The organism is Paenibacillus sp. YN15 (assembly GCF_003285005.1).
Taxonomy (GTDB): Bacteria; Bacillota; Bacilli; order Paenibacillales; family NBRC-103111; genus Paenibacillus_AR.
In genome coordinates this window covers 57672-115342 of the sequence record NZ_QMFA01000003.1, presented here as the reverse complement: position 1 = coordinate 115342, position 57671 = coordinate 57672, and the positions used below count along the sequence as shown (strand labels likewise).

The following is a 57671-nucleotide window of genomic DNA, read 5'->3' as shown; positions in this document are numbered from 1 at the left end:
CTGCAATTCCCGCCAAGGCTGTGGTAAGCGTGCTAGTAATAGTGCCTACCGCGCTGAGCATCTCCTTTTGATTGAAGATCTGGTAGGGTTCATATTCATCATCTTCCTGCTTAGGGAATTTTGAACTTAAATCTTTTTCCAGCTGCGAAACGACCTGATCTACTGTATCTGATGTCTCTGCCTGAACGTAAAACATTTGCACCCCTTTGTTTTTGACCAACCGTTCGGCAGTCCGTATCGGAATCAGGATTTTATCATCATTGCTGCCCGTCATTCCGCTCCCTTTCTCCTCCAACACACCGACAACACGGAATGGGGTACCGTTAACTTGCATCATTTCGCCAATAGGGGACTTCTCTCCAAATAAATTCGCTGCTGTTTCAGCTCCGATAAGCGCCACCTTTTGACCGTAATCGATATCAATTGGCAGCAAAAATCTGCCTGAGGCAACCGAAAAATTTCTTACAGTTTCATAGTCAGGTGTAATCCCTTCAAGCGAGATTGTATCGGTTACATTGGCATATCTGACCTTCACCATACCTGATACAACAGGCGCAACCGCACTAACGCCTTTCTTTTCTCCATAAGCCATCGCTTCGTCAAGGGTAAGAGAAGTTTTAACACCTCTTCCCTGAATGCTTACTGAAATCAAATTCGTGCCCAAATCATTCACTTGACTCGTTACAGATTGAGTAACTCCTTGTCCAATGGATACAAGGGAAATTACTGCCGCGACTCCAATAACGATACCCAACATCGTTAAAATGGACCTCATCTTATTTGTCCGGATAGCTTGCCATGCCATCTTAAAAGCCTGGGCCGTGTTCATCCTGACTTCACCCCGCTATCCCCAACGATCCGGCCATCCTGAATCCGAACAACCCGATTTGATTGCTCAGCAATATACATATCATGTGTAATGAGGATAATGGTATGTCCCGATTGATTGAGCTTCTGCAGCATTTGGAGAATGTCTTTTCCTGTTTTGGAATCCAATGCTCCAGTAGGCTCGTCTGCAAGCAATACAGGAGGCTCCCCTGCCAATGCCCGTGCGATTGCAACCCGCTGCTGCTGCCCGCCTGACAATTCTGTAGGGCGGTGGTTCATCCGCTCTTTCAGGCCTACTTTCTCAAGAGCCAAAGCACTTAATTCCTTTCGTTTTTTAGAGTTTATTCCGCGGTAAATTAACGGTAATTCCACATTCTCGATAGCCGATAGCTTTGAAAGCAAATTAAACGATTGGAAAATAAAGCCGATTTTCTCGTTGCGGATTTTTGCCAACATGTTGTCATTCTGCTTGCTTATCTCGTAACCATCAAGAAAATACGCCCCTTCACCGGGTGTATCCAGACATCCGATCATGTTCATCAGCGTTGACTTCCCGGAGCCGGATGGTCCGACAATTGCGACAAACTCTCCTTCTTCTACATTAAGGGACACCCCATCCAAAACATTCAATGTCTCGGAACCTACAGTATAAACTTTCTTCACATCTTTGATCCGGATTAATTCTCTTCGACTCTCATTCAAGTTTTATTACCTCCCGTGATCTCCTCAAAATCCACCCGGACCACCGGACATGGGACCAGTGCCAAAGGATTTCTTTTCAGCTTCCGTGGCGGGAAGAATGACAATATCCCCTTCCTGCAGACCATCTGCAATCTCAATGTGCGTTTCATTATATAATCCTGTGCGAACCTCAACGACTTGACCTATATCTGATGCTGAGCCACCATTTTTTGAAGGCACGGTAACTTTCTTCATTCCGCCCGACTCTTCTACTGCTTCTATTGGGAGTAGGAGGGCATCCTTCTTCTCATTAGCTAAAATGGATGCTTGAGCACTCATGCCCGACCTTATTCCTTCTATGCCGACAAAACGAATCGTGACCTCATAAATGGAAACGCCGTTATCTGCCTTGCCTTGGTTGGATATTTTATAAACCTCACCTTCATAAGTTTGATTCGGCAAAGCATCAAAGGTAAGCTCCGTCTTCATACCGGTTTTTAACTTGGGAATATCCAACTCGTCCACTTCAACTGCAACCTCCAAAAGATCATAATTCACCAGCTTAGCTATCGTTGCCCCTGCAGTTAATTGATCGCCTTGCACCGGATTAAGCTCTGTAATCTCACCGTTAATTGTTGCCAGAACCGGATCAGGGGCATCTGCAAGCTCCAGATAATTGTTTAACCTCACTTGAGAGAGCTCCAAGTCTATTTGAAGCTTCCTAACGTTATTCTTTAACGTATCCGAAACGCCGTCCACAGCTTGATCCTTTAACGCTTGTTGCGCTTCCTCTAATTGAATTTGCATCTTCTGAAGCGTCAATTCTTCTTGTCTAATTTCACTGCTTTTGTCTACACTCTCATACTCAATCAATAAATCCCCTTGCTTCACCCGCTCTCCCTCTATCCCGCCAACCCTCAATACCTTTCCGGATTCGGAGGCTTTTATGGTTGCCTCTTCTACTGGCCTTACTGTTCCTGAACCGCTCACCTTCATCACAATTGAACCTTTTTCCACCTGAACCGTCTGAATCTCCGGACTGGCAGAAGAATGTGAGGTTCGATTTACAAGTAAATATCCACCCACACAAATTAGAATAGCTGCTACTGCTGTTCCCACAAAAACCTTTTTCATCTTTTTCGGAATACCTCCTGCCAAGAATTTTCTTGATGTAAATATACAGACATATGATAGTGAAACTGCGTGCTTATGCCTAAGGCAGCTTATGCAGCTTCAAATTGACTGTTATACAGTTCAGCGTAAAAGCCATTCTTTTGAAGCAGCTCCTCATGGTTGCCGCTTTCAATGATATCTCCATCCTTCACGACCAAAATTATGTCGGCATTTTTAATGGTGGAAAGGCGGTGGGCGATAATAAAGGATGTACGCCCCTTCATCAATTCGTCCATAGCGCTTTGAATTTGAAGCTCTGTGCGTGTGTCCACAGAACTGGTCGCCTCATCCAGAATGAGCATGGGCCTGTTCGCAATCATTGCACGGGCGATTGTGATTTGCTGCTTCTGACCTGCCGATAGATTAACCTGGTCGTTTAATACTGTGTCATATCCATGCGGAAGTGTGCGAATGAAGTGATGAAGCCCTACTGCCTTACAGGCAATTTTGATCTTCTCATCAGATACGTTTTCTGTGGAATAGATCAGATTCTCCCTCATGGTTCCCTCAAAAAGCCATGTATCCTGAAGAACCATACAGAATTGCGCGTGAACGTCCTCTCGCCTCAGTTCGCGTATGGAAATTCCGTCAATTCGAATGTCGCCGCTTTGTATCTCGTAAAACCTCATGAGCAGATTTACCAAGGTACTCTTGCCTGCTCCGGTAGGCCCGACAATTGCAATCTTCTGTCCAGGAGTCGCCTTTGCGGAGAAATCATTAATCACGGTTTTCTCTGAATCCTCGTATCCAAACTGGACATGGCTAAACTCCACAGTCCCCTGTGCTTTTTCAAGCCGCGTACCCTTCTCACTTTCGTCCTCCATTTCCTCCGCCTCAAGAAATTCAAAAACGCGTTCTCCCGCAGCAGCCGCGGATTGCATAGACTGCGCCGCCTGGGCAAGTTGAGCCAATGGCTGCGTGAAATAGCGCACATACAACATAAAAGCGACAATTACACCAAAGGAAATGTTTCCGTTGATAGCCAATAAAGCTCCGACCACACAGACAGCCACATAGCCAAAATTTCCAATAAAGGACATGAGCGGCATCATCAAACCGGAAAGACACTGTGCCTTAAATCCACTGTCTCGCAAATTGTTATTCATCTTGTCAAATATCTCTTTGGCTGCTTTCTCTCCGTTATATGCCTTTACCACGATATGTCCGGCGTACACTTCCTCCACATGTCCATTGATTTCACCAAGATGCTTTTGTTGGCTGGAAAAGTATTTCTGTGACTTTCCCATAATCGCAATCATCAGTCCAAAACCAATCAAGGTAGCAACAATGGCTGTAACCGTCATAAGGAGATTAGTTTTCAGCATCATGATCAGCGAACCTGCCAGAAGTGTAATGGAGGAAATGATCGTACCTATGCTCTGGTTAAGAGACTGGCCAATGGTATCCACGTCGTTGGTAACACGCGACAATACGTCTCCGGTAGTTGCCCGGCTGTAATATTTCATTGGAAGCCGATTTATTTTCTCGGATATATCGCTCCTCATTCTTTTTGAAACCCTCTGCGTGATTGTAGCCATAATAATTCCTTGCACAAGAGAGAGAATAGCACTAAAACCGTAGAACGCCACCAGCACGAAACCAATTTTCGTTACTGCATCCATATCAATTCCTGACATCAGTCCATCTTTGATAAGGTCCGTCATTTCAGAAAGCTTATCCGGGCCGAGAAGCGTCAGCACGGTTCCAAGCATGGCACAAACAAGCGAGACTATGATAACTGCCCAGTATTGTCTGCAATAACGAAGCAGCTTTACCCATATGGCTGAAAAATCCTTCGCCTTTTCTCCACCGCCCATTCCCGGCCCCGGAGGCCCTGGAAGACCAGCTTGTTTCCGCTCCGCATTTTGACCAAGCTTATACCTATCTTTAGCCATTATGCCAATTCCTCCTTCGACAGTTGCGAATAAGCAATTTGTTGATATACCTCGCAGGTTTTCATCAACTCATCGTGAGTACCGCAGCCAACGACGCTGCCAGCATCGAGAACGATAATTTTGTCAGCATCCCGGATGGTTCCGATGCGTTGTGCAACGATAAGTTTAGTAGCGTCTGCACACTCCTTTTTCAAGGCTTCCCGAAGTTTTCTGTCTGTTCTATAATCCAGCGCGGAGAATGAATCGTCAAAAATGAAAACTTCAGGACGGCGGCAGACCGCTCGGGCAATGGACAACCGCTGCTTTTGACCTCCTGAAAAATTCGATCCGCCTTGTGCTACAAAACCGTCGTACCCTCCCTCCATGCCTTCCACAAAGTCGGACGCTTGAGCAGTAAATATGGCATCAATAATATCTGACGCAAGCATGTCGTTTTTTCCATTGTCCCCATAGGCAACATTAGATTCGATAGTTCCGGTAAATAGGGTGGCTTTTTGGGACACATAACCAATTTTATTGCGAAGAGCCTTTTGTCTGTAGCTTCGGACATTGATGCCATTCACAAGAACCTCTCCTTCAGTTGCGTCGTAGAAGCGGGGAATCAAATTGACAACCGTGCTTTTACCACAACCAGTCGAGCCAATAAAAGCAACGGTTTCGCCTTTATGGGCTATAAAATTTACATCGCGGATTACATATTCTTCAGCATCAGGATATTTAAAGCTCACATTTCTAAACTCCACTTCCCCCCTAAGCTGCGCCGTCGACTCCGAAATGCTGCCGTCCATGATAGTTGGCTTTGTTTGAAGCACCTCCAGAATGCGCTTCGCTGACACAGAGGAGCGGGGAAGTATAATAAAAATCATAATTAGCATCATAAACGCCATTACGATCTGCATGGCATATGACGAGTACACCACCATATCCGAAAACAAGCTTATTTTATTGGCCATTCCTGCGTTTTGGATAAGCCATGCGCCGACCCAGTAAATGGCCAACGACAAGCTGCTCATAATGGTCTGAATACTGGGAAGCATAATGGCCATAACACGATTGGCATACAGGTTCGCACTGGTCAATTCGGTGTTGGCCGTTTCAAATTTACGCTTCTGGTAGTTCTCTGCGTTGTACGCCCTTACCACCCGAAGACCCGTAAGATTCTCGCGTGTTACCCGGTTCAGATCATCCATCAGCCTTTGCAGTTTTCGAAATTTAGGAAACGCAAGACCTATACAGATGCCAACAATGAGCAATAGAAGCAAAACGGAGACGCCTGTAGACATTGTCCATTGCCAGCTTTTACCTGATATTTTTACAATCGCCCAAATTGCCAATATGGGAGCCTTTATCATCACCTGCAGGCCCATTACCATCAGCATTTGGACCTGCGTGATGTCATTTGTTGAACGCGTGATAAGACTTGCTGTAGAAAATCCGTTTATTTCCTCCATGGAAAAGGATTGTACCTTGTCAAATAAAAGCTCCCGCAACCGCGCTCCAAAATTTGCAGCTATTCGGGATGCAAAAATTGCAACAACGATTGACGCCGCGAGGCTGCCAAATGCGCACAACAGCATTTTGATTCCGGCAGGAAGAATTTCACTCATGGTGCTGCCGGGAGTTTGGATAAGCATTGTAATGGTGCTCATGTAGTCAGGCATTTTTAAATCAAGCCAGACCTGAGCTACAATGAATATAAGGCTTGCCCCGACCAACGCCCATTCCTTTTTTGTAAGGTATCGAAATATGTTAAGCATGTATTTCTCCCTCCACAGTATATTTTTTCAATGGCTCATACAGATGTATGCTACAATAAAAACCTAAACTCAATCTAAACAATAAAGAACTATCGTAGCGATAGTTCTTTGTTCTTTTTATATTTTTATGTTTTCGGCAGTTTAATGGAAAATGCCGTTTCTTCAGGAGAACTGATTACGGAAATACTGCCTTTATGCAGTTCTGCAATCCGTCTGACTAAGGAGAGCCCGATTCCCGTACCTTCCGACGAATGTGAGGCATCTCCTTGCCAAAACTTATCAAATATACGTTTTTTATCCTCATAGCTGATTTCCGGTCCATTATTTTTTACTGAAACGACTATCGCATCAGGCTTTTCTGTAATCATGATAGCAATCACGCCGCCATTAGGAGAAAACTTAACCGCGTTATCTAAAAGATTGATCCATACTTGCTTTAATAACTCCTCATTTGCATGTATATAATAGTCATCAAAATGGACAACCATATTCAAGCTCTTCTTTGACCAATTCTTTTCAAGCAGCAGGACGCAATTGCGAATTTGTTCCGAGAGGTTAAACCGTGTAATATCCGTGAGTATGTTCTGATTTTCCACCTTTGCCAGGTTAAGGACATTGGTCGCCATATCAGCGAGACGGGTGGATTCCTCTACGATAATAGTAAGGTATTCCTGTTCTTTTGCTTCGGATAAGTTTCCTTTTAGCAGGAGTTTGGCAAAGCCGCGAATGGAAACGATAGGTGTTTTAAATTCATGAGAGAAATTGTTGACGAAATCCGAACGGAGCATTTCTGTGTCCTGCAGTTCTTCTGCCAGCATATTGAAACTACTGGAGACTTTCTGTGCAATATAAAGGGTGCCCATATTAATTCTTGCTTCGAAATCGCCATTGGCCAATCGATTCATTCCGTTAATCAGAATGTTAACCGGTTTTAACGGAAAGCGGCTCATAATAGCTCCGACTGCTGTTCCTATCAGGATGCTCGCAAATGCAAGCACAATTATAAGAAATACCATGTTAGGGGGCCCAACTTTTTCAAGTATACCAGCTTGAAACAGAATAAGTACCGCAAATCCGACAATACACATAGTGATGAAAAGAATGATAAACACTACTGTGGCAAACAGCAATGTCAGCACTACCTGCGGTGAAATTTTGTGCTCTCTCATATTTTTTTTACTGCCTTGTATCCAAGACCCCTTACGGATTCTATCTCAAATTCAGGCCAACCATCAAACCGCTTACGAAGCCGTCCAATATGAACAGTGACGGTCTCCCAACCCGTATCGGTATCAGCGCCCCATATTTCATCCATGAGTTGAATGCGAGTAAAGATTTTCCCCGGATAGGATAAAAGCTTACAGAGGAGCAGAAATTCTTTTTGCGGAAGCACCTGCGTTTCGCCATTCCTTGTAACACTAAGGGAATCATAGTCGATGGTAACATTCCCGATTACGATTTTACGCTCACTGGCTATCTTGGCTCGTCGCAAAAGCGCTCTGATGCGCAGGAGCATTTCTTCTTCATCCACAGGTTTTGTCATAAAATCATCCGTTCCTGCAAGAAAACCCTGTTTTTTGTCGGCGGGGAGCTGCTTGGCCGAGACCATCAGAATTGGCAGCTCGTTTTGAACGCTGCGAAGTGTCTTCGTAAACTCGTAACCGTCCATCCTTGGCATCATTACATCCAGCACCACGAGATCAATGTGTTCTACCCCCATGACTTTAAGGGCCTCCATGCCATCTTGGGCAGTAAATACAGAATAACGTTCTGCCTCTAATACAGCCCGCATCAGAAGTCGTGTATTTTTATCGTCTTCAACAACGAGAATACGAAACAAGTATTACCACCTCCCAATGAAATCATATAGCAGAAGACTAAACTGAAGCTAAACAGAACCAGTTTCTATTAAACACGGCGTAGATTGTATCCTTCCGCAGCAAAGCTATTTTTGCCCCCTCCGTTATTATTATACCTATCGCGCGCCGCCGCGGCCGCATCTTATTTGCCTATAGCCGGCGCAGCTTGGCATCCGCTGGAAAAGTCCCTGACCATAACGGTCAGAGACTCCTTTTTTGAGCTCCCTGCAAGTCCCGGACGGCTATCCACATCACTGTTGCCTTTCTTCTATGGCCCGAATCATCTCTACTCTTCTGGCATGCCGGTCTGCTTCATAGCGGGCGCCCAGCCAGGAGTCAATGATCATCTTCGCCAGCTCGCTGCCTACAACTCTTGCGCCAAATGCCAATATGTTCGTGTCATTATGCTGCTTGGACAGCATGGCGGTATAAGGCTCACTGCACACAACCGCCCTTATGCCCTTGACCTTGTTGGCTGCAAGGGATATTCCCACTCCCGTGCCGCAAATCAGAATTCCGCAATCCACTTTCCCGGAAACCACCGCCTGGGCTACTGCTTTCCCGTATACGGGATAATCCGTTCTTGCTTCATTATGGTGCCCGAAGTCAACCACCTCATGGCCCAATTTCTGCAAATATTCCACAATCTCCAACTTTAGTGTATAAGCTACATGATCATTTCCGATTCCAATCTTCACTGCTCCGCCTCCATTGCTTCTTTTTTCTTTAATCTCCTGATAATGGTCTCATAATCTTCCTCTTTTCCGAATAACGCGGAGGTTCCTAATATGAAGCCGTCCACACCCAGATCTGAAAGCGCATCGATCTTCTCCGGCGAAATAGCGCCATCCACCATCAGCTTGAATCCGTAACTGGCCTTCGACAAAACAAGTTTTTCAATCTTATGGTTTACAAAGCTTAGGTACTTCTGGCCTGCAAAACCCGGATTGACGGTCATCACCATCAGATAGTCGATCAGAGGAAGCAGCTCCTCGATGGTTTCCATGGAGGTTCCCGGATTGACCGCTACCCCGGCCATTCTGCCTGCCGCTTTAATTTTGCCCAAGGTTCTGGCGGGATGTTTATCCGCTTCAGGATGAATATAGATAAGATCTGCCCCCAGGCTGACGAACAGATCAATATAGTTTCCAGGATTCTCAATCATCAGATGGGCATCAACCAGCTTGGTTGTATGCTTGCGAATACATTGCACATCCTGGGTCCCCATGCCAAAGTTAGGCACAAAGCTCCCGTCCATAATATCGATATGGAAGATGTCCGCTCCTGCAGCATCCAAGGATACGATCTCTTCCTTCAAAACATCGTAATTCGCACACATCATGGACGGACAAATGATCTTTTCCACCTTGCTTCCACCTCCTTGTTATGAAATATCGCACCTGACTGCGCCTTTAATGAAATTCCCCGCTTTGGATTCCATCTCTTCATTGGCTTTATCGAATTCCTCCATGCTGTAGATATGGCTGGTTGCTCCGGTAAACTGCCAAAGCCCCTTCGACAGAAGCTTCAAAGCCCGCCGGCACAGCGTGGCCTCATACGAAATACGCCGTTCATGGCAGTGGATCATGGTCATCGCCTTGATATTCCACAATTTCATGTCTACCGTGCGAAAGGCATCATTGTGATAACCTCCGATTCCAAGGCGTCCGTGTGCGCATACCAGCTCCGCAGCCAATGCCAGTCCTTCGGGCGTGCCGGAAAACTCCATTACATCGCGGAAGCCCAGACCGAAAATATCCGCCTTATGTCCATCCCGGGTCAGATCGGGTTTTCCCCAAGTGTCCCAGTTCAAGCGGTACTCTTGCGGCAGCCCTTCAGGGCTGTATACCTCCGAGGCGCCATAACGCAACGCGTTCGTCCTGGCCGCCTCCCTTGGATCAACGGCAATAATATCCCCATACCCCATGGCTTTGAACAAGGATATGATGCCAAGCCCCATATACCCTGCTCCTACCACTGCGATCCGGTCGCCGCATAATAAGGGCGACATCTTTTGCCCGGCGCTCAATAGACAGGCAAGGGGCTCTCCAAGCGCATCCTCGTCCTTTACGTTATCGGGAATCCGGCATGTTTTTTCCGGCTCCATAACGATATATTCCTTATAGCCTCCGCCGCCAAGGCCGGTAACCCGGTCTCCGATGCGAAAACCCTTTACCTCGCATCCCGCATCTGCAATGATGCCTACCGTTTCGTGTCCGAAGATATCGCCTGGGGAGGCAGTGGACCACGGATACCACTCCGAATGGCACATTCCCGTATAAATGACCTTTACCAGCAATTGATTGCTGTTGATCTTGGGGATATCAACATCGATGACTTTACTCTTCCTCGGTCCTTCCATAACAATCTGCTTCATGCAGCCTCATCCTTTCGGCGAAAGCTTCTGAAAGGCGTACAGTCCCGCTCCAATAACCCCGGCCTCCTGCCTATTCTTCGAGTACATTATTTGAAGGGCTTCAGCCGGATACGGCTTTCTCACGTGCCGCTTCATACACTGCTCAAAGTACGCCTTCGGAAATCCCTTCATGGCCGGGATTCCGCCTCCGATAACGATATAATCCGGATCAAAGATATTGATCTCCGTTGCGATAGGAATGGTCAGCCCATCCACAAACTGCTTCAGCCGCTCATCTTCGCCGTGCTCGGCAAAAACATCTCCGATATAGGTATCCGGAAAAAATCTTTCCTTCAACCGCTGCAAAGCCGCTCCCGATGCGTAAACCTCCGCGCACCCTACATTGCCGCATCCGCAGCGCAGCTTCATATTGAGCGTCGGAATATGCCCGAGCTCTCCCGCAACGCCGTTTTTCCCGTCCAGGAACTCGCCATTTATATAGATGGAATTGCCGAAGCCGGTGCCGATATACAAACCGAGAGTGATCCCTTTCCTCTCCAGCTTCAGCTTAGCCAAATCATAGGTCAGCAGAAAATGGACATCCTTATTAATCCATACCGGCACGTTCATTCTATTCCCGATATATGCGGCGATATTTACATTCTCAAAGCCGTTTAAATTTAAATTGGGAGTGGAAAATACCATGGTTTTATCCTTGCTTACGGTAGACGGGAACCCGATGGCTATTCCCTTGAGTATGCCGCCGTCCAGATTTTCCGCCAAATAGGCCTCCATGCGCGCAGCCAGATTTTCCAATGAATGATTCTCCGCCGTTACCAGCACATGACTGCCTTCAGCCTTATAATTCACTAATTCCCCGGCTTCGTTCACAAGCCCCATTCTGAAGTTGGTGCCGCCAATGTCGACTCCAAGGACTGCTTTCCCGTTGTTCATTATCCCCACCTATTACTCATACGATATAGGGCTCAAAGTCATCCGCCGTCATATCGATAGCCGCCTTCATATATTTGCCGTATTTCGTTTCAATTTCCTCCTGTGCCTGATCAAACTTGTTTCTCGGATAAATCTTGGTCGGGATATTGGTGAAATTCCATTCTCCGGAGCAAAGCAGCTTTACGGCATTTTGTGCGCCAATTTTATTGAGCTGCGCCTCGCGGGGATGGACGCTTAAGCACTCAATGGCCTTTACATTCAGCTGCTGGACGTCGACCAGACGTTTTCCGCCGGTATGGTACGCGCCAATGCAGAGCTGCCCGCAGGTATTGGTCAGGTTAATGGCCAAATCCAATGACTCCTCCGTCTCTCCCCATTCCATCACCACATCAAATCCCGTACCATTCGTACTGCGAACGGGCAGGAACGCTTTCTTGGCCTCGTCGGCCAGATAGATTTCGTCCGCGCCATACTTTTTGGCATTTTCCAACGATTCCGTTCGGATATCCACTGCAACTACGTAAGCCCCTCTTGTCTTCAGGAGACTTATCGCGCCGCAGCCCATATACCCTGTGCCCACAACGCATACTCTTGTGCCGGGCATGGGAATTTTCGCTTTGCTTACAGCGCTCATAATGCACGCCAGCGGCTCCAAAATGGCGTCCGTATCGCGTAAATCCTCCGGTATTTTTACAATCACGCTTTTCCTGGGATCTGCAACGGCATATTCGACCATTCCGCCCGAGCCCGGAAGCGTGGACCCCCAAAGCCCGCTTACTCTGTCTCCCACTTCATATTCCGTTACATTCCGGCCAACCGCCGCAATGACGCCCATGGGTTCGTGGCCGAAGGCGGCTCCTTCCTTTGCAACCGACCAGTCATAATGCTCAGACATACAAACTCCCACATATTTCAGCTTAATCAGCACTTCATCATCATTCGGCTCCACATCCCGGATGTCCGCCACTGCGCTTGTTTTCGGTCCCTTCATGATCACATGCTTCATGCTTCATCTCTCCCCAACCGTCGTTTTTTAATGAATTACCAGCCAAAACCTCCGTGAAATTCTGCACGCCATGCCCAACCGGCCGAAAATCAAAAGGTAGAGTAAAACGATATTCCTGCTCCGGAATATTTCTCGATTGTCCCGATATTACCCGCTGCTTCCTCAAACTTACCGTTGCCCGGACGACAATCTGCGCCTGCTCCCTTCCATCCTTATTGCACATTCTTATTTTACCGAAAAGGTTTCTCAAACCATAAGAACTTTTCAGCTTTTTAGGTGGACAAAAACGACATTTCGGCTTATTGTTGGATTAAAGGGTGAAAGGAGGGATGCCAATTGTCTGTGATCACGGTGGGAATGTCTCCGCAAGTGTATAGACAGGTCCAGGCCCATGACCATGCTGCCTGGGAGCTGGTATTGAATTTGCAGGGGAGCGGCAATACCGTTATAGGAGACCAGTGTTATGATTTCGGGCCGGGCAGCATTATTTGTCAGCCGCCCAATATTCCTCACACCAAGTTTTCGCAGGAAGGGTTTAGGGATGTGTATATCCAACTGACATCGTTTCCCCTTGCGCGCATTGCCGAAGAAAATCGCCCCCTGATCTTTCAGGATGACGCGGAAAAAAGCTTTGAGACCTTACTCTTAATGGCCCATAAGGCTTACCATGCCAAGAAAAACAATCACCGGTTGTTGGTTGAATCTCTTGCCGAGGCCGTGAATCAATTATTAATCGGCTGGCAAAACCGCGCTCCGGAAGCAAAGGATGTGGATCAATTAAAAAACAGACTGATCGAGTCCTTTTCCAATCCGGAAATGACCACCTCACAGTTGCTTGCAGAGGGTCCGTACTGCAATGACCATTTGCGCCGCCGCTTCAAAAAATCCACCGGCCAGACTCCCGGCGAATACCTTACCAACCTGCGCATTGAATATGCCAAGAAGCTAATGAATGAAAACAACATGCTTCGCTACAGCATCGCGGAAATTTGCGTCATGTCGGGTTATTACGACAGCCACTACTTTTCCCGCATCTTCAAGAAAAAAACGGGGATGACGCCTGCCGAGTATATGAAGAAGGCTTCTGCAGGAAAAGAAGCCTCCGGTCCGGCATAATAAAGCACAACCGTCCACAGATGATCCGTGGACGGTTGTATTAGTCTCATTAAGCCGCGGCTTCGCGGCAATACGTGATTATTTTCCGAAACCCAGCTCATTCAGTTGCTTCGTGGCAGAGTCCAGATAGACCTTATAATTCATCGTTTTCTCCAGGGTTTGGAGGAAAGCGTCATATTCGGAGATCGGCCTTTTGCCAAAAGCGAATTTCAGCGTTTCTTCCTGAATATATCGGGTGGCGTCCGAAGGATTATAGCCTTCCGGAGCATCGATATAGCCGTTCAAAACCTGAACCCGGGGCAGCTCCTTGGCAAATGCGATGTATTCCTTCTGCTTCGGGAATTTCACCTCCAGGTATTCCTGCTCCGGCCGGCCAATAAATTGATACAGGTAGAAATAGGCGCCTTCTTTATCAAGCAAGCTGGTCGGAGCCACTTTATTCCCTTCCAGATTATAATGGGTTCCCTGAATGCCGTACTGCACCAGCCGGGAGCCTTCCTCGGTAGAAATGTAGTTCAGCAAGTCAAACACGCGCTGCAGCTTCTCCGGGTTCTTCTCCATGGATTTCGGGATGGCCAGCATCCAGCCGCTGGCGCCGACGTCCCATACTCCCTCGAACTGGCCGCCAGGTCCTGCCGGAGGCTTCAGTTGAATCCACTCCGCATTGGGATTAACGGCCTTGATTTGCTCCACAACCTGATCCTTGGCAATGGTCGGCCAGGTGATATGGGCGATGCCTGCCTGTCCCTTAATCGCTTTTTGCTGATGCTGTACACCGTTGATGGCGGGCAGCTCCGAATCGATCAGCCCATCCTCCCCCATCTTGCGAATGTATTCAAGGGCATCCTTCATCATCGGGTCATAGAGGGAGTTGACCACCTTGCCGCCCTTCACATAAAAATCTCCGGGCAGGCCTACGCCGAATGCGCCAAAAATGGAGCCCAGCGCCATCAGATTGGTTCCCTTGCCTGTCAGTCCAAGAGTATCAGCCTTGCCGTTTCCATCCGGATCATTCTTCACAAAGGCCTGTATCACATTGCGGAACTCCTCCAGCGTGGCAGGCGGCTTCAGATTTAACTTATCCAGCCAATCCTTGCGCACCCACAGCGAATCCTGGGGAAGACTCAGCGCCTTGGCGATTCCGTACAGCTTGCCGTTCCATGTCCCCTTCTTCCAGCTATCTTCGCCAATAAAGTCCTGTACGCCCTTTAATTTGGATTTATATGGAGTCAGGTCGAGCAATAAATTCTGCTGGGCATACTGTTTAAGCTGAAGCCTGTCTACCACAAACAGATCGGGAATATTATTGGAAGCCATCCGGATATTCAGTTGGTTCTTGTAATCCTCCGTGGAAGCATACAACTGCATGGAAATATCGATATTGAGCTTCTGATCCAACTCCTTCTTGATTACATCTGTGCCGTCAGCCGGCAACCCGCTTCCCGGATTCAAGACCTCGATCTTGAACCGTTCATTTGACTTGACTTCCTTGCTTGCCACCGGACTTGCCTCCGGCGACGAAGCAGGCGCCGCTGACTCGTTCCCCCCGCACCCGGCCAATACAATTGACGCGGTCAACACGGTTGCCATCATTTTTTTTACCGATATCATACCCATAACCCCTTCTTTCTTCTCCGTTTGAACTATTGAAATTGCCTGTATGGGCAAGGTCAACCTTTTACCGAGCCTAACAGCATCCCCTTGGTGAAATGCTTCTGCAAGAACGGATAGATAACAATGATCGGCAAGGAGGCCATAATGACAGCCGCCATCTGCACCGTCTCGGTGGGCATAATGTTCTCCGGGTTTTCCAGCGGCTCCTGCGTCAGCATCAGAATCTCCCGGACAATCACCTGCAAGGGAAGCAGCTTCCGGTCCGTTACATACATAATCGCCTGAAAGAACTCATTCCAATGGCCCACCATATAGAACAAGCCGATTGTGATCAGGGACGGAATGGACAGGGGCATAACAATCTGCGCCAGAATGCGCAATTCCCGCGCTCCATCCATCCGGGCGGATTCAAACAATTCTTCGGGCAAGCTCTCAAAAAAGCTTTTCATGATCAGCATATTGAAGGTCCAAATGGCATTGGGCAGAATCATGGACCAGATGGAGTTGAGCAGGCCCAAATCCTTCACGATCAGATAGGTGGGAATCAGCCCGCCGTTGAACAGCAGCGTAAATACGATCATGAGAAGAAAGAAGCTCCGTCCCGGCAGTTTCCTCCGGCTTAACGGGTATGCCATAAGCAGGGTCAGAACCAAATTGACGGCGGTTCCCGCAACGGTCAGGATCACCGTCACCCACAAAGCATGGGGCAGCCCGGAGGTTGTAAACAATTGCTTATACGCGCCCACATCCACCTTGCTGGGAATGAGCACGAACCCTCCGTTCTTCAGCACCTCGGAGAAGGGAGTGATGGAAACGGTGAACACGTACATGAGGGGCAGCACGGCAATCAATCCCACCATTCCCAGCAAGGCCAATACGAAGCCGTCGAACACTTTTTCATCCCGGCTTTTTACCATATGCCTTCCCCCCAACGCTTGGCAAGCCGGTTAGAGAACAAGATCAGAACCATGCCTATCAAGGATTTGAACAAGCCGACAGCCGCCGCCAGACTGAAATTCAATTGATGCAGGCCCGTCCGGAACACCCAGGTATCCAATATGTCGGCAACCTCATACACCTGTATGTTGTATAAAATGTAAATCTGGTCGAAGCCCGCATCCATAACATGTCCCAGCTTCAGGATCAGCAGCATAACCATAACCGAGCGGATACCGGGCAACGTGATATGCCAGATCATGCGGAACCTTCCCGCGCCGTCCACCTTGGCCGCTTCATAAAGCGTGGGATCAATGCTGGTCATGGCCGCCAGGTAGATAATGGCTCCCCATCCCAGGTCCTTCCATACATCCGAACCGATAAGGATGCTACGGAAATATTGGGTGGAAGTGAGAAATTGGATGGGGTTTCCTCCCATATCCTGAATCCAGCGGTTGATCAGACCGGAGTTTTCGGAGAAAAAGGCCAGCAGAATCCCAAAAATGATCACCCATGACAGGAAATGCGGCATGTAAGCCAAGGTCTGTATGAATGATTTAAACCATCTGATCCGGCACTCATTCAACAGGATCGCAAAGAGAATGGGAGGAATGATCCCGAAGACCATTTTGTAAAAGCTGATCAAAAACGTGTTTGTCAAAACCTGTGAGAAATACGGCGATTCATAGAACATCTGAAAATACTTGTACCAGGGGTCTGCCCAGGCGCTGAACAGAATGCCGTCCGAAAAATTGAATTCCTTAAACGCAATCAGGATTCCATACATCGGGACGTACTTAAACATGATGAAATAAATAAGTCCGGGCAATAGCATGAGATAAAAGGCCCGGTAGCTCCAAAGCTTGTTTCCGAAGTTGGGAAAACGGATTGATTTCCAGGCTTTTGGGGTACCGGACAGGATTGGGGAACCTCCCGGTTTCATATTTCGCACTCACTCCTTCCTTGCTCTCTCTATGTTTTGTTTGCACTCTAATAGTAGCATCCGGCGGTCGAGGGGATAAGAATCATATTTAGTGTCCTATCATACAAATTTAATGGATTGATTCATGATTCATACTCGTCTTCCTGTACTCGCCGGGTGTTTGTTGCATCCATCTCTTGAATATTTTCACAAAATAGGTGAGATTGGCAAAGCCGACTCTTTCCGCGATTTCCCCGATTGTTAAGGTGGATTGCAGCAAATAAAACCGGGCCTGCTCAATCCTCACCTTATGCAAATAATGGATTAAGGTACATCCCATCTTCTTTTTGAACAGGCCGCTTAAATAATACTCATCCAGGGAGACGTATTCCGCCATGGATTTCAGCGTGATTTCCTTGTGGCAGTTGCCGTTGATATAATCCACAATCCGGTTGATTTCGGGATGGCTGGAGGGCAGGGAGGACGGCTGCCTCCATCCTTTGAGCCAACATCCGATTCGTTCTTCCAAGGCACGGCGGAGCTCCTCATGGCTTGCCACGGCCAGCCAATCCCCGTTCCGGCTTCTGGCCTCTCCCGTAATACGGGCAAACATCTCGTCCAGACGCTCAGCCGTCTCCATAACGACGGTCATCATCATCTGTTTTTGCTTCATCCCGCCGAACATGGCCGCTAACAGATGGGTGCAATTGAGCCTATCCCGGCGTTCAAACGTCTGCAACAGATCGCGCTCCATATTCCACAGCGACTGTGCGGATATTTCCGCCGCTTGGCCGATTGGGCCCTTGGGTGAATAGGCAACGGCTCTTCGGGTCCCTTCATACCAGGAAGCCTCCAACAGCTTAATCATCTCACCCCAGGCAGACTCCAGATCGGATAAATGGACAGAAGAGGCATATACCGCCGAGTACGGAAAAGCGGAATACACTTCCGGTCGGCATGGAGTCAAATCCTCGGAACGGGGGAGCCATGAGAAAAACGCGGTGCAGCCATGCACTCCAAATTTATGGATGACAGGAGACTCCATGGAAGGCAGCAGCCCGGATTGCATCAGACTGCTCTCATCAATCCGATGGGCCCCGTGCAGAACAACGCATAAGGCCGTATGAGTGAAGCCGCTGGCGGCAATGCGCTCCTGCAAGGCCTTCATCTCCGGCTCCGCATCATCAATCCCGTGTATCTGCCTCCACATATACCGGTACAGCAATTCAAATTCACGGTAGGTAATCTGCCGGGCCGGTATGGCGGGTTTGCTTAGCTCCCGCTGAACCTTCGCCAGCATGTCACGGATCGTATCGACGTTAAGCGAAAGCTTCAATACATAGCCTGTCGCTCCATACTCAATGGCTTGCCTGGCCAATTCAAACTCATTCATGCAGGTCAGCATGACGAAAGGGCCCTCAAAGCCCATCTCACGGGACTTCTGGAGCAATTCAATGCCATCCATAAGCGGCATCATGATATCGCACAGGATAAAATGCGGGGAATGCTCATGAATGGCCGCCAACGCTTCGATCCCGTTGGCGGCCTCCCCTGCAATTACAAACCCCATTTCCTCCCAATTGACAAATTCCTTAATCATTCGCCGGACGCGGGTCTCATCTTCAACCAATAGTACTTTCCACATGAGATCATTCTCCCTTCTGGTATGGGTCCGAAAGCAGCAGCGGGAATTTCAGGCGGACAAGCGTTCCATTATCCAGCGGGAGCATTTCCAGTTGGCCGTCGGATTTAAACAGCAGTTGCAGCCGCTCCCGGAGATTGCCGATGCCGATTCCCTTGCTTTGGCGGAGCGGCCGGTTGTTGGCCGACGCCTCCAGGCCGATTCCATTATCCGTCACCTCCATCAGCAGGAAACGGTCCTCGGCGTACACCCGAATGGTAATGCAGCCTTGCTCCTGCATTTGGGTAAACCCGTGATAGAACGAATTTTCTACCAAGGGCTGCAGGCTCAGCTTGGGCACCAGCGCATACCGGAGAGAGTCGTCATATTCGTAATGGACGGCAATGTTGCTGTCAAACCGGAAGTTCTGAATCCGTACATGGGCCTGCACCAGAGTTAATTCCTCATGAAGATGGATCAAGTCAGTCTGCACATTCAAGCTTGCTTCCAGCAGCTCGCCGAGACTGACGCAGATTTCCGCGATTTCGGAATCCTTGTGTCCAAGGGCAGTCCATTTGATGGCATTCAGCGTATTGAGCAGGAAGTGGGGATTCATCTGGGCCAGCAGCATTTGGAACCGGGACGCTTCCTTCTCCCGCTCCTCCACCTTCAGCTTATGGATCAAGCTTCGGATATCGGCAATCATCCGGTTAAAGGTGATCCCCAATTCACGAACCTCGCCGGGGCCGATCTTCTCGGGCAATGCGGACTTAAAGCGGTTGCCTACGATAATGGACATATGATGCTGCAGAAGCTGCAGCGGCCTTGTAATCCGGTGGGAGATGACGAAGGTTATGAAAATAAACAGCAGGGAAAATAACACAAGAATGCAAACCAGCCTTCGTTTGGCTTGATCGATATCTCCGAAAAAAGTGTCAAGCGGAAACCGGTTTACCAGGTGCCATTTATACGAGGGCAGGTAGACCGCATTCAGCAGGTCCTGGCCATTGGTCCAGAAGCTTTCCATAACGTTGCTTCTCGCCCGCACAATCCCGATATCTCTCACGGAAAGGGAGACATCCGGACTCGTCTCCATGACAATGCTTCCCGATTGATCGACAATGAAATAATCCTGCCTGATGGTGAAAAACCTCCGCAAGGAGTTCATCCATTCCATGTAATCGAAGCTGATGAGCAGATGGCCGTCCAGGCTGCCGTCCGGTTGAGCCAGTTCAACCGTAAGCGTATACATTTTCTTAAGCCTGTTATTCATCGTTGAACCCGCCCCCTCGGCGGCCCATTGAAGCTCCTCGTGATTCCTCCACCGCTCTTCCCCGCTGAAGTCCGAATAGTTCATCTGGCCTGCCAATGTGGAATGGACTTCCCGGTGGCGGTGGTCGATCAGGGTATAATACACATGCGACAGGAACGGGGAAATTCCGTCCGCCAAGCGGTTTTCCAACAGATGCTCCGTTACGGCCAGCCTGCGCTTCTCCGAGTCAGCCGAATCATCCCGCAGCGTGGAAAGCAGCGTCTTGTCCTTGCTTAACACAAGGGATTGGGCAAAAAGCCCAAATCGGGTGTTTTCCAGGCTTTCCTTCATATAATTCAACTGTGTGGCGCTTTGTGCGCTTATGTTCTCCTTCAATGAGCTTTCCAGTGCATTGAAATAGTAAAAAACCATTGCAGCGGCTGGGAGCAGGATGAATAATAGAAACGAGACAAAAAAGCGGTATTTGATTTTTTGCGGAAACCAACCCGATAATCTTCGTTTCATGGCTGAGATGCCTCCTGTCTGTCCATTACCGCATTATATCATGCCATTCAACCATTTTAGTGTAAAACCGCAACGATTTGAAGGAACAATATTAGTGATCTTTTCAACGAATTTAATCTCCTTGCCGGATTCCGCGGCATGTTTGGCGTATCGAAAAAAAGGCGTCCCCTGTTCTGCGGGAGACGCCTTCGTTTCTTCTACAGCTTCATGTAAAAACGGAATACGACCGCTGCGGCCTGGGCCCGGGTGGATGGCTCCTGCGGCAAAAAACGTTTATGCTCAAATCCGTCCATAATGCCGGAAGCTTCCATGGCGGCAACGGCCTCTGCGGCATATCCGGCGATGTCTTCCCCATCGGCGAAGGATGGAGCGTCCTCTATCCGGGAAACCCCTTCAACCCGAAGCAGCATGGCCGTGCGGTAAAGCATAACCGCCATATCCTGTCTGCTTATCCCGTCATTGGGCCCGAAGGTTCCGTCCTCCCTGCCCTGGATGATTCCCAGTTCCCCCGCGGTGGCGATTGCGCGGGAATACCATTGGCCGTCTTCCATATCGCGGAATGGGGAGGCGGCCTCCCGTGAGCCTGCCCCGCCGTCCGGACCGGCGGCTTCCATAAGCATTGTGACAAATTGGGCCCGCGTTACCCGGCTATGGGGATCGAACCGGTTATCCCCCACTCCGCGAATAACCTCCCGGGCCGCCAAGGTCTCTACATATTCCTTGGCCCAAGCCGCATCCGCCATATCCTGGAAGATGATGTTGGCGTACACGGCGGCATATTGGCCGAAGTGCTCCGCCGGCTTAAAGACGACCATTCCCGTTTCCGGGTTATATCTGCTGTTTTTGATTGCCGCAGGAGCGTCGCTGCTGCGGGATAAATCATAAACCACCACCTGATGGGGAGTTTCCCCGCCTTTCAGGCGGTACGGGAGATTGACCGTTATCTCCCCGTTCCCCAGCTTGCCTATGGCCTGTCCGCCAACGCTCAGGCTGAAACCGTAGAGGATGCTTTGGCCGTTAAGCTTTTCCCGCACTGCCGCCGACAGGCTGCCGGCATCCGCCTTCGCCACGGCAAGCACCAGGCCCTCCGCCGGAGAACCGCTCAGATGAGTGACCAAGCCGGGATGAAGCATAACCTGGACCAAGCCGGTGTCAATTTCTATAGTTTGAATCCTGCTGCCAAAAGCCGCCAGCACCTGCCTGACAGGCAACTGCACCTGCATCTGAACCGTCTCCGGAGGCGCAGACACCACAACTCGGATGCTCTCCGTTCCCTTGCTGTCCAACGCTGCACCAAGCTCCGCCACAGCCTTGACCCCCTCGGCAGAGGACTGTGCCGCCGCTTCTACAATGAATATGCCGGGACTGCCCGACGGGGTTGAACCCGGAGCAGGGGTTGGCGTCGGAACAGGAGACGGCGTCGATTCCCCGGAAGAGGAAGCATAGCGGATATCCACAGATACGCCCTCTCCCAAAGCGGCGCTGCGGCTTGCCGCCTGATCGTCCACCAGAGTGGCGGAGGTAAGCGATACTGCGGCAGAGCCAGTGGCGATAGCCTCGAAGGATAGCTCGTACAGCGGCATATCCCCCGTCAGCCCCGGCGTATTTCTGCCGGTCCGGGTAAACGCCAACACCAGGCCTCCCTCCGTGACCATAGGCTTCACTTCATAAATGGCGCCGCCGCTTACCCTTCGTTGGGCGCTCTTGAACCTGAGCTTGCCGGAATCATAAGCAAGCCGGATTTCGGCCCCATACAAATTGGACAGACGCTGGCCCTCCACGGCAACCGTCAGTAGTTCCCCCGGCTGCACAGTCTGTTTTGCAGCCGTGAGACAGATCATATCGCCCCCGGCGGCAGATGCTGTGACAGGCCAAGCCTGAAGCAGGAGAAGCACAGCGATGAAGCAACCTTTTAATTTGCGTATCATGCAGTAGATGCTCCTTTCTGATGAAAAGCGGACGGAAGAAAGGCCTGCGCCTCCCTTCCGTCCATCAGCCAATGGCTACGGCAAAATCTTAAGCGCCATTGCCGACAGGTCCGCAATGTTCAGCACACCGTCGCCGTTGAGATCATATATCCGGTAAACGGACCACAGGGGCGATTCCCCCGTCAGATCATAGTGAACGGCAATCGGCGCCAAATCGCCGATGCTGGCAGCCGAAACATTGGCCGCAGCGGCAAATCCAGTCATTGCCTCCTCCAGCCCATTCGCTGCGGTGTCAACCTGCTCCTGACCGGCGTCCGGCAGCCCGCTTGCGGCTTCAGCCGCCTCCAGCGCTGAGCGGAGCGCCGTCACGGCTGCCTCCGGATAATAGCCGAAACGCGGGTGCGCAGGATCGAGAATCCTGGCTTTGCCCAGCTCCGCTTGAGCCAAAGCGATGACCGCCAGCAGCGCCGACTTGTCTGTCGCTGCTCCTTCAATGCGGATCACCTTGGCCGGACCGCCGTGAAGCCCGTATTCCTCCCCGTTCTCATCGGCCACGACAATGCCTGACAATACAATGGAGGCATCCGAGGCTTGAGCAGTCTCCCGCGCCCGGAAGAGCAGCTTGAGCAGCGGGGCATCGACGGCGGCAGGATAATCCGCCCCCGTACTGGCCGCCAGTAGACGAATCCGGCCAGGCTCCGCAGACTCTCCCACTACTGCAAAGCCTTCCGCCAGCGGTTCCGCTCCCGTGTATTCCATAAGCTCCGGATCATACTGAACCGTCAGCGACTTGGCGTACACGGCAAAGCTTAATCCCCGCAGCCCATAAGTCAGGGCGAAGTCCTCTCCCGGGCCTACCCTGTCGGGACCGGTCAGACTCACGCCGCCGCCCATCAGAGCGGCAATGGCCGCCTGGAGCCCGACTGCGGCTGCATCGGCCTGCTGCTGCGTGCTGGAGGCGCTATCGTACCCAGACTGGGCTGCAAGCTTCGCCGCAGCAAGGAGCTGCCACGATTCCACCGTGTAGTCCGCTTCGGACAGTCCTGCGGCAGCGGCAAGGGCCTCTGCCAGAGCGGTCTTGTCCGTTTGCGCCGCCTCCCCGGCAGGCATAAGCTGCATAGAGCGGTACAGCCCGGGATCTTTAGTCCCGCCAATTCCCGAGCCCCATTCAACGAACCCGTCCCGCTGGCCGGTATCGTTCTCGTTCACCAGAAAGGAGAAGCTGATGACGGAATCGGCAACCGGAAGAATCGGCTCCAATTCCCGCCAGGGCATCTTCAACCGGTACCGGGTCAGCTTGTTTTCTTCATCCCGCGCAACGGTGAGCTCCATATCCCCATTGTCGTGAATCCCCAGGGGAATACCGGACGGGGCGGAATAGCAATAAATTTGTGGACCGTCCGCCGTCATGGAGAGGCCGTATTCGTAGTAGAATTCCCCCATCCCCGGGATGCCTTCCGTCATCGCAAACTGAATGCTGTCATTCTTGAACATCTCTTGGCTGGGGAAAGGCGTCAGGAATATGTCGTCGGTCACATCCGCCTCCAGGTAGAAATTGTCCTCGTCCCAACTGACGGAGAAGGTGCCGCTCAGGTCCTCCGGTCCGGTATATTGGTCCGCCTTCAGCTTGTTGCTCCCGGTTTCGTAGAAATCAATGACGGTAGGCGCCGCCTCTCCGCCATAATAAGCTACGCGGTTGAACTGAATATCGCCCTTGATGTTTACCCGGTCAAAGCCCTCCAGATCGATATGGACCTCCATAGCATAGGTATGGGCTTCCGCCAGTCCCGGCAAGGGGATCGATTTGACCAGGGTGCCGGAGGGCGGAATCGTCTCTTGGGCAACAGTTCCGGAACGGTCGCCCAACGCCCATTCGGCGCCGTTCAAAACCAGAGGGGCGGTGGAAGCATGGTTATGGATCATCAGTTGAAGCTGCGGATCTGCTCCCGGTGCAGGAGGCAGGTATGGCTTCACTTCAACCGCATACGGTGTGTTGAAGGCCACCTCGGTATACAACCGGCCCAGCGGCTCATCCGAATCGGAATACAGCTCAGCCTGTACCTGCACCGTGCCTTCATCATCCCGACCCGCAATAGAGATGCTGATCTGATCCTCTCCCCCCGCCGGAGCCCCGAAGGGATAGCTGAGCCCATCAACCTGGATTCTCCCGTACAGCGGCAGGGGGCCGGGATTGGTTACGCCCAGCACAACCTGGCCCTGTTCCCGGATAATCGACGGCTCCCCGGTCAATACAAAGGTGGCATCCTCCTCCATGCCGTCGATGTCTCCATGAATATAAACGGGCTCGCCGCTTAGGGTCAGATAAATTTTGCCCTGAACCGGAGTATAGACCTTCTCATTGCCCATAAAATCCACAACGGCAACCGGTCCTTGGGTGCTAACCGCCACGGTTGTGGGATTGACCGCCCAGGCCACGCGGATATCCTCGGCCCCCCTTATGAAGCGATACTGATAGAAGGCGTTCTCCTGTGAAAGATCGGCGTCATAAACCGCATCCGCCAATTGACGGGTCAATACCGCATAGGCGGTATACGACGGCTTGGGGGTATAGGCGCCCAGTAAATCGGCTTTGTTGTGCACAAGGCCGAAATTATGCTCGTTGTACGACTTGTCGGTGCCATCGTCCATCAGGTCGTACCAGTAAATCTTCTCTGCTCCGTTGGCCAGCGAAATGACCATACTCCGCACCAAATAATCGGCGGATATCTTCTCACTGACACCCGTCGCTGTCAGATGGGTCGGCCAGCCCAGCTCCGATAACCAGAGCGGCATTGTCTGTCCGTTATTGTATCGGCTTACCAATTGGTTCACGCCCCGGAGTGTGGAAATCAGCTGCTCCGGAGCCTTAGGATATACATAGGGGTGTATGGATATAACGTCCAGATAGTCCAGACCGCCCAGCCTCATGACGCTCTCCAGCCAGCTAAGCGGCGCTCCTGCCGTAGCCATACCCGCAACCCGCACATCCGGGTGGGCTGCTTTTACCGTCTCATAGGTTTTCTTCAGCAGAGGATAATAATACTCCGGACGGGAGTCCGCAGGACCTGTTCCCCGGTCGCCGAACGCAATATTGAACTCATTGTACACCTCTACGTTCTTCAAGAACAGCTCATAGTCCGGTGCAGCGGAATCGGAACCGTTGTATCCGTCCAGCACGGCCTTGCTGTAATTGGCAAATCCCTCACGGCCTTCATCCGTGTATGGGGTGCTGTTATTGTCATAGAACGGATTGGTATAGGCGAACAACCAGATCTGTTCAAGAGACAGCGTCCGCACGGCATTCATATGCGCTTCATGCTCATCCGAGATAGGAATGGAATAAATCCCCTTTTGCTTTTCCACCGAGCCCCATTCGTAGTTGCCCCGGACATCCTTAATGCCTGCACGTGAAGCCAACTCCGGCAGTTCAGTGCTCCAGCCATGGGTATTGATCCCGAAGGGCGACGCAGCCACCATGCCGGAATGAAAGGGCGATAATACGGTGAGGGTGGTTTGGAGCGGCACTGGAGTGCGCCCTTCCTGCACGGCGGAGGCTTCCAGCATGAAGTAGCCAAGCAGTGTGGAAGGAAGCTGGATCAGCCCCTCGCCGTTCTGCACGCTGACAGTGCCTGCGGCCGCTTCCGCGCCCCATACATCCAGCAATCTCCAGTTCACGGCAGGCCGCCCTGTCTCCACTTTAACCACCAATGGCTCATTGCTGTAAAAAATGTTGCCCAGCTTGGTCTGCACCAGCTTTGTGACGCGTGTAGCCGCTGTCACCAAGGGACCGTCCGTGCTCCATGCCCCCGCTGCTGTTCCCGCCTCCACCTTGACTGTATAGCTTCTTCCCATCTCAAGCCCCGCAGCGGTGTATTGCAGCGCATTGGCATCGGCATGGCCGTGCAGCACGCCATTGAGGTAAATCCGGTATTGCTCCGCTCCTTCCGCCGGTGTCCAGGCAATGGACAGTTCATCCTCTCCCGAATGGGTCACGGTGACGGCGGAATCCCTTCCCCAAGCGGGGGCATCCGGGTTGGCTCTCTCCTGCCGCAATTGCAGATAGGGCTGATTGGCCGTATTCTCCCTGCTGTTCAAGGCCACAAGCAAGCCGCCGGCAGACGCCTGGCTGATCAAAAAGCCGGCATGGGAGCTCTCTTCGCTTTGCCACATCCGCCGGACATATTGGGTTACATCAAGAGTGTGCCATTGGGCGGTTTTATCCGTGGTAAAGGAAGCCAGATAATCCCCCGCCGCCGGTCTGGTATTCCAAGTGGCTTCCAATTCGCTCCATCCCGCAGCCGTTGAATACAACTGATTCTCAATGGCAGTGCCGGCGCTCTCTTTCATTGAACCGTACACATAAAGAAGGGCTGTGCCGATATCCGAAAGTTTAACCTGACTTAAGTCAAATTTAAGCAGGGCCTCCCGGCCAAAGTTCACATCTGAAGTGCGCTTGATCTGAATAACGTCGCTGGCGCCATAGTTATTGTCGGCGTTGCTGCCGGATTGCACATACGTATCCCCTGCCGGCAACAGCTTCTGCTGGATTAACGGCATGTTCACTTCAGACCGGGGGCCGTTTGTCGTCCAGAGCTGATTTCCGTCTCCCGCCTCGACCCGAAACTGATACGTTTCTCCCGCAACAAGCGACCCGGCTTCATAGCTTGTCACTTCTCCCGGAACGGTAGCCAGGAGAACCCCATTGGCGTAAATCCGGTAGCCGGACAAACCCGACTGATCCTGAGCCGCAGGCCAGCTCAGCAGCACGGCATCGTGCCCCGTCAAAGCATAGCTCAAGCTTGCGCCCTCAGGCCATACCGGGGGCTCCGCATCCTCCGGGTCGCCGGGGATGTAAGCAACAGACAAATACGGCTTATTGCTCCTGCTTCCGGTATCCACCAGAACCAGATTCAAGGCGTTGTCCCTGTCTGCAATGGCCACGCTTGCCAACTGATCCTCCAGATGCTGCCCGGCAATGTAGGACGTCAGGTCCGCGGAAATCCATTCGTAGACAGCCGTCCCCCGCCTGTTGAGCAGAGTCTGGAAGCTGGCCTGCTCGCTTCCTTTGGCCGGACGGTTGTTGTAGGTGAGCGTATCCTCCGACCAGGTGTCGTCCGCCACCCGGTAAGCGGCCAGTGTCACCGGATTTCCTTCCGGGGCCACGTTGGCGTCTCTGGCAGCCGCGTACAGGTGAAGCTCGGCCCTTGTGACAATGCCCGGAATCTGACTCAAGTCAAATTTCAGATACGCCTCGCGGATGGTGCTGGAATCCGTATGATTTTTAATCTGCAAATCGTTCGGAGAGGAGGCTTTATAATTGGTATTCGCGTAGCTCCCTCCCCGAACATACGTATCCTCCGACGCGTATACGGCAACGGTAACCGGAGCCGGACCGGCTCCTCCAGATTCAGCCCCTGCTTCCGGTGCAGCGCGGGTTTGCTGCGGAACAGCCCCCAGAAAAGCGGAAAATGCCAGGACCATACACAGCCATACGGAAATTCCCGAACGGATAAAATAGTGCTTTGAAGCATACCTCGTCACCTTCGTACCTCCTTTGGTTTCGATCCTCTTATTGTAAGCGCTGTCGCAACATTGCCGACCCTATCATTAAACCTGAAAAACCAGCAGGTTAAAAGCATCATTCTTAGTGAATATTACTACAATTTTAATCATCCCCGATTCATCCAATTGCGCCGCGGACGCCAAAAACCCAGGAGCCAAGCGACAAACAAGCCGCTTGGCTCCTGGGTTCCTGTTACGGCGTCGGCAGCCTGCTTTACCGCCTCCTGGGCATTGCCCATGGCGATGCCCAGTCCTGCCGCACGAATCATTTCCAGATCATTCAGGCTGTCGCCGCAGGCCGCCACCTCCTCCATGTACCGGGAGCAAGCCGCCCTAATCCCACTAAGGCGGTGTCTTGTGTCATGGCGGTCAGTATTTGACGCTTAACCTTATCAGGTATCCACATCTGTGTTCAGCGGCATGTCAAGGTCAAGCGGGCCGAAATTAACCCTTCTCCCTCTGCCACTATTTCAATGGGGCCCGGCTCATCTCCCGAGCGGATCAGAGCCAGGCATCTGCCCTTAAACACCTTGCAGCTATTGGCCCTGTAGCTTGCATTGCTGGTCAGATCGGCAGATATCACCCCCAGCAGACTTCCCGAGCCTTTCACCCTTATGGCCACCTGGTGGGAGGCATCCGGCACCGGAACTCCGTTGTCATCCGCGACGGCAATGCCAATGGCCGCATCCTCCCGCTCTCCCGCCTGAAGAACGCTGTCCGGGCAGGACAGACGAATCCGCGAAGGGCGGCTGGCGGTGGTCAGCTCGCTGGTGCGGACCGGTTCGCCTCCAATATAACCTACAGCCTGCAGGGTGCCTGGCGCATATTCCAGGCTCCACTCCATGGCATAGGGATTATCCGGCTCCGTATTCCGCACCCCCAGAGAGGTCCCGTTGAGAAAAAGCTCCACCTGCTCGCAATTGGTAAAGCAATAGACGGTTTTGGCGGCTCCGCTCTCGGGGAAATTCCAATGCAGGTCGGCCTTCAGATACCGGTAATGCCCATATTTCTCCGCGCCCTCCGCTTTTACTGCCAATTGGAGCACCGGACGGTCAGACCAGATGCCCGCTCTATAGAAATATTCTCCGTTGGGAATATCCAGGCTATCTACCATGCCGTAGGCATAACCGTGGCGCAGCACCCTGTCTGCGGTTTGCCGGGAGCTGGCCAGCTGCGATATATCGAAGGTATCCCCCAGCCGGGCATCCTCGCCAAAACGGTCCACTCCCTCTCCCATATAGTCGTACCCGGCCCACAGGAACTGGCCCAGGGCATACTCCTGCTCCCGGATGGCCTGCCAATGCTCCGGCTCAAAGCCCGTCTCCGACCCCAGCAGAACCCAATCGGGATGCTGCCGGTGCAGGTTGGCATAATACGCCTTGCCCTCCCGGTTGGACACATAGTTGAACCCGGCCACCTCCACCTGATCCATCATTCCCTCGTATATAGGAAGCATATGGCTGCCCTCTGCGCACACCGTCACCGGACGGGTCGCATCCTCCTCCTTGCAAATCTCCACTAATCTTTTGAGAAGCCCGATGCCTTCCTTAAAATATAATTCCGGTATCTCATTTCCCACACTCCACATGATAATGCTGGGGTGATTGCGGCCACGGCGGACCATGGCCCGCAGATCGGTTTCATGCCACTGTTCAAAATCCAGGTAATACCCGTACTTGTTTTTGCCGTAGGGTTGGTCGCTGTAGCCCCGGGTCCATCCGGCCTGCCATTCGTCAAAGGCTTCATCCATAACCAGCAGGCCCAGAAAATCGCAGGCATGATAAAACTCGGCGGGAAAGGGATGATGCGCCGTACGGATGGCGTTGACTCCGGCCTCTTTGAGCAGCCGCAGCCTTCTGACCCACGCTTTGAGGGGAACCGCTCCTCCATAAATCCCCGCATCCTGATGCAAGCAGACCCCCTTCAGCTTCATGGACTGCCCGTTAATGGCAAACCCCTGATCCGGATGAAAGGAAAGGGTTCTGATTCCCAACGGGGTGATGCAATCATCCACCAGCTCCCCATCCGCCAGAAGCCTGGAATGAAGCCTGTAGAGCTCCGGATGCTCCGGACTCCAGAGGCCGGGATGCGCCACCTGCAGCCGCTGTGTGAACTCATGCCTGCTGAATTGGGGGAGCGGCGCCGAATCCCTGGCCTCCGCCACCACATTCCCTTTGCTGTCAATAAGAGAGGTCACCAGCAAGGCGTTCTTCTGCACCTCACAGTTACCCTTCATTCCTGTTCCCTGCCAATTGAAGGCATTCCAGACCGTATCCTTATACCGCTCCACACGGACACGGGTATGAACCGCAAGCTCTGCCAGCTCCGCTCCGGCTTGGACCGTTTCCGTCCTGATTCCCCATTGCTCAATGTGCAGGGCATTCATGGAGAGTAAGGAGACCTGACGGTACAAGCCCGCTCCCGTATAAAACCGGGAATAAGGCTGCAGAGAGCTGTCGGCCCTAACCGCAATCACATTCACTGCCCCTTCTTCCCCGTGGACAAAGGGAGTAATGTCATACCAGAAGGGGGTAAAACCATAGGGATGCTGCCCCAGATAATGCCCATTGATCCATACCTGGCTGGCCATGGATACCCCGTCAAACAGCAGATAATGCTTCTCATGCTTGCTCCCGGCAGGCAGCGCCAGCCGCTTCCGGTACCAGAGCACGCCGCTTTGCACAAAGCCGTTGGCCTCATGCGCCCCCGAAAACTCCCCCTCCACGGAATAGTCGTGGGGCAGATCAAGGGTCCGCCAGGAGGAATCATCAAACTCCTCCCGAAACGCCCCCGGCACATCCTCCGGGCAGAATCTCCAAGCCTGGCCCAGAACCTGCACCTCTCTGGCTTCCAGGTCCGAGATCATCCGCTTCATATATGATGCCATATTGGTGTATACACTCGCGCTCATTTCAAACCTCCATAAACAGCAATGTTAAAGATCCCAAGGCAAAGGAACAGGATTGTGCTGCAGCCGCAGCATCGCCTCGTACAAGAAATAGTCTCCGTAAATCAAGCTTTGGTTCGGATAGAGGTATGTCCGTTCCTTCTCCTCCCTGCTGCCTTGCGTGTAGGCAGGACCGACACATCCATGCAAGAGAAAAGCATGGACCGGAGGAAGAGCCGGGGGGCGGTGGGCCTGGAGCAAACGTGAAACCATCCGTTCCGCCAACTCCGGCATCTCTGTGTCCCCCGGAGAGTGCAAACACAGCTCCAGAATCCCGCAGGCGGCGATGCTCATGGCGGATGTATCCAGCGGAAGCCATTGATCGCGAGGCGCGGCAAAATCCCAAGGAGCGTCGCCTTCAGGCAAAAGGGCTTGCTTCCAATATTTCAGGCAGCGCCGTGATGCCTGAAGGAAGCCGGCATTTCCCGTATACCGGTATGCCAACGCAAAGCCATATATGGCCCACGCCTGTCCCCTGGACCAAACAGATTCACGGGCATAGCCCTGCCGGGTGTTTCCTCCTGCAGGAAAGCCTGTATCAGGATCAAAATTATAGGTGTGGTAGGTACTGCCGTTTTCCCTTACAATATAACGGGCCAATTGCTGAATATGGGACTCCGCCGCCTGCCGGTAGCGGGCCTCGCCGGTTTCGCCGGCAGCCCAGAACAACAGCGGCATATTCATCAGGCTGTCGATGATGGCCTTCCCCTTTTTCTCGTGCCGGAATTCCGGGGTATCCGTTTCCCAGTCATCCCAGGCGCGGATATAGCCGCCCTTATCCTGATAGCGGCCCAGCAGCAAGGCGGCTGCCCGCAGCCCGATTTCTCTGGAAGTCTGCGCCCCGGTGAGTATATAATGATACACAGCCGTCAGATGAAAGATAAATCCCACATCATGGTCCAGATTCAGATACCCGCGCTGCTTGTTCTCCGCCGGGTCATTCTCCACCCGCTCCTGCAGAAACGGCATATACCGCTCATACTCGCGCAACAGCAGGTCATCCTTCAATCCGGCATATGCCAGAAGAAGCAGCCCCGGCCAGAAACCGTCGGTCCATTGCCCCTTGCCCGGCAGGGTGTACTGCCCGTCCGCCGAACCAACCGCAAAGGGAATATCGCCATTGTAGAGCAGGCAGTTTCGGTATATGTTCATGTTTAGCTGCTGCATTGTCTCATTTCGTTCCATGTTTGTTTTATCCTTTCACCGCGCCAAGGGTAACCCCTTTTACAAAATATTTTTGCAAAAAAGGATACAGAATCACAATTGGCAAGGCTGTGAGAATGACGGTGGCCATCTGGATGGAAACCGCCGGAGGCAAGGGGCGGTCCGAGTCATTCAGATTAAACATATCGGACTGTCCAACGGAAACCACCTGCCGGAGAAGCACCTGCAGCGGCCATAGTGTCGGTTTGTTAATATAGATAACGGCGGAGAAATACTGGTTCCAGTTGCCTACGGCATAAAATAAAGTAAATGTGGCAAGCGAGGCCGTGGAAAGCGGCAGTACGATCCGCCAGAAGATTCCCCAATCGGAGCAGCCGTCGATAACCGCTGATTCGATAATCCCTTCATCAATGCCTTCAAAGAATTCCCGGATAATGATAACATTGAAGGCCGAAACAGCCCCGGGAATAATCATCGCCCACAGACTGTTGATAAGGCCTGTTGCTTTTACCACCAGATAAGTAGGGATGAGTCCGCCTCCGAACATCATCGTGAAGATGATCATCAGCATAATCCAGCGTCTGCCTGAGAATTTTCGCCTTGACAAGGCGAAGGCCAGGAATGTAGTAAGGATCATGTTGACGGCAGTACCCGTTACCGTGATAAACACGGAATTGCGGAACGACTGAAAAAAGACGCCGGTGTCAAAAATATAGATATAGGAGGTAAAATCCCAGGTTTTCGGCCACAAGATAAAATTGCCGGACATCTGATCCTTCACCGTCGCCGTAGACATAGCGAACACATGAAAGAACGGAATAATACACAGCAAGGCGAAGATAGACAACAGTATTACATTCAACATGTCAAACAATCGGGAAGACCATTTTTCTGTCATGCTGCAAGCTCCTCTCCATCAAACATCAAACCTCTGTACGCATCAAAACAATCCCTGCCCGTTTATTCTTCGCGCCGCTTTGTTTGATCCGTATATGAGCACAAAGCCAATCAGCCCCTTAAGCAAGCCCACAGCAGTAGCAAAGCTGTATTTGCCGCTTACCAGTCCGGTGGAATACAGATATGTCTCCAGCACTTCCCCAACTCCGCTGACCCGCGCGTTCAGCATCAGGAAAACCTGCTCGAAGCCTACATCCAGAACATTGCCCAGCCGCAAAGTGAAGAGGACCATAATGGTGCTGCGCAGACCGGGAAGCGATATATGCCAGATTTGCCGAAACCGGCCGGCTCCGTCTATTTTGGCCGCTTCATACAGCTCCGGACTGATGCTTAGCAGGGCGGCCAAATAAATAATCGTTCCCCAGCCCGATTCCTTCCAGATCAACTGAAGCACAAGCATCAGCCGGAAATGGCCGGGATCGGACAGCAGATTGAAATCATGAATTCCCCATTGCCCCAGAAGGGTTGTAATGCCTCCGTTGCTGCTGAACATGAGGTAGAAAATACCGGCAATCACCGGCCAGGACAAAAAGTGGGGTAAATAGACAATGGTTTGGATCGACCGCTTCAGCCAGCTTCTGCCCACTTCATTGATCATGATGGCCAGCACAATGGGAAACGAAAAAGCCAGCACAATCTGATAGAAGCTAATGACCAGGGTATTCCATAACACCCGGGGAATGGCATCATTATGGATGAGATTGGAAAAATGCTTGAGCCCAACCCACGGGCTATCCATAATACCGCGGACTGGATTGTAATCTTGAAAGGCAACTACGATACCCAGCATGGGGATATACTTGTAAATGATAAAAAACAGGACACCGGGCAAAACCATCAACCATAGATACCGTTCCCGCCTCAATGTCTTCCAGAATCCACTTCGCTTCGTTGCCGAAGCATCCGCTCTCACCGCCAGCTCTTGTGTATTCATTGCCGTCCTCCTTTATAAACAGAAACCTTCATATGAAGCAAATTTATCATTCCGCAGCCCATTCATAACGGGACAGCCTGCCACCAAGCCGTCCCGTTATGAACGTGAGCCGATTTCATTTATTTACTGCTGGCCTTATACGCTTCGTTCATTTCATCCAGAATCTTCTGGCCTCCTTTGGCCTTCCAATCCGTCAGCGCCTTATCGTAATATTCCAATGGCTGTTCTCCGCTAATGACTTTTACAATGTCCTCGAACAAGATCTTGTTTAATTCGGTTCCCTTTTCCTTAAAGGTTGGAGTAGGCACAAGCTTGAGCGCGGGGTCGGAATAGGGGGTTCCTGCCAGCCCCGCTTTGTAGGAAGCATTCCTGATATCCTGAATTTCCTTGCTGTCGTTGGGATTATTCAAGCCAGTGGCTTCCGACGGAGGATTCGTCAGGAGATACAGGTAAGGCCGCTCCTTAGTGCCCAGATCGGTATAAACGACTTTACCGTCCTTCAGGCTGTAATGCTCGCCCTCTTTTCCGTAGTTCAACAATTTGTACAAATCGGAATTCATATCCGCTTCCATCTGGTCATCCAGGAATTTCAGCATGCGCTTTACCTTTGCTTCATCCTTGGCCTGTGTAGCCGGGATGGCAATGAAGCCATTGAAGCCCGATCCCTTGGCATAACCTTGGAAACCGTTCGGTCCCTTCAGAGGAGGAACCGGCTCCCATTGAAAATTCGGATTTACCGCCTTAGCCTTTTTCAGCCGGTCCTCGTTGTAGGCATTCCAGGCAAAATCTCCGAATACTCCGGCCCGTCCACTCAGGAAGTCATCCTCTGCTTGATTGCCTTTCATAATGACAAAATCCTTGGAAATAATGCCTTCCTTGTACAGCTTGGCCAGATAGGCCAGACTGTCGCGAAAGTTCGGATGTGCAAGGATGGGATAAATTTTTCCGTCCGTATGCTTGTTCCAGTTAATATTCGTGGGAGTATTGAAGGAGCTGAGAAGAGACACTGCGCCGAGTGTGCCTGACCCTGCATTGAAGGCCAGACCATAGGTATCCTTCTTCCCGTTCCCGTCCGGGTCGCGCTCCACGAACTGCTTCATGACATTTTCCAATTCTTCGTAAGTCGTCGGCATGGCCAAACCCAGCTTATCCAGCCAATCCTTGCGGATGGTCAAGGTGTGGGCGGCCTGGGAGCGAAGCCGGGGAAGACCGTAGATATGGCCTTTATACGTCACCAAGTCCATGGTTTCTTTGGGCATTTTGGCCAGATTGGGCGTGTCCTTCTCATTAATGTATTTTTCGAGGGGCATAAACACGCCATTATCCAAATAGTTGTACCAATTTTCATCCAATCCCGGGTAAACCGTAAGATCGGGAAGATCGCCGGAGGCGACGGCTACGCCAAGCTTGTTGTAATAATCAGCGGCAGCAACAGGAATGTAGGTGTAATCCATGTTGTACTTATCCTCAAGGATTTTCATTCCTGAGCTTTTGTCGGGAGGGGCCGCTGAATACAGAATGGTCATGGCCGACACCTTGATTCTTTTGGCGGTGTCGCCGTTGTTGCTTGCGGCAGCCTGTGCCGGTGAAGACGCTGCTTCAGGACTGTTGTCTTTGTTGTTATTGCACGCTGCTGCCAGCGGCGTTAAAGCCAGCATGGACGCCAGCGGCAAAGCAATTATTTTTTTCATCTGGCAAACAAACCTCCCTTTAGTAATTGCGTTTAGTTCTCGCGGCTTAGCAAGTACCATCGGCCGAATGGATGCTTTAACTTTACCTCACCGTTTGAATCGCAGGCAATGAAACTCTTTTGTCCCCGGTGATTCTATTGTTTTTGTAAGCTTTTGCAAACGAGGTTCATCCTTTTGCAAAAAGCGTTCATGGTCCTGCAGGGTATAGGACGTATCCTTATAAGTCGCCGCTGTGAAGCTGCCGGCGTCGATTCTCTACACGCCGTCAGCTGCCGCAGGAGCAGCAGGGAGGATGGGGGCAGTCCTGCCATCGTCAACAAATACCCAATCGATGGAGCCGCTCCACGTGCTTGCAAGAGAACTGATCCGGTAATTCCAGCGGTAGGAGGGCTGAATCATGAGACGCTCAATGGTTCCAGTCCAGGCCGGTATGGTGGACATATCCAGAACATAATCCACCATCCCGCTTCCAGGCACCAGCGGGAACACGATCCCCCTTCCGTCCACTTCATTGCCGGGAGGAAAGCCTTTCTCCGGGATGTCGAAGGCGGGCGCATCGCTTTTCGTAAACAACAGATACGCAGTAAGCCGGTTGTCGGGGTTGGACATGCGGATATGCACGTAACGCTGCGTCGCCGCATCGATTCCCAAGCCATCGGGAGAGAGGAGAGCCGGCTCATAAGCGCCGCTTCCAACGATCCTTCCATTGGCTGCCGTAACGGGTGCATACCCCTCGTCAACCGGAGTTGCCTCGAACTGTGTAGCGGAATAGGTGCGGAATCGCATGCTGCGTTTTGCCGAACCCTCCGGCCCGCGCCAGATGCCCCTGCCGTCTACGCTGTAGTAAACATTGCCTTGCGGATAGCGGCCGATGTCATCATAACCGATACCATAGTTGCCGCCGTTCGGAACCACATAAGGGCTGAAGATTTGCCAGCTGTACAGCTCATTGGGATCAAGTCCCGTAAGCCGCGGATATACGCTGATGAAATTCCCGCCTGTTGTGACTGCACTGGGGGGAACTGCGCCTGTGAACAACGCCTTGTCATTGGAGTCCGCCACCCGGATATAGAGGGGGCCTGCCGGGTTGCCTGTTTTGTACGCCCACACGTCCAATTGCGCCAATGTGCCTGTTGCTGCGCGGAAGGTTTGGGAACGGGCCTTGTTCCAGTTAATGTCCGCAACCTTGCTGGTGCTCCAGTCTCCGTTATTGATGTCGATTTCCGGATCAAGGGGACGAATCCCTGCCGATGCGGTGCTGATGTCGGGATTTATCTTCCAGCCTTCGTCACTGTCGAAGTCCCACCGCGGACCTGCAGGATTAGCAAACTGCACCGAGTCGATCCTCACCTCGCCTTCGCCTGTACTCGTACCAAGTTGGATGCGGAGCTGGTCAATGGTCCCGCTCCAGCCGTCGGCTTCGGCTTCAGCAACCGGAACGAGAATGTCCACGAAGCCCTCCGCCAGTCCCTCCGTTTCGCGGGGATTCACATGAAAGTTAACCGCTTGGGCCTCTGAAAAGTCTTCACCGTTTGTACGGAACTGCAGCCTTCCCGAGCTTATGCCGCTTCGGTTGGCAAGCCGGAGGCGGATGGCGCTGCTGGATGCCGCCTCAATGCCCAAGGACGGGGGGGAGGTCAATGTTGCTCCAGCCGAAGCCGTTTCCACGGCAAGCCAGCCGGCCTTTACCCGGATGGCGCTGTCCGAGGTCCAGCCTTGGGTATCATTGTCTACTGAAAAGCTCCACTCTCCGGGAGCATCTGCAGACACAGCCTCTCCCGTGAAGCTAACCGCTGGCGTCCAACTGACTGCCGGTCCGCCCGCCGGGGCAACAAAACGCACCACATCCCCAGCCTGCACGGTGATAGCATCGGCAAGCAGCACCGCACCTTGAGCATCCACGGCAGCGGCCGCAACCTCCGTTCCGTTGACGGTGATGCTGACGGAAGAGGTTCCTGAACGCGCGATTGGGTAGCTGCGGATGGCGATCTTGCCGGAGCGCGGAGCGGTCCAGGCAAGTGCGGCGGAGGAGCTTGCCCCAGGGGTGAGCTCGAAGCGGGAAATGGCAACGTCGCCGTCCCGGTGCGTCCCGGTTGCGGAATCCGGCAGCAGAGCCGTCCAGCCCGAAGCAGTGGAGCGTTGGTAAGACCACAGGCTGGATGCGCTTTCATAGTCTGCCGCAGATTGTGAAATCCAGTCGTCTGTCTCCAGCTGAAGATTGTTTTGGACAGTGAACTTTGATACAGTCCCTCTCAGATGTGCGGTAAGGAAAGCATATGGCTCATATGCAATATTGTCAGCGATGACTGCATCCGGGACAATGCCGTTGCCAACTTGGGCAATAGAGCCGCCGCCGGGATAGGGAATGTTATGAATATAGCCGTTGCGGACGAAAACATTGGCCCGAATGGCATTGCCGGTGGAGTAATCGTTGGCGCCATGGATTGCCAGATACTCCACCCCGCCGCCATAGTTGTCAGCGAAGTAATTGCCTGCAATCAGCACGTTGCTGGTGCTGGCTTCATGGTCGATGGCCACCATATCGGGGTTCTCGGTATTCGGAGTGTTTATGAAGACATTGTTGGCAACCACAACATCTCTGACCGATCCCATATAAAGGGCTGCGGTTCCCGAATTGGTCCGGCAGCCTGCCGAGCCGTCAAGCACCGAGTTGCGGATCATGATTGAAGAGGCCGAGCCAAGAGAAAGGCTGTCGGGGCATCCGGCATCAATCTGGGCGAACACCCGGGATGGATCAGGGTTGTTGTTGTCGTCGTCATGCTGCCGAAGACCCTCAATCAGCACATTTCGAAAAATCCGGTTGGCGGTGTTCTCCGGCGATGCCACAGCCGCAGGGTTGGTGACGGTGCCCTGATTGGCAAATACAATGCCGTGAGCATTGTGGGTGGTCTCAATGTTGCGCAGGGTTATGCCGTCTATGGCGGTATCCGTTCTCAGCAGCGTTGTGGTATTGCGGATAAACATGCCTGCAACGCGGTTATCGTGAATGTAAAGATCCTCAAACACGACATTGCTGTTGCCCAGAGTGGAAAAATCTACGCGAAGCCCATACTGGAAAGCTCCTTTTCCCTCTGCTGTTGTGTCGCCGATATCCAGATTCCGCACGGTCACATTGCTGGGATTGGTGATGGTCATGGCTGTATTGGTGCCGTTGGCGACGAATCGCGGACGGAGCCCTTGGCCATATGCTTCGATGATAACAGGTTCGGAGGCAGTGCCCTGTGGATTGTTAATGACGACTTGCTCGGCGAAGCTGGTTCCCCGGGCAATGAGAAGCCTGTCGCCTGGCCCCAGATTGATGCCGCTGAGCGGGGCGAAGCTTCTCCATGGCGCATTGGGGTCGGTACCATCGCCATCATCAGAGCTGGTTGGGGAAAGATTATCAATGTAGTACGTTTGCCCGGCAGCCTTTGCCGGCTGTGAAAACGCTAACAACATACTCAAAAGCAAGAGAAGGAATATGGCGGGTATCAGCTTGCCTCTTGCACTTGCCGGACTTACCGGACTTGCCGGATCGAACAAAATAATCGGTTCCATCGTTTTCAGAACAGCTCCTTCCTTTGAGATAAATTGCTTGCCCAAAAAACATATTCGCGCTTCATGCCAAACGCCGGACCGCTGAGTCTGGTTATGCCGGCATGCGGATCATTCACCTCCTTGAAGCAACAATTCAACTTTACCTATCATATGAACGACAGACAATGAACCTATTTTGCCGGCTTGCTGCAGGCAGAAGCGGTGTTTATCCGCAAAATCGGTTCATCCGCTGCAAAAGATGTTCATGCTCCATCCGCCAATATCCGTCCCTTCCATATTGACCTGTCCCGGACATCAAGCTATGATAAATAGGCACTTGGACGAAGGAGGTGCCTGTGTGAAGCATCGGGTAATGCGCTTTTTTCGATTGGCCTCCACACCTACGCTAAAAACCAAAATGCTAGCTTATCTGCTTCTGCTGTCGAGCATTCCGGTCGCCATTATGGGGATCGTCTCGGCCTACAGCACCTCAAAAATCATTCGCGGACAGGCGGTTGAATCCAATGCCGTACTGCTCAAACAGACAGAAAAGGAACTGAATCTTTTCTTCAAGAAAATCGACGATTTGATGCTCCAATATACGTATGCCTCCTCTACCTCCACCCTGTTGCTGAAACGGTTTGTAGAAGAGGATCTCTCCGTTGGAAATTGGAAAACTGTTATGGATCTGAGCGAAATCCTTGTCAAGCTGCAAAGCGGAATGGAGCATGTCCTGGAGCTTGACTTCTATTCTGTTCCTTACGGCAAGATATTGAGCTCCCGCGGCAACATCTACACGGAAGAAGAGTTCAGCGATCCTACAGCTATCAATGAAGCCAAAAAACTGACTTACTCCAACCGTTTTCTTAATCTGCGCATGTCCATTTTCGACCATGAGACCCAAAAGAGGCCCGTTCTGACCATTATCAAGCCGATTCTGCAAAACAACCATGTGAACGCCGCCCTTATTGTCTATCTCGATGCCGCGTCCATCAGCAGCTACAAACTGGCGCCGCCAGCCCCATACGAAGGCTCCTCGCTGTTTGTCACGGATGAGCAAGGCAACATTATTTTGCATTCTCAGACCTCCCGAATCGGCACCTGGGCAGGCGAGACTGTTCTTCAGAAAATCAAGGAAACTGTCGATGCGGATTGGATTATCCAGGATAAGTTGAATCTGGATGGGTTTTCTTCCAATACTGTGATGCTGCGTTCTGAATCAAAAAACTGGTATTACTTTGCGGCCGTACCCGAGAAAGCGTTTACCACAAAAGTGAACACCCAGCGCAATGTGATGCTTGGCATCAGCCTCGGACTGGCTTCTGCGGGTTTGCTTGTCGGCTATCGCGCCTCCCGTGTGTTGTACCGCCCTCTCCAGCAACTAACCAATAAGCTAAAGCCAACTGAGGCAAATGCAAATCTGGGCTCAGATGGCGATGAAGTGGTATGGCTGGACCGCTATCTGGAGCGCCTCAGCTTGGAGAACAAGCAGCTTTCCAAAGAGATAGGCCTTTATTACAATCATGCCAAGCATTTTCTGCTCCACCAATTGCTTGTTGGAAACATGCCGCATCAGAATATTTTGCTTGGCGAGCAAGAAACCTTCTCCGATCATTGCTTTTTCATTCCCCTCCTCATCGTAGATTTGAACCGGATCAGAATGATGGAGAGCTATTCCCAGCGGGATTGCTCCTTGTATTATTATGCGGTGGACAATATTGCCATGGAATTGCTGGAGGAGTATGGAAAACCGCAGGTGATCATGATTCAGCCGGGCATGTTTGTTACCATAGTTCCCATGGAAAACCGGCTCACGGCTGAGGAGCTGCGCGGGTTGGGCCGCAAGCTTCAGGAGGCGCTGCTGGGGTATCTGAAGCTGAATTCGTTTATTGCCGTCAGTTATTCCGAGACTGGAACGGACGGTTTGCATGAAGCCTATGAAGAAGCCTCCTCCCTTTTGCGTTGCCAATTTCTTGCAGGTGACAATCAGGTGATGCTGATTCATGACCTGGAGGCTTCCGTCTCCATGCAAGCGGATGTATTGTTTCACAGTGAAAGTGAAATTGCCGCCGCAATCCGTTTGCGTCAATGGAACGAAGCAGAAGAGCTTTTCCAGACTCTGGCCGATACGCTGCAGGAATCCTTTCATATATCGGAGGACATTCTGCGCGGCTACTTTCCCCAATTGCTCGGCACCATTATAAAATCCGTCAGACTTGCGCAGCAGAATCCCTTCGATGCCGCTATGGTCCAAGAGCTTCTGCTCCATCTGGCCAAGTGCCGTACCCTTGAAGAAGTCCGGAGTTTTTTTCGGAACCGCGTTTTTGCGGCGCTGCGCCAAGAATACGAGGAAACCGGCGTTTCATCGGAGCGTATCCTTCTTGTGGAGCAGGTGCAGGATTACATTCACAAGCATTACGATACCGATCTTTCCTTGCAGCAATGCGCGGAACAAACCGGTTTAACCCCGTTTGATCTAAGCCGGATGTTCAAGCAGGTTACCGGAGTCAATTTCATTGATTACTTGATTGAGTTTCGCATGGAAAAGGCCAAATTGCTGCTGACCGATCCGAATATGCGGATACAGGATATTACCGATAAGCTCCGTTACTCCTCCATGCAGGGATTTATGCGGGCCTTCAAGAAATCAACGGGGATGACTCCCGGGCAATACCGCAGCAAACTTAATAAGGGTTAATCAGGCAACTCGGTGGCTTATGAGGATGCAAAGGAAGATGGCGCGGCGGGGAGAACGAACGAAAGCCGGCAATGCTCATTTGTGGAGGGGGAAAAGTCAAATGGGAGAAACGCTAACGAATCTATGCATAGCTATTTGCCTATAGGTGAGCCTGTTTGAAATCTAACGAATCGTAGGATCGCTATTGGTCCGAATTTGCGCCGAAATGCGTTCAAACAGGCGAATAGCGCGATATAGATTCGTTAGATTTTTTATCATGCCCGTTTTGGCGAAATAGCGTGAGAGAGATTCGTTAGCCAAATTCTGCTTGTCCTTAGACATATGTAACAATTACTCTCATTGGCGTATTCCTCCATGGATTGGATCGCTTCAATCGGCGCTGTTCATCAAGATTTTCGGCTTATATTCCTCATAGGCATCTTGTATGTTCCCGAAGTTTAGCCTTTCGTCTTGAATAATGGCTTTGCGTTTGGCTTTAAGAAGAATCTGCTCCATATCGGCAAAGCTGCACCCTCTGAGCAATGCTGCCGCTTTATCCTGAAGCCCCTCCTCCTGATCCATACCTTCCAGCAGCAAGCGGATAAATTCATTCCGGCATGCTTCATCCGGCATGTGATACGTCATTTTGGTATCGAATCTACGCCAGACGGCATGATCCAGCTCCTCATCCAGGTTGGTGGCGGCAACAAAAATACTGTCGCCCTCAAATTCATCCAGACATTGCAGCAATGTATTGACCACCCTGGCCATTTCTTTAATTTCATCGTTGTTATTCCTTGTCCGGGCAATGGCATCAAATTCATCCAGAAACAGAACACAAGGCGAGGCCTTGGCATATTCAAATATTTTGCGCACGTTGCTTGCCGTTTCCCCCAAATGACTATGGATTACCGCATCCAGACGGACCAGAATCAAGGGCAGCTCCAGCATATGGGCCAAATAATACGCAGTCAACGTCTTGCCTGTTCCCGGAGGGCCGAACATCACGATTTTGTTGGGAATGGGCACATCATACTCCCCAAACCGGTCCTTCATGCCCAATATGGCAATAAACTCCTCAATAATTCGGCGGTTTTCCGGATGGAATACAATCCGTTTTACCTTCCTTGCACATTCCTTCGGCATATAAACCGTAGCCATATCGATTCCCTTAGCGCGGGGAAGCCGGTTGTTGGGGTAATTCTTGTTCTTCATGATGGTCTCTCTCCTTACAAAACAATCCCTTTAATCCGGTACTAAATTGTAATTTTTACGAATATAATGTATCATACACATATGCCATAGCCTTGTCAATATGAGATGAAGCTACGTTCGCACCATGTGTATCAATGAAAGCCAACTGAAAGGAGTCTTCATCTTGCAGCAAGTACCTGTTATTATCATTAGCGGATTTTTGGGCAGCGGCAAAACGACTCTCCTCCTGAAACTTTTGAAAGACGCTCAAACGAAAGAACTGCGCGCCGCCGTGCTTATGAACGAGCTGGGCAGGGCGGATGTGGACGGCAGCCTTATTCAAGCCGGAAGCTCCGGCCTGGCCCTGGAAAAGATGGTGGACGGCTGTATCTGTTGTGACAAAAAAGGCGAAATTGCCCAGTGTCTGCTTCAGCTCCTGCAAACGCAGCCTGATGTTATCTTTATCGAACTGACCGGGGTTGCCAATCCGGAGGAAATCGCCGAAAGTCTCACTGAACCGCGGCTTCGCCATCACGTGGCGCTAAAGCGCATCGTAACGGTATTGGATTCCGAGCTGACTCTGGAATATAACAGTATTTTTTCTGCGGACAAGTTATTGGTGCATACCTTAAGACGCCAGATGGAAACGGCAGATGTTATTTTGCTTAACAAAATGGATTTGACCGACAGGCATACAACCGACAAGCTTCTGAAGGTAATCCGCGAGCGCAATAACAAGGCCATTCCCATTATAACTTCCTTCTCTTCCATGGATACCGATCTCTTGCTTCACGATGTGGAGCGCCGTACCATTTGCGGGCAAACGCGGCAGCTGGGATAAAACCGATTATTCGGGAGCTTCTTACCTGGTCCTTATCGGAATTGACCTGGATGAGCGCTCCATCCGCAATTCCTGGGAGGCGCTGTTTTCTTAAGAATCCATCTGTTTTGTTTTCAAAATAAGAGGCTGTCCCTCAGTCATTTTTCATGACTTTTGGGACAGCCTCTTCCTCACTCTGATTAGTTTCCAAAGCTCAGATCATTCAACTGCTTGGTGGCGGAATCTGGATACACTTTATATATCGTTCACAATTTGAGAATGCGAATGGCCTCGCTGGCTCATAGCATCTCCAATGAAGGCGTTATTTCAAATTACCCTCATCCAAGACCTTCAACAGCCTCTATTCCAATCTGTTTCAGATCACTCATGACTCCAAATAGTGCCCCATCACTCCTGCCAAATACAGACTGTATAGCATGAAAATGGTGATACAACCTATCATAGGTTTCCTTCGTTGCCGGATTGGGGAGATAACTTCGCTCCTGGACTTGCCCCATTGCTTGAATGGCCTCTTGGGATGCAGCTCCTTCAGGAAATCATCCGAAGGGTACCCTTCCGTTTTGTGCCACATCCCTTTGTAGCCGGCACAGCAGCTGTTGCGGGTTAGTTCACCGCACAGCTGCCAGACAACCCAATCCGCTGCCTCTATGAAGATGTCCGCAGCTTCAAACACAGAAGGCGCCAGCTCAGCTGTCTCCAGCAGCTTGGGCAGCAGCCACTCCGGGGAGATGCTTCCGCCGTAGCGTGAGAGAAACCGCTCCCCCCGGCGAGCGGCCAGCACATTCAAGCGTTTGGCCTGCGGCTCCGCAGCGTGATGCTTCCACAGCTTGACCCAGCTATGAGGATTTTCACGGTATTCGTCAATGAGGCATAACGGAACACCCGCATGATTCACCGGAAGCAGCGTGCAGGCGGTAAATCCGCCCCAATGCCGATCACTTCCTCCGGCTTCGCAAGATAATCCCCAGGATGCTGCAAAGCCCAATCATGTGGAATCAGAACCTTCGAACCTGGCAGCGCCTCATCAATCACTCCATGAGGATACGGCGTCACATGGACTGCCAGCTCCTCGCCTGTGCGGACATCCACCAAAATCGCGCGGCCGCTCTCTGTGCCGTAATCCACGCCGATGGTATACTTTCTGTCGTTCATCTCAAAAGCCTACCTTTCAACATACGGATCTGCCCGATGGGTCAGGATGCTGCCGTCAGGAGCCTTCACGGTAATTTCCCGAATCATGAATAAATCGTCCCTCGGAACTTCATAATCGGGAAGCCGCCGGTCAGTGACTTCATACTGGAGCAGCTGCTTTTGCAGATCATCGAGACTGCATTTCTCATCGAACATAATAACCATCCAGGCGTTATCCAGCCTGTGCTGGCGAAGACAGCACTCGTCTCCGCGATAGAGTATCCGGCGCAGCCGCAAAGCTCCATCCGCCATCTCGATTTCCGGTTCCCCGGCTTGCGCTTCGTCGGCCCCATAGCCCCAATATCCCAGCGCCAATATCCCCACATAACAGTGGTCATACTCCAGCACGATCCACTGGTTGCCGCTGTTCTCAACATTCCGCGGAACAGAATGGGTCACATTGACCGTGGAGGTGCGATGAATACGGTTCTTCCCGTGCAGCTTATGCACCTTTCCGCCAAACCGCTGGATAAGCCACTCATCCGCAATCTCCGATGCGCAATTGGCTAGATGCTTGATATTCCGTTGAACGATCAATATCCGTTCCTTCTGGGTGCACAAGGTTTCCACTCCGGGCAAGCATTCCTCCCGGAAGAGAGCGGGATTGAGATAGGCATGATGGAAATCCTGCGACGGATGCGAGCGGAATCTCTCCCCTTCTCTTGCTGCGAACCGAAGGAAAGAAACCTGCTCATCCTCAACCAGGAAGCTGGCCGGCATGGATTGCCATCCCAATCCCCATGAGGGCCATTGATAGCTTCCGGGCATAACCGGAAACCGGTTTAAGCTGCCTATTCTGCAGTTGCCGCCAATCCATGTATAAGCGAACGTATCGTCAAAAACCCGTTCCGTCCATGTGCGGGGAACGGGAAGCTTGGGATGAGCGGGGAGCAATTTCTTCGGGTCGTCTGAAATCTCCAGCCCATCCTGCGGAAATAACTCCTCATAGAGCAGAATATCCTGAACAAAACTCCCGATATTGGAGACCGTTTCTTTTTCCCAAAATCTTACACCCGCCAGCAGATTCGCAGTCGAAGGTTTGATCACCTGGCCCGCGAAATTATAAGAACGGATGGTAGGAACAAATTCCCTTCCCTCATGAAAACGGACATAATCCAGCAGAGCGTCTCGCCGGGCCCGGATGGCTGCCTCCAGCTCGCCCCCCTTGCCGTTCCACGCCCGCAAAGCCAACTGGAATGCGTTCAGAATCACCTTCACATAACCGGTGCTGGTGTTTTCCCCCCAGCCCCAGCCTCTTCTCGTTGTGTACGATTCCCATCGCGCGAAGAATGCATTGGCCCCTTTCTCCGCCTCTTCATCCCCGACAATGACTGCAAGCGCAAGCAACAGGGCGCCGTCACTCAGAATCTTGTTGGGATAAAACAGCTTGGGATTGGCGCATTCATGAGAGAACCAGTGAAGCGCCCGCCGGAACATCCGCTGAATGACCGTCTTATGAGAGGACGGAATAACCTGGGGTGCAGCCAAGGACAGAGAAGCAAGAGGCACCAGTGTGAAAAAAGCCGCATTCGTATCATCGATTTGCGTCTCTTCCCGGTACCAGCGGAACCCGCCCCTTTGCGGGTGATCATCCTCCTGCACCTGCAGCTTCTCAAGCTCTTGAAGGCTCTGCTGCCCTTCCTCCTCTCCGATTCCCCCCAGATAGGCTCCTGCGGCATAATAGAGCGATGTTTCAGGCCCCGGATGGCAATATTCCAATACGGATACTTCCCGGGTATGCCCCTTTTCCTTGCGGATCATATGGTCATCCATTTGCCGGGTCACCCGACTCTGAAACTCCCCGAACCGCTTGACCACATCCAGTTGCTCAAACATTTGCTTCGATCTGCCGGTTACTTTTGTCATGCCATGATGCACCTCGGGTTCTCAAGATGAACCGAATATACGCCCCGGGCGCTTCTATCGTCAATCCACATTAATTTCAGATGCACAATTTTACAAAAGCCGCTGCATGGCCTCATTTGGCCGAATCGCTTTTCCGGTAATCCCCGGGAGTGACCCCCTCCAGCTTTTTGAAGACGCGGATAAAGGAGAAGGCATGGTTGTAGCCAATCTCTTCCGCAATTTCATGAACCGATTTCTCCGTCTCCTGCAAAAGCCGTTTCGCCAGCTCCATCCGCATCCTTGCCAAATAATCCACAAATTTCTCGCCAAATTCATTCTTGAACAGCCGGCTGAGGGTGGATTGCGTCATTCCGAAATGCTCGCTAACCGATTGCAAGGATAAATTCGGGTCAGATAACCGCTCCCGGATGAAATCCCGCACCTCCGTCATCGTATGCAGAACATTCCGCTTTGCCCGCAAGGACTCCAGCTGCTCCGCCCCCGAACGAAGCCCTCTCATCAGCCTCTCTTCCAGCTCCTGCAGCGTTTCAAAACGGTTCAGAACAGCGCTAAGCTCCGGTTGGATATGCTTTTTCCAAATCTCGTTGTATTCCTCGGACATTTCCGTAATCCGGGAAAGCAGACAGTATTGGAAATAGTGGAAGATGTTTAGGATTTCGCTTTTGGAGAAAAGATTGTCCTTTAAGTTGACGAAAACCGCTTGCAGCTCTTCTTCCCAGCCTTCATTTCCTGTGCAATATTGTTGGGCGATCACCCGTATTTTGGCAACCTGGTCGAATAGCTCCTTCGATTCGGCCCGGTCCAGATTCCAATAGCCGATAACGCGATTGGTGCCCAGTGTGGATTTATACTTCAATGCCGTAGCCGCACTTTCAAAGGAAAGGGGCAATTCTTCGATTACATCCACACATTCCCCTACCCCTATGGTAAGGGTGAACTTCAGGTACTGCTCCACCCATTTCCTGACCAGCTCGCACCAGCCTTCAATCACCGTCTGGGAAGACTCGATCTGCTCGGGCTTGGTCTGGGCGATTACCGCCAGCTGATTGGAATTGATCCACTCCGGCCATACAAGCAATCCGGAGGCTTGCGCGCACTCAATAACCACATTGTCCAAAGCAAACTTGAGCAGGTATTGGTCTTTGGTGTTATATTCGGCGATAAAATCAGAAAACCGGTCAATCTCAAATACGATCAGCGCCAGCTTCTGATAGTCGGCGGACAAGCCCGCACTGGAAAACATCATTTTCCAGTCCAACTGCTCCGGTTTAAAGCTGCCCTCCATCACTTCCACGAAAAACTGCTTTTTCTTATAACGCAAGCCTTCATCCGCCTCCCGCTCATACTGCTGAGACTGCTCCACCAGCTTATCAAGAGCCGATTCGATAAATTGAAACTCATCCTTGCCGGTGCCGAGAAGCTGGCTTTTTTTGAAGGCGTAGGTCTTAATCCGGTCGATAATCGCGTCAACAGGCCGGGTGCTCTTCCTGATCAGGTAGACAAACAGCAAAACTCCCAGCACCACAATGGCAATGACGATCCAAAGCCAATTATCCGCCAAACGGGTGATCAAGCCGAAAGAACGTTCCTGCAGGAAGGCTCCCCCCACCGAAAAACCGGTTATATCCGAGGTGTAAAGGCTTGCCTTATCCTTTGCAGGCGCGCTCTTCGTCCCGAAGAAGCCCTTTCCACCGCGATCATACAAACTGTAATTCACGATATTGGACTGGGCCAGCTCCCTGAACAGGGTTTGGATTTTGTTCAAGGATACGTTCACAATCAGCATCCCCTGATTGCCCAATCCGGCAGGCACATGCTTAACCAGCGTAATTACCCGGTCTTTAGTAGCCCCCGTATAATCCGGGTAATCTCTGGGGTTGGTCCATCCGTCGGACGAAACCTCCGCTTCCGCTGCCTCCACAAAGCCCTTGTCCGAAAAACGGTCCAATGCCAGTACACCGCTGTCCGTTATCACCGTCTTGTCGTGCTGGCGGTACAAATAAGCGGAGTGCATGCTTGTCAGGACCACCAAATCCTTGAGTCTTGTGGCCACCTCATAGTTGAGGAAATGATTGCCCAGCTCGCTGGCATCCAGAAACTGATGAAACATCCGGTTGCTTAGCAGCTCATAGGTGGCATGCTGATCGATGGTGAGCAACAGGGAATCGACTGCCGCGCTGATTTGCCGAGCCTGCACTCCCGCCGCTTGCTCCGCTTCCTTCTCGGCTGTCTCCGTCAGAACCATGAAGAAGGTAGTGAGGATCGCTGAGATAATGAGCACGAATACAGGCAAAAAAGTGAACAACAATCGGTAAAACCACCGGATCTTCATCCCGCACCACCCTGAATAGACCGGGCAAGCCCCTAACCGCCGTTAGATGACTTGCCCGGAATAATAACTCACTATTTTTTGGTTGCAAACTCGTACATATCCTTGGTCAAAAAGGCCGTGTCCTTCTTGCTATCATACCATTTCGCATAAAACTCGTCCACCTTGGCGCCGCCCGCCTTCTCCCAGGCAGCCATCGCGTCCTTCAGCGCCATGTCTGTGGTATAACCGGTTCCGTTCACAACAGATTTTGCCCAGATGTCCTTCATCGCTTTTGTAGCATTGGTTACCGTCAATTGAAGATCCTGCGGCAGCGGCGGCATATGCTCTCCGTGAGTAAGCGCACCCATGGGACGGTCTTTGTCGATATACAGCTTCAGCGCTTCCTTGGCAATTTCCGCACGTCTCAATGCCACTTTCTTATCCCAATCCGATGTTTTATCGGTAAATCTCGGATTCATATATCCGTTCCAGCCGCCGCACTTGTCCTCCGGATCTGCGGGGAGCGGCATTTGCACATCTCCGATATATCCCCGCTCAAGCTTATTTTTCTCCGCACTGATTACGGTAGGACAGCCGTCGACAATACTGTATTGCTCTCCTTCAAATCCATTGCGAAGCACTACAGCCGTATCTTCATCAAGAAGAAAATCGTAATATTTCATCACTGCATCCGGATTTTTGGCCGAAGAGGTTACAGCCGCCACCATTTGCACCGGATTGGTAATGACCGGACTGAATTTGCCGATTGAGGTTTCGGGAATCTGAATCGGGATATATTCGCCAGTCGGATTATTCTTCATAAAGGAATCCAGCAAACCTTGATCGGAAGCTCCGCCATTAGCCCCGTAAATCCCCAGCTTTCCGCTTAGCCAATCCTGCTTCGACTTTTCTCCCTTGGTGTCGGCCAGATAGTCCTTATCGACTACGCCGGCGTCGAACAGCTGCTTCTTATAATCAGCCGCGGCTTTAACCCGGTCCCATGCATGGACTACCTTGCCGTCCTTCAACGCCCAGTCCGTTCCGGCTCCAAACGCGTAATCAATGATCTGATCGCCAATAAAACTCAAGCCGATGCCGAAGGTGTCCTTCTTCCCGTTGCCGTCGGGGTCCTGCTCCGTAAACGCCTTGGCCACCTTAAGCAGATCCTCGGCCGTCTTGGGCACTTCCAGATTCAATTTCTTCAGCCAGTCCGAACGGATAAACAGTGCATGATTCGGCTTCAATTCATTGACTCTGCCCAATTCATACATTTTGCCGTCCTCCCGCGTGCTAACCTTCTTCAGCGCAGGATATTTCTCCAGCATCTTCTTGTAATTCGGGCTGTACTTTTCGATCAAATCATCCAGGGGCCTTAGCTGCTTCTGGGTATACAGCTGATTCCGGTAGCCGCTGTCATATTCAAAAATCAAATCCGGGGCGCTGCCGGAAGCAAACAGAGTATTGTATTTTTGCGTTGACTCCCATCTTGGAATTGCGACGAATTTCACATTGGCCGGCCCTTGCTCATTCAGCCATTTGGTCCAGCGGTTGTTTTCGATGGTTCCTTCTTCGGGAGGCACCGTGCCCCGGTCATAAATGGAAACGGTAATATCCTTCTTCGGCTCCGGCTTCTCGGAAGCGCCGGCAGTAGGCGCAACATTCTCATCTTTGTCCCCGCAGCCTGCAATCAGTACCGTACATGCCATAGCTGCAGCCATCAGGACGGAATAACGCTTTTTCATTCGGTTCACACTCTCCGTTCTCTAGTTTGATTGCCAACTAACCCCTTTGCCGTTCCTCATCCCTGTACAATTATCCGTTCGGAGTCTCACCTCCTTCATGTATTCGCTTTGCGCTGCTCTTATCCTTTAATTGCTCCGATCATAACTCCCTTCACAAAATACTTCTGAATGAAGGGATAGACGAGAAGCATCGGGACCATGAGTACAATTACTCCGGAGGCCTTGACTCCCTCAGGGGTAATATTGGCAATATCCTCGGGCTGCAGATTGTTCATGGACTGCATAATCGACTGGCTGCGGACCATATTCTGCACGAGCACCATCAAGTTGTGCTTATCGGTATCATTGATATAGATCAGTATGGACATAAACGCATTCCAATAGCCGACTCCATAAAACAGGGCGATGGTCGCCAGCATGGGAAGGGACAGGGGCAGCACGATCTTCCAAATGAAGAGCACCTCCGTGGCTCCGTCCATTCTTGCGGCTTCCTCCAGCTCCTCCGGCAAATTCTCGAAGTAATTTTTCATGATCAGCATATTGTATACACTCACCAAACCCGGCAGCCAAATCGCTCCATAGCTGTTTACGAGCCCAAGCGACTTGATCAGCATAAAGCTGGGAATGAGTCCGCCGCCGAACATCATGGTGAATACGATGGCAAGCGAGAAGAAGCGGCGGCCGTAGAAGCCCTTGCGCGAAAGCGGATAAGCGGCAAGAACCGTGAAGAACAGGCATAGCACAACGCCGACTGTGGTCAGGATCACACTGTTGCCGAATGACCGGACGATGGGAGTGCCTTCAATCAAAGCGCTGTACGAATCCCAATTGAGGCCTATAGGGAATATGGTGACCTTGCCGGCCATTACGGCAGCGGGATCGCTGATGGAAACCGCTGCGATATTCACAATCGGGACAAGACATAATAGGGCAACAAGGGTCAGAAACGTATAGTTGATGGCATAAAAAACTTTATCTCCGAAGGAATCTCTCACGGATGTATCCCCTTTCTACCACAGTCCATTATCAAACTTGCGTGCAATCTGATTGGCGATGACAACCAATATAAGTCCTACCATGGATTCAAAAAATCCCATCGCCGTGGTCAGGCTGAACTGTGCGCCTTGAATGCCTACGCGGTAAATATAGGTGCTGATCACCTCCGAAATATCGGAAACAATCGGATTCTGCAGCACGAATACCTTATCGAAGCCAACCTCCATCACGTTCTGCATGGACAAAATCAGCATAAGCACGATAATCGAGCGAAGTCCCGGCAGCGTGATATGCCAGATCTGGCGCCATTTGTTGGCTCCGTCCACACTGGCGGCTTCATAAAGACTGGGGTCAATGTTGGAGAGGGCCGCCAAATAGATAATTGCCCCGAAGCCCATCTCCTTCCATATGCCCGATCCAAGAAAGATCGCCAGCCAGGAGCCCTTGGAATACAGGAAGGGAAAGGTTTCTCCCGTCCAGCTCTTCAGCAGCTGGTTGATGGGGCCTGTCTCCTGGGAGAAGAGGGTGATGACCATCCCCCCGACAATAACCCAGCTGAGAAAGTGGGGGAGATACAGCAAGGTTTGTGCTGTTTTGCGGAACCACATGCTTTTTACTTCATGAAACATGATGGCGATCATAATCGGAAACGGAAAACCGGCGACAATGCTAAGGACACTGATCATCAGCGTATTGCGAATGGTGGAGAAGGCCAGGGGATCGCTGAACAGCAACCGGAAATTATCGAAGCCAACCCACGGACTGCCCAGTATCCCGTCAAAAAAATTGTAGTTCTTAAAGGCAATGACGAGTCCGAGCATGGGTACATATTTGAATAAAATGAAAAAAATAATAATGGGGGCAAACATAATCATCCACGGCATGTTCTGTTTAAGACGCCTTCTCTTGCGGAGCTTCTCCGCGTCTGGGACAACCCCTGTGGATTCCTCTCCGAATGATGCCTGGATCGGTTTGGACATCGCTCTCTCTCCTCCGATGTTAAGTTTGATTTGGTGATGCCATCACTGTAACAAGAAAATAAAAAAAGTTCGATACACATGATTTTTAGCGGCACATCCGCTGTTTTCCGGGCCCATGCACAACTTTTGCAATGCACAAGGGCTGCAAAAAGGGCCGTCCCTCCGCAGTTCCGGTGAACTGTGAAAGGGCAGCCCTTTGAATGTTATTGCAGCAGGCTACTGGATGAGACCGGATTTGAGCAGCAGGCGCTGTACCAGCACAGCGGTTTCCGCTCTGGAAATGAACGCCTTCGGAGCCAGCTCCGTGCTGCTGCGGCCGGAGATGATCCCCGTCTGCAAGCATTGGAGGATGCCGGGAACCGCCCATGACGCCGCCCTGTCCGCATCATCATAACCGTTCAGCAGGCTTGGCGCCGGCTGAACGGTTGGGATGCCGGCCAAGCCCATGGCTTTGGCAATGATGGCCATGGCTTGCTCCCGGGTAATGTTGTCCATCGGGCGGAAAGTACCGTCTTCGAAGCCGCCGATCAGCTTGTAAGCATACGCGGTCTGTACAGCAGAGCTGTACCAGTCGGCCGCCTGCATATCGGAGAAGGGCGAAGCGCTGTTCTCCGGAGCGAGCCCCAACCCCCGCACAACAATGGCCGCAAACTCTGCGCGGGTAATGTTCTGGTCGGGGTTGAACAGCTCCTGGCCGATGCCGCCGATGACCAGGCGGGAGCCCATGTCATGAACGGCATTTTGGGCCCAATGGGAGGCAACGTCCTTGAATGTTACCGGATGCCAGACGATAGCATAGATGCCGTTGGTCAGGCTGTTGATTTGGGCCACATAGCTGCCGTTGGCAGCCTTCGTTATTTTTGTCGGCACATGCCGGACTGCATTGCCTTCCGGATCGATGACGACGCCGGTGGTTATTCGCTGCGGATCGGCGCCGCTCGGAAGAGTTATCGTCCGCTCCACAAATCCATTAAACCTCGAGACCTCGATTGTTTTGCCGTTGTAAGCGGCGCTGACGGTAAATTCAAGCGGGTCGGTTACCAGAGTCAGATTATTTTGCTTGGCTGCCTGCCGCGCCGCGCTGAGGGCGTTGGCCGCCGGTTTGGCGATTTCAATCCGTACCCGGAGGTCCTCCAGCGCCATGTCCGCACCAAGCTGACCGGAAATCCCGCTGATATTTATTTGCCCGGCAGGGATCGTATAGGTGGCGCTGTCGGTTTTCATTTCCAGAACGGCCTGCCTTTGCTCCAAACTTTTCACCATTTGACCGGTAAGCTCTCCGGCCGCAATATCGGCTTTGGCGGTAAACGGAATGGTTACGCGGGCATGCTGCCCCTCCCCAGCCAGCCTTTCCTCCAGCTTTTTCGGATCAAGGGTTACCGTGGTTACCGTTCTGTCGTCTCTCTTGCCATTCGTCAGTGTTCCCGCATCCTGGGGTTTGCCGTTCACCAGCACTTGCGCGCTGTTGTTCACCGGGGCCGATTGCTTTCACGACAAAATAATAGGAGACTCCATTGGTCAAGCCTTGAGCGGTATAGCTGTAGGTCGAACCTGTGACCGTGTCCAGCGCCAATCCATAACTGCCGGATGCGGTACTTTTGAAAATGGCATAGCCGGTGGCTCCGTCAACGGCCGTCCAAGTCAGGCTGGCCCGGGTGCTCTCCGTTGCCCCAAGCTGCAGCGCCGGAGCTGCCGGAGCCGGGACTGTCGGGTTGTCAGGATTGTCAGGCTCCGGATAGCTGAGGGTAATCGTGCCCGTTCTGGAATACAGCCCCATGAAGCCGGGTGTTGTCAAATGTCCGTTCAAGGAATCCACCGTATCGATGACACTGTGGCCGTCAACATTCAGGATGATCCGGACGCCATCGGCAACATTCAGCGCGCCGAACTCCACGGTGTGCCTTTCGCCGAAGCTGAAGTATTCATTGGGAATAGGCGGTCCCATAATCCCGTCTGTCCCATTAAATGTGCCATAAACCACTGTTCTTACACTTTTGTTGAACCGATGCAGCTCCACAGCCTCCGGGGTCATGGTGATCATGTAATCCTCATTGACAGAGCTGGAGTAGCTTTGATCCTCCTTCAGATTGCGGAAGGTAATGGCATGCCAGCCACCCGTGGGATCATCAATTTGCATGTTCACCTTCAGCAGCTCGTCCTCATACCGCTTGCCTTGAAAAATAGCGTCTCCGCTGGGCGTGCTGACCGTCAGACTGCCGTCTCCGGGGATGGCCTTGCTGGTGCCGCTCAGATACCAATAATCGATATCCTTGATGATATCGTCAGCCTGGGCATTGGCCACCGTGATGGTCACGCTGCCCGACATCGGCATTCCGTTGCTTTGCGCCGTAACCACAATTTCGGCACTTCCGATACCGGTTGCCGTTACCTTGCCTGTATCGCTGACTGTCGCTGCCTGCGGGTTGGCGCTTGCAAAGGTCAAGGGCCCCTTGGAATACAGCTTCCCGTATTTCGAAACTCCCAGCACATCCAGATGGATGGATTGACCGGGCATCAGAATGGGCTTTGAAGCACTCACGGTCAGCTTGTCATAATGATCATCGACGTAAATCGCATTGGCGACGATAACCGGTTGACCGTTTACCGTTGCACGCAGGCTGGCCTTGCCGGGTCCAACCGCGGTGGCGGTTCCTGAACCGTCAATTGTAACCACTTCCGGATTGTCACTGGTAAATTTGATGTCGGACAGGGATAAATCAACGGAAGCTCCGTTATGCGTCAATGCAGCCGCCACTTGGATTTCCGCCGACTGTCCGCTCTGAAGCGGCAGGTCTTGAATAAACAGCCTTTCAACCGGTTCGGACGGCCGGAGATGCCGGTACGGAGCCTCCAATCCCGCCTGCTTGATGATGTCGAGAGCCTCCGACGGCCAGACGGCATCCTGGAACCACTGGGTATTGGAAACCCTTGTATGGGTTCCGTCATTCCGGAACAGGTTCGTACTGGTGTACGTATTATTCACATGAACATCTTCGATGGTATCCTTCCAAATATGCAGATACGTAGGAGCCGTTTCCACCACGTTATCTGTAGCATTCCAGTAGTTGCTTCCTTCGTCAAAATAAAGCGCCCCAAATTCATTATGCATCCGCAGAAGATAGTTGCCCGATACGCGGCTTGTTTCTTCCGGCGAACCTCCGGTGGTGCCCAGGGTGTAAATCGCCCCGCCGTCATGGAGCTGTTCCATGGAATCATAGATCAGATTATTCCGGATGCTCACATTTCGAAGATTCGAATCCGGAGAAGTGGCCCAGCCATAACCCACATGAAGCCCGCTGTAGGGAACATGCCCAATCTCGTTATGGGAGATCTCCATATCCATGGGATATCCGGCGGAAATTGCGGCCGAGGACCGGTACTCTACTCCGATGTCCCGGATATAGTTGTTAAGCACATTGTTATTCCGGTTCAGCTTTCTTATGTCCGTGGTGTGCTGCTGATCAAAGCTCGGCTCGCCAATGGCGATGGCATTGCCGGAAATATCGGTAAAGGTGTTGCCGATAATCAGATTGTCCTGGCTTCCTTCCAAAGTTTTAAGTGCAATGGAACCTAAATGACTGAACGTATTGCCCTCGAAAACAACCGCTTTGGCATTTTGCAGCGTCACCGCCGCCAACCCCAGACGGTCGCCGAAGCCGGAGCCCGTTTCTCTGATATGGCTGTTCTGGGCATCCGACAATCCGCTGTTGGTGCTTGGTCTGAGCCATGTATTGTATTCGAAGGTGATTCCCGAGAACTTCATATGGTGAACCGGAGTATCAAGTGTGCTTCCTTGAATGGTCAGCAATTGTTCAAGCTCCGGAGCCACTGCATCGGCTGTTGCCATGTTTTCCCCGGACCGGGGTTTATAATAGAAATATCCCTCAGAGGAATCCAGGTACCATTCTCCCGGCTGATCCAGCAGCTCATAGGCATTCTCGTAATACCAGGGGGTTTTTATGCTGGTTCCCCCCTTATTGGCGGCAAAGCTATAACCCGGCTGCTGCATAGTAATATGGGCTACGCCGTCAGCAACGCTAATGGATTGGACCTTGGCTCTCGGGTTTGTCCATTCCACCTTAAAAACCATTTCTAGATCGGAAACCTTCCTCCAATCGGCAAGAAAGGTATCGGATGTGGTATAACCGGCTGCAGTCTGAACGGCATTCGTCAATCCGCCCTCACTTCTTGCTCTTACTGCGCGAACCCCGTTTACATAGAGCTGCCTGGTATCCAAATTTCCGCCGCTGGAGGCTTTGTAGATATTTTTCTCCGCATCATGCAACTCCCAGCCGGTAATGCTTCTCCCGCCGCTGATAACCGGAGCTTCACCGGGGGCCGCCTGGTAAATGACATTGAACCCGTTGGTGCCCGAATCTCTTTCATCAAAGGTCAAGGTGCCGGACTTGATCTGTCTGGTGGCATAGATTTTGCCAAACTGGTCATACAACGGCTCGTCTATTAAGGTGCAGCCCTGCTCATACCTGCCTCCCTTCAAAACCACCGTTATGTCATGGGTCATGTCGCTGCTGCTCATTCGTACAATGTCTCTTGCTTTTTGAATCGTTTTGAAGGCCTCGTTTTCGTTCGTACCGCTGTTGGTGTCGTCTCCATTTACCGGGTCCACATAATAAACGGAAGAGGCAACTGCGGCTATT

The 57671-nt window shown here is 51.7% G+C and carries 37 protein-coding genes and 1 pseudogene (2 of these 38 cut by a window edge); 3 read left to right on the top strand and 35 right to left on the bottom strand.

Translation table 11 applies throughout. The annotated features are described in order from the left end of the window. The 12 genes from DQG13_RS03865 to DQG13_RS03810 all read right to left on the bottom strand — a co-directional run. On the bottom strand, nt 1-829 hold the 5' portion of the coding sequence (locus tag DQG13_RS03865) for an ABC transporter permease (protein ID WP_113018431.1). Its footprint begins 356 nt before the window's first position; the window shows 829 of its 1185 coding nt (coding positions 1-829); its start codon is at nt 827-829; the stop codon falls past the left edge of the window. Then, a complete protein-coding gene (locus DQG13_RS03860) occupies nt 826-1530 on the bottom strand; it encodes an ABC transporter ATP-binding protein (protein ID WP_113018430.1) in 705 nt (234 codons plus the stop codon). Before DQG13_RS03860 ends, DQG13_RS03865 begins: the two co-directional genes overlap by 4 nt. A gap of 24 nt (nt 1531-1554) precedes the next feature. Beyond that, nucleotides 1555-2643, bottom strand: coding sequence for an efflux RND transporter periplasmic adaptor subunit (locus DQG13_RS03855; RefSeq protein WP_113018429.1), 1089 nt, complete (start codon nt 2641-2643; stop codon nt 1555-1557). 89 nt (nt 2644-2732) lie between these two features. Then, on the bottom strand, nt 2733-4577 hold the full coding sequence (locus DQG13_RS03850) for an ABC transporter ATP-binding protein (RefSeq protein WP_113018428.1): 1845 nt from the start codon (nt 4575-4577) through the stop codon (nt 2733-2735). After that, nucleotides 4577-6334, bottom strand: a complete 1758-nt coding sequence (locus tag DQG13_RS03845; protein WP_113018427.1) for an ABC transporter ATP-binding protein — start codon at nt 6332-6334, stop codon at nt 4577-4579. The genes DQG13_RS03850 and DQG13_RS03845 overlap by 1 nt, the downstream gene beginning before the upstream one ends. Nucleotides 6335-6459: 125 nt before the next feature. Further along, on the bottom strand, nt 6460-7503 hold the full coding sequence (locus tag DQG13_RS03840; RefSeq protein ID WP_113018426.1) for a sensor histidine kinase: 1044 nt from the start codon (nt 7501-7503) through the stop codon (nt 6460-6462). Beyond that, nucleotides 7500-8174, bottom strand: coding sequence for a response regulator transcription factor (locus DQG13_RS03835; RefSeq protein ID WP_113018425.1), 675 nt, complete (start codon nt 8172-8174; stop codon nt 7500-7502). Before DQG13_RS03835 ends, DQG13_RS03840 begins: the two co-directional genes overlap by 4 nt. 270 nt (nt 8175-8444) lie before the next feature. Further along, entirely contained in the window at nt 8445-8891 is a 447-nt protein-coding gene (gene rpiB / locus DQG13_RS03830; RefSeq protein ID WP_113018424.1) for a ribose 5-phosphate isomerase B, read from the bottom strand. Further along, nucleotides 8888-9559, bottom strand: a complete 672-nt coding sequence (locus tag DQG13_RS03825; RefSeq protein ID WP_113018423.1) for a ribulose-phosphate 3-epimerase — start codon at nt 9557-9559, stop codon at nt 8888-8890. The genes rpiB and DQG13_RS03825 overlap by 4 nt, the downstream gene beginning before the upstream one ends. 18 nt (nt 9560-9577) lie before the next feature. Continuing rightward, nucleotides 9578-10570 carry an alcohol dehydrogenase catalytic domain-containing protein gene (locus tag DQG13_RS03820; protein WP_113018422.1) on the bottom strand — a complete coding sequence of 331 codons (993 nt, stop codon included), beginning with the start codon at nt 10568-10570 and terminating at the stop codon, nt 9578-9580. A 6-nt stretch (nt 10571-10576) separates the two neighbouring features. After that, on the bottom strand, nt 10577-11503 hold the full coding sequence (gene alsK / locus DQG13_RS03815; protein ID WP_113018421.1) for an allose kinase: 927 nt from the start codon (nt 11501-11503) through the stop codon (nt 10577-10579). Nucleotides 11504-11519: 16 nt separating this feature from the next. Beyond that, a complete protein-coding gene (locus tag DQG13_RS03810; protein WP_113018420.1) occupies nt 11520-12509 on the bottom strand; it encodes an alcohol dehydrogenase catalytic domain-containing protein in 990 nt (329 codons plus the stop codon). Between the two features lie 342 nt (nt 12510-12851). Here DQG13_RS03810 and DQG13_RS03805 point away from each other — a divergent pair, with 342 nt between their 5' ends. Beyond that, on the top strand, nt 12852-13625 hold the full coding sequence (locus tag DQG13_RS03805; protein ID WP_258525461.1) for an AraC family transcriptional regulator: 774 nt from the start codon (nt 12852-12854) through the stop codon (nt 13623-13625). A 78-nt stretch (nt 13626-13703) separates the two neighbouring features. On the opposite strand, the gene DQG13_RS03800 is transcribed toward DQG13_RS03805, so the two are convergent. The 14 genes from DQG13_RS03800 to DQG13_RS03735 form a co-directional block, all read right to left on the bottom strand. After that, on the bottom strand, nt 13704-15125 hold the full coding sequence (locus DQG13_RS03800) for an extracellular solute-binding protein (protein ID WP_258525439.1): 1422 nt from the start codon (nt 15123-15125) through the stop codon (nt 13704-13706). Nucleotides 15126-15295: 170 nt separating this feature from the next. After that, on the bottom strand, nt 15296-16156 hold the full coding sequence (locus DQG13_RS03795; RefSeq protein ID WP_113018416.1) for a carbohydrate ABC transporter permease: 861 nt from the start codon (nt 16154-16156) through the stop codon (nt 15296-15298). Beyond that, nucleotides 16150-17010: an ABC transporter permease gene (locus tag DQG13_RS03790; protein ID WP_258525460.1), complete on the bottom strand. Its 861-nt coding sequence runs from the start codon at nt 17008-17010 to the stop codon at nt 16150-16152. Before DQG13_RS03790 ends, DQG13_RS03795 begins: the two co-directional genes overlap by 7 nt. 217 nt (nt 17011-17227) lie before the next feature. Further along, on the bottom strand, nt 17228-18742 hold the full coding sequence (locus tag DQG13_RS03785; protein WP_113018412.1) for a response regulator transcription factor: 1515 nt from the start codon (nt 18740-18742) through the stop codon (nt 17228-17230). A gap of 4 nt (nt 18743-18746) precedes the next feature. Further along, entirely contained in the window at nt 18747-20495 is a 1749-nt protein-coding gene (locus tag DQG13_RS03780; RefSeq protein WP_113018410.1) for a sensor histidine kinase, read from the bottom strand. A 197-nt stretch (nt 20496-20692) separates the two neighbouring features. Beyond that, the gene (locus tag DQG13_RS03775) at nt 20693-22423 is read right to left on the bottom strand and encodes an S-layer homology domain-containing protein (RefSeq protein WP_113018408.1); all 1731 of its coding nucleotides are present in this window, start codon (nt 22421-22423) and stop codon (nt 20693-20695) included. Nucleotides 22424-22498: 75 nt separating this feature from the next. Further along, a complete protein-coding gene (locus DQG13_RS03770; protein WP_113018406.1) occupies nt 22499-27964 on the bottom strand; it encodes a CBM96 family carbohydrate-binding protein in 5466 nt (1821 codons plus the stop codon). Between the two features lie 128 nt (nt 27965-28092). Then, nucleotides 28093-28299: an HAD hydrolase family protein gene (locus DQG13_RS03765; RefSeq protein WP_113018404.1), complete on the bottom strand. Its 207-nt coding sequence runs from the start codon at nt 28297-28299 to the stop codon at nt 28093-28095. A 98-nt stretch (nt 28300-28397) separates the two neighbouring features. Next, the gene (locus tag DQG13_RS03760; protein WP_113018402.1) at nt 28398-30896 is read right to left on the bottom strand and encodes a glycoside hydrolase family 2 TIM barrel-domain containing protein; all 2499 of its coding nucleotides are present in this window, start codon (nt 30894-30896) and stop codon (nt 28398-28400) included. 24 nt (nt 30897-30920) lie between these two features. Continuing rightward, nucleotides 30921-32084: a glycoside hydrolase family 88 protein gene (locus DQG13_RS03755; protein ID WP_181592553.1), complete on the bottom strand. Its 1164-nt coding sequence runs from the start codon at nt 32082-32084 to the stop codon at nt 30921-30923. A 40-nt stretch (nt 32085-32124) separates the two neighbouring features. Next, entirely contained in the window at nt 32125-32994 is an 870-nt protein-coding gene (locus DQG13_RS03750) for a carbohydrate ABC transporter permease (protein ID WP_113018399.1), read from the bottom strand. Nucleotides 32995-33036: 42 nt separating this feature from the next. After that, a complete protein-coding gene (locus DQG13_RS03745) occupies nt 33037-33987 on the bottom strand; it encodes an ABC transporter permease (protein ID WP_113018398.1) in 951 nt (316 codons plus the stop codon). A gap of 119 nt (nt 33988-34106) precedes the next feature. Then, nucleotides 34107-35678: an extracellular solute-binding protein gene (locus tag DQG13_RS03740; protein ID WP_181592552.1), complete on the bottom strand. Its 1572-nt coding sequence runs from the start codon at nt 35676-35678 to the stop codon at nt 34107-34109. A gap of 255 nt (nt 35679-35933) precedes the next feature. Beyond that, a complete protein-coding gene (locus tag DQG13_RS03735) occupies nt 35934-39236 on the bottom strand; it encodes a right-handed parallel beta-helix repeat-containing protein (RefSeq protein ID WP_113018394.1) in 3303 nt (1100 codons plus the stop codon). Nucleotides 39237-39573: 337 nt separating this feature from the next. On the opposite strand from DQG13_RS03735, the gene DQG13_RS03730 reads away from it, so the two are divergent. Further along, nucleotides 39574-41913, top strand: coding sequence for a helix-turn-helix domain-containing protein (locus DQG13_RS03730; protein ID WP_181592551.1), 2340 nt, complete (start codon nt 39574-39576; stop codon nt 41911-41913). A gap of 369 nt (nt 41914-42282) precedes the next feature. On the opposite strand, the gene DQG13_RS03725 is transcribed toward DQG13_RS03730, so the two are convergent. Continuing rightward, nucleotides 42283-43107 carry an AAA family ATPase gene (locus DQG13_RS03725; RefSeq protein WP_113018390.1) on the bottom strand — a complete coding sequence of 275 codons (825 nt, stop codon included), beginning with the start codon at nt 43105-43107 and terminating at the stop codon, nt 42283-42285. 163 nt (nt 43108-43270) lie between these two features. Here DQG13_RS03725 and DQG13_RS03720 point away from each other — a divergent pair, with 163 nt between their 5' ends. Next, nucleotides 43271-43927 carry a GTP-binding protein gene (locus DQG13_RS03720; RefSeq protein WP_181592550.1) on the top strand — a complete coding sequence of 219 codons (657 nt, stop codon included), beginning with the start codon at nt 43271-43273 and terminating at the stop codon, nt 43925-43927. A 514-nt stretch (nt 43928-44441) separates the two neighbouring features. On the opposite strand, the pseudogene DQG13_RS31375 reads toward DQG13_RS03720, so the two are convergent. The 8 genes and pseudogenes from DQG13_RS31375 to DQG13_RS03675 form a co-directional block, all read right to left on the bottom strand. Next, nucleotides 44442-45079, bottom strand: a pseudogene (locus tag DQG13_RS31375) (ribulokinase); the annotation flags it as partial. A gap of 9 nt (nt 45080-45088) precedes the next feature. Then, entirely contained in the window at nt 45089-46984 is a 1896-nt protein-coding gene (locus DQG13_RS03705; RefSeq protein ID WP_113018382.1) for a hypothetical protein, read from the bottom strand. Between the two features lie 112 nt (nt 46985-47096). Beyond that, a complete protein-coding gene (locus DQG13_RS03700; RefSeq protein WP_113018380.1) occupies nt 47097-49316 on the bottom strand; it encodes a helix-turn-helix domain-containing protein in 2220 nt (739 codons plus the stop codon). Nucleotides 49317-49387: 71 nt separating this feature from the next. Continuing rightward, nucleotides 49388-51037 carry a type 2 periplasmic-binding domain-containing protein gene (locus DQG13_RS03695; RefSeq protein ID WP_113018378.1) on the bottom strand — a complete coding sequence of 550 codons (1650 nt, stop codon included), beginning with the start codon at nt 51035-51037 and terminating at the stop codon, nt 49388-49390. A gap of 119 nt (nt 51038-51156) precedes the next feature. After that, nucleotides 51157-52032 carry a carbohydrate ABC transporter permease gene (locus tag DQG13_RS03690; protein ID WP_113018376.1) on the bottom strand — a complete coding sequence of 292 codons (876 nt, stop codon included), beginning with the start codon at nt 52030-52032 and terminating at the stop codon, nt 51157-51159. Between the two features lie 15 nt (nt 52033-52047). Continuing rightward, nucleotides 52048-53013, bottom strand: a complete 966-nt coding sequence (locus DQG13_RS03685) for an ABC transporter permease (protein WP_113018374.1) — start codon at nt 53011-53013, stop codon at nt 52048-52050. Nucleotides 53014-53229: 216 nt separating this feature from the next. Beyond that, nucleotides 53230-54486: an S-layer homology domain-containing protein gene (locus tag DQG13_RS03680; protein WP_146767097.1), complete on the bottom strand. Its 1257-nt coding sequence runs from the start codon at nt 54484-54486 to the stop codon at nt 53230-53232. Further along, nucleotides 54383-57671: the 3' portion of an Ig-like domain-containing protein gene (locus tag DQG13_RS03675; protein WP_181592549.1), read on the bottom strand. It continues 1373 nt past the right edge of the window; 3289 of the gene's 4662 nt are visible here — the last part of the coding sequence; its start codon lies beyond the right edge, outside the window; the stop codon is at nt 54383-54385. Before DQG13_RS03675 ends, DQG13_RS03680 begins: the two co-directional genes overlap by 104 nt.

Coding starts and splice junctions, on each gene's coding strand:
- DQG13_RS03695 (WP_113018378.1), bottom strand. CDS start 51,037: ATGAAAAAGCGTTATTCCGTCCTGATGGCTGCAGCTATGGCATGTACG.
- DQG13_RS03750 (WP_113018399.1), bottom strand. CDS start 32,994: ATGACAGAAAAATGGTCTTCCCGATTGTTTGACATGTTGAATGTAATA.
- DQG13_RS03840 (WP_113018426.1), bottom strand. CDS start 7,503: ATGAGAGAGCACAAAATTTCACCGCAGGTAGTGCTGACATTGCTGTTT.
- DQG13_RS03685 (WP_113018374.1), bottom strand. CDS start 53,013: ATGTCCAAACCGATCCAGGCATCATTCGGAGAGGAATCCACAGGGGTT.
- DQG13_RS03795 (WP_113018416.1), bottom strand. CDS start 16,156: ATGGTAAAAAGCCGGGATGAAAAAGTGTTCGACGGCTTCGTATTGGCC.
- DQG13_RS03845 (WP_113018427.1), bottom strand. CDS start 6,334: ATGCTTAACATATTTCGATACCTTACAAAAAAGGAATGGGCGTTGGTC.
- DQG13_RS03735 (WP_113018394.1), bottom strand. CDS start 39,236: ATGGAACCGATTATTTTGTTCGATCCGGCAAGTCCGGTAAGTCCGGCA.
- DQG13_RS03820 (WP_113018422.1), bottom strand. CDS start 10,570: ATGAAGCAGATTGTTATGGAAGGACCGAGGAAGAGTAAAGTCATCGAT.
- DQG13_RS03765 (WP_113018404.1), bottom strand. CDS start 28,299: ATGGAGGAGGTGGCGGCCTGCGGCGACAGCCTGAATGATCTGGAAATG.
- DQG13_RS03760 (WP_113018402.1), bottom strand. CDS start 30,896: ATGAGCGCGAGTGTATACACCAATATGGCATCATATATGAAGCGGATG.
- DQG13_RS03705 (WP_113018382.1), bottom strand. CDS start 46,984: ATGACAAAAGTAACCGGCAGATCGAAGCAAATGTTTGAGCAACTGGAT.
- DQG13_RS03855 (WP_113018429.1), bottom strand. CDS start 2,643: ATGAAAAAGGTTTTTGTGGGAACAGCAGTAGCAGCTATTCTAATTTGT.
- DQG13_RS03755 (WP_181592553.1), bottom strand. CDS start 32,084: ATGAACATATACCGAAACTGCCTGCTCTACAATGGCGATATTCCCTTT.
- DQG13_RS03745 (WP_113018398.1), bottom strand. CDS start 33,987: ATGAATACACAAGAGCTGGCGGTGAGAGCGGATGCTTCGGCAACGAAG.
- DQG13_RS03810 (WP_113018420.1), bottom strand. CDS start 12,509: ATGAAGCATGTGATCATGAAGGGACCGAAAACAAGCGCAGTGGCGGAC.
- alsK (WP_113018421.1), bottom strand. CDS start 11,503: ATGAACAACGGGAAAGCAGTCCTTGGAGTCGACATTGGCGGCACCAAC.
- DQG13_RS03700 (WP_113018380.1), bottom strand. CDS start 49,316: ATGAAGATCCGGTGGTTTTACCGATTGTTGTTCACTTTTTTGCCTGTA.
- DQG13_RS03850 (WP_113018428.1), bottom strand. CDS start 4,577: ATGGCTAAAGATAGGTATAAGCTTGGTCAAAATGCGGAGCGGAAACAA.
- DQG13_RS03790 (WP_258525460.1), bottom strand. CDS start 17,010: ATGCTATTGCCCGGACTTATTTATTTCATCATGTTTAAGTACGTCCCG.
- DQG13_RS03725 (WP_113018390.1), bottom strand. CDS start 43,107: ATGAAGAACAAGAATTACCCCAACAACCGGCTTCCCCGCGCTAAGGGA.
- DQG13_RS03780 (WP_113018410.1), bottom strand. CDS start 20,495: ATGAAACGAAGATTATCGGGTTGGTTTCCGCAAAAAATCAAATACCGC.
- DQG13_RS03740 (WP_181592552.1), bottom strand. CDS start 35,678: ATGAAAAAAATAATTGCTTTGCCGCTGGCGTCCATGCTGGCTTTAACG.
- DQG13_RS03775 (WP_113018408.1), bottom strand. CDS start 22,423: ATGATACGCAAATTAAAAGGTTGCTTCATCGCTGTGCTTCTCCTGCTT.
- DQG13_RS03785 (WP_113018412.1), bottom strand. CDS start 18,742: ATGTGGAAAGTACTATTGGTTGAAGATGAGACCCGCGTCCGGCGAATG.